The 55,785-nt window shown below is 71.6% G+C and carries 55 protein-coding genes (2 of these 55 cut by a window edge); 26 read left to right on the top strand and 29 right to left on the bottom strand.

What is annotated here, in order from left to right; genetic code table 11:
- Positions 1-37 carry the 3' end of an o-succinylbenzoate synthase gene (locus ABD705_RS08785; protein WP_344782642.1) on the top strand. The gene continues 962 nt to the left of window position 1, outside the view, so 37 of the gene's 999 nt are visible here — the last part of the coding sequence; its start codon lies beyond the left edge, outside the window; its stop codon occupies positions 35-37.
- A 57-nt stretch (positions 38-94) separates the two neighbouring features.
- Here the strand turns inward: ABD705_RS08785 and ABD705_RS08780 are convergent, their stop codons facing one another.
- Positions 95-733, bottom strand: a complete 639-nt coding sequence (locus ABD705_RS08780; RefSeq protein ID WP_344782640.1) for a TetR/AcrR family transcriptional regulator — start codon at positions 731-733, stop codon at positions 95-97.
- A gap of 152 nt (positions 734-885) precedes the next feature.
- Here ABD705_RS08780 and ABD705_RS08775 point away from each other — a divergent pair, with 152 nt between their 5' ends.
- Both ABD705_RS08775 and ABD705_RS08770 read left to right on the top strand, forming a co-directional pair.
- The gene (locus ABD705_RS08775; RefSeq protein WP_344782638.1) at positions 886-3,753 is read left to right on the top strand and encodes an MMPL family transporter; all 2,868 of its coding nucleotides are present in this window, start codon (positions 886-888) and stop codon (positions 3,751-3,753) included.
- Positions 3,750-5,906 carry a YhgE/Pip family protein gene (locus ABD705_RS08770; RefSeq protein WP_344782636.1) on the top strand — a complete coding sequence of 719 codons (2,157 nt, stop codon included), beginning with the start codon at positions 3,750-3,752 and terminating at the stop codon, positions 5,904-5,906. Before ABD705_RS08775 ends, ABD705_RS08770 begins: the two co-directional genes overlap by 4 nt.
- Positions 5,907-6,474: 568 nt before the next feature.
- Here the strand turns inward: ABD705_RS08770 and ccsB are convergent.
- Genes ccsB through ABD705_RS08745 form a run of 5 tightly spaced genes read right to left on the bottom strand, consistent with a single transcriptional unit; the run spans position 6,475 to position 11,278 of the window.
- Positions 6,475-7,485, bottom strand: a complete 1,011-nt coding sequence (gene ccsB, locus ABD705_RS08765) for a c-type cytochrome biogenesis protein CcsB (RefSeq protein WP_344782634.1) — start codon at positions 7,483-7,485, stop codon at positions 6,475-6,477.
- 5 nt (positions 7,486-7,490) lie between these two features.
- Complete coding sequence (gene resB / locus ABD705_RS08760) at positions 7,491-9,203, bottom strand: cytochrome c biogenesis protein ResB (RefSeq protein ID WP_344782632.1); 1,713 nt, start codon at positions 9,201-9,203, stop codon at positions 7,491-7,493.
- Positions 9,184-9,972, bottom strand: a complete 789-nt coding sequence (locus tag ABD705_RS08755; protein WP_344782630.1) for a cytochrome c biogenesis CcdA family protein — start codon at positions 9,970-9,972, stop codon at positions 9,184-9,186. Before ABD705_RS08755 ends, resB begins: the two co-directional genes overlap by 20 nt.
- Positions 9,969-10,649, bottom strand: a complete 681-nt coding sequence (locus tag ABD705_RS08750) for a TlpA family protein disulfide reductase (RefSeq protein WP_344782628.1) — start codon at positions 10,647-10,649, stop codon at positions 9,969-9,971. The genes ABD705_RS08755 and ABD705_RS08750 overlap by 4 nt, the downstream gene beginning before the upstream one ends.
- Entirely contained in the window at positions 10,649-11,278 is a 630-nt protein-coding gene (locus ABD705_RS08745; protein WP_344782626.1) for a histidine phosphatase family protein, read from the bottom strand. Before ABD705_RS08745 ends, ABD705_RS08750 begins: the two co-directional genes overlap by 1 nt.
- Positions 11,279-11,375: 97 nt before the next feature.
- Between ABD705_RS08745 and aspS the strand changes: the two genes are divergently transcribed.
- Positions 11,376-12,716: an aspartate--tRNA(Asn) ligase gene (gene aspS / locus ABD705_RS08740; protein WP_344782624.1), complete on the top strand. Its 1,341-nt coding sequence runs from the start codon at positions 11,376-11,378 to the stop codon at positions 12,714-12,716.
- 195 nt (positions 12,717-12,911) lie between these two features.
- A complete protein-coding gene (locus ABD705_RS08735; RefSeq protein WP_344782622.1) occupies positions 12,912-13,094 on the top strand; it encodes a YegP family protein in 183 nt (60 codons plus the stop codon).
- 3 nt (positions 13,095-13,097) lie between these two features.
- On the opposite strand, the gene ABD705_RS08730 is transcribed toward ABD705_RS08735, so the two are convergent.
- The 6 genes from ABD705_RS08730 to ABD705_RS08705 all read right to left on the bottom strand — a co-directional run bounded on the left by ABD705_RS08730 (position 13,098) and on the right by ABD705_RS08705 (position 15,864).
- The gene (locus ABD705_RS08730) at positions 13,098-13,394 is read right to left on the bottom strand and encodes a Dabb family protein (RefSeq protein ID WP_344782620.1); all 297 of its coding nucleotides are present in this window, start codon (positions 13,392-13,394) and stop codon (positions 13,098-13,100) included.
- Positions 13,391-13,690: a glutaredoxin family protein gene (locus tag ABD705_RS08725; RefSeq protein ID WP_344782618.1), complete on the bottom strand. Its 300-nt coding sequence runs from the start codon at positions 13,688-13,690 to the stop codon at positions 13,391-13,393. Before ABD705_RS08725 ends, ABD705_RS08730 begins: the two co-directional genes overlap by 4 nt.
- Before the next feature lie 99 nt (positions 13,691-13,789).
- The gene (locus tag ABD705_RS08720) at positions 13,790-13,888 is read right to left on the bottom strand and encodes a 30S ribosomal protein bS22 (RefSeq protein WP_003792170.1); all 99 of its coding nucleotides are present in this window, start codon (positions 13,886-13,888) and stop codon (positions 13,790-13,792) included.
- An 83-nt stretch (positions 13,889-13,971) separates the two neighbouring features.
- Positions 13,972-14,163 (bottom strand): helix-turn-helix domain-containing protein, encoded by a 192-nt coding sequence (locus ABD705_RS08715; RefSeq protein ID WP_344782616.1) that lies wholly within the window; start codon positions 14,161-14,163, stop codon positions 13,972-13,974.
- Positions 14,164-14,204: 41 nt separating this feature from the next.
- Positions 14,205-15,449, bottom strand: a complete 1,245-nt coding sequence (locus ABD705_RS08710; RefSeq protein ID WP_344782614.1) for a glycosyltransferase family 4 protein — start codon at positions 15,447-15,449, stop codon at positions 14,205-14,207.
- A gap of 16 nt (positions 15,450-15,465) precedes the next feature.
- On the bottom strand, positions 15,466-15,864 hold the full coding sequence (locus ABD705_RS08705; RefSeq protein WP_344782612.1) for an ArsR/SmtB family transcription factor: 399 nt from the start codon (positions 15,862-15,864) through the stop codon (positions 15,466-15,468).
- A 91-nt stretch (positions 15,865-15,955) separates the two neighbouring features.
- On the opposite strand from ABD705_RS08705, the gene ABD705_RS08700 reads away from it, so the two are divergent.
- Together ABD705_RS08700 and ABD705_RS08695 are read left to right on the top strand one after the other, a co-directional pair.
- Positions 15,956-17,362: a TrkH family potassium uptake protein gene (locus ABD705_RS08700; protein WP_344782886.1), complete on the top strand. Its 1,407-nt coding sequence runs from the start codon at positions 15,956-15,958 to the stop codon at positions 17,360-17,362.
- A complete protein-coding gene (locus tag ABD705_RS08695; RefSeq protein WP_344782610.1) occupies positions 17,355-18,026 on the top strand; it encodes a potassium channel family protein in 672 nt (223 codons plus the stop codon). Before ABD705_RS08700 ends, ABD705_RS08695 begins: the two co-directional genes overlap by 8 nt.
- 4 nt (positions 18,027-18,030) lie before the next feature.
- On the opposite strand, the gene proC is transcribed toward ABD705_RS08695, so the two are convergent.
- Entirely contained in the window at positions 18,031-18,864 is an 834-nt protein-coding gene (proC, locus tag ABD705_RS08690) for a pyrroline-5-carboxylate reductase (RefSeq protein ID WP_344782608.1), read from the bottom strand.
- Positions 18,865-18,942: 78 nt separating this feature from the next.
- Here proC and ABD705_RS08685 point away from each other — a divergent pair, with 78 nt between their 5' ends.
- The 3 genes from ABD705_RS08685 (at position 18,943) to ABD705_RS08675 (ending at position 22,019) form a co-directional block, all read left to right on the top strand.
- Positions 18,943-20,055 carry an alpha/beta fold hydrolase gene (locus tag ABD705_RS08685; protein WP_344782606.1) on the top strand — a complete coding sequence of 371 codons (1,113 nt, stop codon included), beginning with the start codon at positions 18,943-18,945 and terminating at the stop codon, positions 20,053-20,055.
- Between the two features lie 75 nt (positions 20,056-20,130).
- Positions 20,131-21,096, top strand: a complete 966-nt coding sequence (locus ABD705_RS08680) for a cation diffusion facilitator family transporter (RefSeq protein WP_344782604.1) — start codon at positions 20,131-20,133, stop codon at positions 21,094-21,096.
- Positions 21,096-22,019 carry an LLM class F420-dependent oxidoreductase gene (locus tag ABD705_RS08675; RefSeq protein ID WP_344782602.1) on the top strand — a complete coding sequence of 308 codons (924 nt, stop codon included), beginning with the start codon at positions 21,096-21,098 and terminating at the stop codon, positions 22,017-22,019. Before ABD705_RS08680 ends, ABD705_RS08675 begins: the two co-directional genes overlap by 1 nt.
- A gap of 53 nt (positions 22,020-22,072) precedes the next feature.
- On the opposite strand, the gene ABD705_RS08670 is transcribed toward ABD705_RS08675, so the two are convergent.
- Positions 22,073-22,504 carry a nucleoside deaminase gene (locus ABD705_RS08670; RefSeq protein WP_344782884.1) on the bottom strand — a complete coding sequence of 144 codons (432 nt, stop codon included), beginning with the start codon at positions 22,502-22,504 and terminating at the stop codon, positions 22,073-22,075.
- A gap of 61 nt (positions 22,505-22,565) precedes the next feature.
- Here ABD705_RS08670 and upp point away from each other — a divergent pair, with 61 nt between their 5' ends.
- On the top strand, positions 22,566-23,198 hold the full coding sequence (gene upp / locus ABD705_RS08665; RefSeq protein WP_344782600.1) for a uracil phosphoribosyltransferase: 633 nt from the start codon (positions 22,566-22,568) through the stop codon (positions 23,196-23,198).
- An 11-nt stretch (positions 23,199-23,209) separates the two neighbouring features.
- On the opposite strand, the gene corA is transcribed toward upp, so the two are convergent.
- The 4 genes from corA to ABD705_RS08645 all read right to left on the bottom strand — a co-directional run bounded on the left by corA (position 23,210) and on the right by ABD705_RS08645 (position 29,067).
- Entirely contained in the window at positions 23,210-24,208 is a 999-nt protein-coding gene (gene corA / locus ABD705_RS08660; RefSeq protein ID WP_344782598.1) for a magnesium/cobalt transporter CorA, read from the bottom strand.
- Between the two features lie 210 nt (positions 24,209-24,418).
- Positions 24,419-24,721: a DUF3467 domain-containing protein gene (locus ABD705_RS08655; RefSeq protein ID WP_344782596.1), complete on the bottom strand. Its 303-nt coding sequence runs from the start codon at positions 24,719-24,721 to the stop codon at positions 24,419-24,421.
- Between the two features lie 52 nt (positions 24,722-24,773).
- Positions 24,774-28,304 carry a TM0106 family RecB-like putative nuclease gene (locus tag ABD705_RS08650; RefSeq protein WP_344782594.1) on the bottom strand — a complete coding sequence of 1,177 codons (3,531 nt, stop codon included), beginning with the start codon at positions 28,302-28,304 and terminating at the stop codon, positions 24,774-24,776.
- Between the two features lie 151 nt (positions 28,305-28,455).
- Positions 28,456-29,067, bottom strand: coding sequence for a hypothetical protein (locus ABD705_RS08645; protein ID WP_344782592.1), 612 nt, complete (start codon positions 29,065-29,067; stop codon positions 28,456-28,458).
- Positions 29,068-29,206: 139 nt separating this feature from the next.
- On the opposite strand from ABD705_RS08645, the gene ABD705_RS08640 reads away from it, so the two are divergent.
- A complete protein-coding gene (locus tag ABD705_RS08640; RefSeq protein ID WP_344782590.1) occupies positions 29,207-30,670 on the top strand; it encodes a phytoene desaturase family protein in 1,464 nt (487 codons plus the stop codon).
- A gap of 122 nt (positions 30,671-30,792) precedes the next feature.
- Positions 30,793-32,259: a lipase maturation factor family protein gene (locus ABD705_RS08635; RefSeq protein ID WP_344782588.1), complete on the top strand. Its 1,467-nt coding sequence runs from the start codon at positions 30,793-30,795 to the stop codon at positions 32,257-32,259.
- Between the two features lie 9 nt (positions 32,260-32,268).
- Here the strand turns inward: ABD705_RS08635 and ABD705_RS08630 are convergent, their stop codons facing one another.
- Together ABD705_RS08630 and ABD705_RS08625 are read right to left on the bottom strand one after the other, a co-directional pair.
- Positions 32,269-35,304 carry an AAA family ATPase gene (locus ABD705_RS08630; protein WP_344782586.1) on the bottom strand — a complete coding sequence of 1,012 codons (3,036 nt, stop codon included), beginning with the start codon at positions 35,302-35,304 and terminating at the stop codon, positions 32,269-32,271.
- A complete protein-coding gene (locus ABD705_RS08625; RefSeq protein WP_344782584.1) occupies positions 35,301-36,446 on the bottom strand; it encodes an exonuclease SbcCD subunit D in 1,146 nt (381 codons plus the stop codon). The genes ABD705_RS08630 and ABD705_RS08625 overlap by 4 nt, the downstream gene beginning before the upstream one ends.
- A gap of 97 nt (positions 36,447-36,543) precedes the next feature.
- On the opposite strand from ABD705_RS08625, the gene ABD705_RS08620 reads away from it, so the two are divergent.
- Together ABD705_RS08620 and ABD705_RS08615 are read left to right on the top strand one after the other, a co-directional pair.
- A complete protein-coding gene (locus ABD705_RS08620) occupies positions 36,544-36,783 on the top strand; it encodes a hypothetical protein (protein WP_344782906.1) in 240 nt (79 codons plus the stop codon).
- A complete protein-coding gene (locus ABD705_RS08615; protein WP_344782882.1) occupies positions 36,708-37,313 on the top strand; it encodes an alpha/beta fold hydrolase in 606 nt (201 codons plus the stop codon). The genes ABD705_RS08620 and ABD705_RS08615 overlap by 76 nt, the downstream gene beginning before the upstream one ends.
- Before the next feature lie 17 nt (positions 37,314-37,330).
- On the opposite strand, the gene ABD705_RS08610 is transcribed toward ABD705_RS08615, so the two are convergent.
- Positions 37,331-37,633 (bottom strand): GNAT family N-acetyltransferase, encoded by a 303-nt coding sequence (locus tag ABD705_RS08610; RefSeq protein ID WP_344782582.1) that lies wholly within the window; start codon positions 37,631-37,633, stop codon positions 37,331-37,333.
- Positions 37,634-38,135: 502 nt separating this feature from the next.
- Between ABD705_RS08610 and ABD705_RS08605 the strand changes: the two genes are divergently transcribed.
- Positions 38,136-38,864: a winged helix-turn-helix domain-containing protein gene (locus ABD705_RS08605; RefSeq protein WP_344782580.1), complete on the top strand. Its 729-nt coding sequence runs from the start codon at positions 38,136-38,138 to the stop codon at positions 38,862-38,864.
- Positions 38,865-39,026: 162 nt separating this feature from the next.
- Here the strand turns inward: ABD705_RS08605 and ABD705_RS08600 are convergent, their stop codons facing one another.
- Together ABD705_RS08600 and ABD705_RS08595 are read right to left on the bottom strand one after the other, a co-directional pair.
- Positions 39,027-40,241, bottom strand: coding sequence for a Bcr/CflA family efflux MFS transporter (locus ABD705_RS08600; RefSeq protein ID WP_344782578.1), 1,215 nt, complete (start codon positions 40,239-40,241; stop codon positions 39,027-39,029).
- A 9-nt stretch (positions 40,242-40,250) separates the two neighbouring features.
- Positions 40,251-40,646 (bottom strand): RidA family protein, encoded by a 396-nt coding sequence (locus tag ABD705_RS08595; protein WP_344782576.1) that lies wholly within the window; start codon positions 40,644-40,646, stop codon positions 40,251-40,253.
- Positions 40,647-40,781: 135 nt separating this feature from the next.
- On the opposite strand from ABD705_RS08595, the gene ABD705_RS08590 reads away from it, so the two are divergent.
- The 5 genes from ABD705_RS08590 to ABD705_RS08570 are packed head-to-tail and all read left to right on the top strand — an operon-like array spanning position 40,782 to position 44,304.
- Complete coding sequence (locus tag ABD705_RS08590; RefSeq protein WP_344782574.1) at positions 40,782-41,357, top strand: YdeI/OmpD-associated family protein; 576 nt, start codon at positions 40,782-40,784, stop codon at positions 41,355-41,357.
- Positions 41,358-41,410: 53 nt separating this feature from the next.
- Entirely contained in the window at positions 41,411-42,661 is a 1,251-nt protein-coding gene (locus ABD705_RS08585) for an FGGY family carbohydrate kinase (RefSeq protein ID WP_344782572.1), read from the top strand.
- A 9-nt stretch (positions 42,662-42,670) separates the two neighbouring features.
- Complete coding sequence (locus tag ABD705_RS08580; RefSeq protein WP_344782570.1) at positions 42,671-43,618, top strand: DNA-3-methyladenine glycosylase family protein; 948 nt, start codon at positions 42,671-42,673, stop codon at positions 43,616-43,618.
- Between the two features lie 41 nt (positions 43,619-43,659).
- Positions 43,660-44,070, top strand: coding sequence for a VOC family protein (locus tag ABD705_RS08575; RefSeq protein WP_344782568.1), 411 nt, complete (start codon positions 43,660-43,662; stop codon positions 44,068-44,070).
- 9 nt (positions 44,071-44,079) lie between these two features.
- On the top strand, positions 44,080-44,304 hold the full coding sequence (locus ABD705_RS08570; protein ID WP_344782566.1) for a hypothetical protein: 225 nt from the start codon (positions 44,080-44,082) through the stop codon (positions 44,302-44,304).
- A 5-nt stretch (positions 44,305-44,309) separates the two neighbouring features.
- Here the strand turns inward: ABD705_RS08570 and ABD705_RS08565 are convergent, their stop codons facing one another.
- The gene (locus tag ABD705_RS08565) at positions 44,310-45,143 is read right to left on the bottom strand and encodes an aldo/keto reductase (protein WP_344782564.1); all 834 of its coding nucleotides are present in this window, start codon (positions 45,141-45,143) and stop codon (positions 44,310-44,312) included.
- A gap of 85 nt (positions 45,144-45,228) precedes the next feature.
- Between ABD705_RS08565 and ABD705_RS08560 the strand changes: the two genes are divergently transcribed.
- The 3 genes from ABD705_RS08560 to ABD705_RS08550 all read left to right on the top strand — a co-directional run bounded on the left by ABD705_RS08560 (position 45,229) and on the right by ABD705_RS08550 (position 48,263).
- The gene (locus ABD705_RS08560; RefSeq protein WP_344782562.1) at positions 45,229-46,920 is read left to right on the top strand and encodes a class I adenylate-forming enzyme family protein; all 1,692 of its coding nucleotides are present in this window, start codon (positions 45,229-45,231) and stop codon (positions 46,918-46,920) included.
- A gap of 68 nt (positions 46,921-46,988) precedes the next feature.
- Positions 46,989-47,624, top strand: a complete 636-nt coding sequence (locus tag ABD705_RS08555; protein ID WP_344782560.1) for an NADPH-dependent F420 reductase — start codon at positions 46,989-46,991, stop codon at positions 47,622-47,624.
- Positions 47,625-47,627: 3 nt separating this feature from the next.
- Entirely contained in the window at positions 47,628-48,263 is a 636-nt protein-coding gene (locus ABD705_RS08550; RefSeq protein ID WP_344782558.1) for a VOC family protein, read from the top strand.
- Positions 48,264-48,290: 27 nt separating this feature from the next.
- On the opposite strand, the gene ABD705_RS08545 is transcribed toward ABD705_RS08550, so the two are convergent.
- Both ABD705_RS08545 and ABD705_RS08540 read right to left on the bottom strand, forming a co-directional pair.
- Complete coding sequence (locus ABD705_RS08545) at positions 48,291-49,535, bottom strand: NAD(P)/FAD-dependent oxidoreductase (protein WP_344782556.1); 1,245 nt, start codon at positions 49,533-49,535, stop codon at positions 48,291-48,293.
- A 148-nt stretch (positions 49,536-49,683) separates the two neighbouring features.
- A complete protein-coding gene (locus ABD705_RS08540; RefSeq protein ID WP_344782554.1) occupies positions 49,684-50,478 on the bottom strand; it encodes a universal stress protein in 795 nt (264 codons plus the stop codon).
- Positions 50,479-50,638: 160 nt separating this feature from the next.
- On the opposite strand from ABD705_RS08540, the gene pgi reads away from it, so the two are divergent.
- The gene (gene pgi, locus ABD705_RS08535; RefSeq protein ID WP_344782552.1) at positions 50,639-52,318 is read left to right on the top strand and encodes a glucose-6-phosphate isomerase; all 1,680 of its coding nucleotides are present in this window, start codon (positions 50,639-50,641) and stop codon (positions 52,316-52,318) included.
- A gap of 26 nt (positions 52,319-52,344) precedes the next feature.
- Here the strand turns inward: pgi and ABD705_RS08530 are convergent, their stop codons facing one another.
- The gene (locus ABD705_RS08530) at positions 52,345-53,253 is read right to left on the bottom strand and encodes an amidohydrolase family protein (RefSeq protein WP_344782550.1); all 909 of its coding nucleotides are present in this window, start codon (positions 53,251-53,253) and stop codon (positions 52,345-52,347) included.
- Positions 53,254-53,303: 50 nt separating this feature from the next.
- On the opposite strand from ABD705_RS08530, the gene pip reads away from it, so the two are divergent.
- On the top strand, positions 53,304-54,239 hold the full coding sequence (pip, locus tag ABD705_RS08525) for a prolyl aminopeptidase (RefSeq protein WP_344782548.1): 936 nt from the start codon (positions 53,304-53,306) through the stop codon (positions 54,237-54,239).
- A 45-nt stretch (positions 54,240-54,284) separates the two neighbouring features.
- Here pip and ABD705_RS08520 read toward each other — a convergent pair whose 3' ends face one another.
- Both ABD705_RS08520 and ABD705_RS08515 read right to left on the bottom strand, forming a co-directional pair.
- A complete protein-coding gene (locus tag ABD705_RS08520; RefSeq protein WP_344782546.1) occupies positions 54,285-54,602 on the bottom strand; it encodes a cupin domain-containing protein in 318 nt (105 codons plus the stop codon).
- Positions 54,603-54,672: 70 nt separating this feature from the next.
- Positions 54,673-55,785 carry the 3' portion of a CoA transferase gene (locus ABD705_RS08515; protein ID WP_344782544.1) on the bottom strand. The gene runs 330 nt beyond the window's last position, so only the last 1,113 of its 1,443 coding nucleotides appear in the window; the start codon falls outside the window, past its right edge; the stop codon is at positions 54,673-54,675.

Here is a 55,785-nt window from a genome sequence, read left to right as displayed (position 1 = left end):
GCAGCGCTGCCACGCGGCACTCGTCGCACACGGCTGAGCAGGCGCACGCGGCACTCGTCGCACACCCCTGAGCGGCACCCCTGAGCGGGCGCCGCTACTGCCCGAACCCCTCCACGACCGCCGCGGCCAGCACGAGGGTGCGGGTGCGCACGAGCTCACCGGTGGCGGCATCGTCGAGCCGCTGGATGAGCGCGTTCACCGACGTGCTCTCCCACAGCTCGAGCATCAGCTGCGCGAACGCGCTCGCGGGCATCCGCAGCCGCATGCCATACGTCGCGACCAGGTCGTCGACGATCGCCGCGACGCGCTGCACCATGTCGGCCAGCCACGCCTGGTAGGCCGCCGCGATGCGCTCGTCGCGCATCGCACGGGTGCGGATCTCGCTGGTCAGCAGCACGCCCTGCCGCGAGTCCAGCGACAGGTCGACGAGCCACTGCACGACCTCGACGGGTCCGGCCGGCCGGCCGGCGTCGTCTTTGAGGGCGCGCACCCGCTCGGTGATCGTGGTCAGCTTGTGCTCCGAGACGGATGCCGCCAAGGCGAGGAACAGCTCGTCCTTGGAGTCGAAATTCGAATAGAAGGCGCCGCGGGTGAAGCCTGCGCGCTCGCAGATGGCCTCGACCGACGCGCCGTCCAGGCCGACTTCGGCGAAGACGGCGAAAGCCGCGTCCATCAGCCGGGCACGCGTGTTCTCGCGGCTGCGGGTGGCGGCCTGTGCGGGCGTGTCACTCATGCTCCCCCTCCGTCCTCGTCGTGTCTGAGCGTAATTCACATCGGGCATCCAGCTTCGGCATTGCCGTCGAAACTACGATACACGTATGTATCCGATACACTTCTGTATTGAATACACCGACGCATCGGAATAGCCGCACTCCCGGAGGACCCGTGTCCACACTTCTCGCCGCGCTCGGCCGCTGGTCGTACCGTCACCCCTGGCGCGTGCTCGTGAGCTGGCTGATCCTCCTGGGGCTGGCCGGCGGCGGCGTCGCCCTGTTCGCGCAGGGCACCGACAATGCGTTCTCGATCCCGGGCACCGAATCGCAGGCCGGGCTCGAGCAGCTCAGCCGCACCTTCCCGCAGGTCTCCGGCACCAACGCGCAGTTCATCGTCGTCGCGCCCGAAGGCGAGAAGGTGGATGCCGCACCCTTCACCGACGACATCAAGACGACGATCACCCGGCTCGAGAAGGTGCCGGGTGTGATCGCCGTCAGCGACCCGTTCTCCGGGCAGATCCATGGACTGATTTCTGACGACGGCACCGCCGCCATCGTGCAGCTGCAGTTCAAGGGACAGGTCACTGACGTCAGCGATGCCGCCAAGGCCGCCCTCGAACACGTCGTCGACGGGCTGCGCACCGAGCTGCCGGCCGGATCGCAGGTGGCTCTGGGCGGTGACCTGTTCGCGACGTCGCTGCCGACGATCTCGATCACCGAGGCGGTCGGCGTGATCATCGCCCTGCTGGTGCTGATCGTCACGTTCCGCTCGTTCGTGATCGCCGGGATGCCGCTGCTGACCGCGCTGCTGGGGGTGGGCCTGTCGATGGCCCTGATCTTCGTCTCGACCGCGTTCGCTTCGGTCTCGTCGACCACGCCGCTGCTCGCGCTGATGCTGGGCCTCGCGGTCGGCATCGACTATGCCCTGTTCATCATCTCGCGACATCAGGACCAGGTCCGCAGCGGCATCGACGCCGAGGAGTCGGCCGCCCGCGCGACGGGAACCGCCGGCTCGGCGGTCGTGTTCGCCGGCGTGACGGTGATGATCGCGCTGATCGGCCTGAGCTTCGCGAACATCCCGTTCCTGACCACGATGGGCATCGCCGCGGCCGTCGCCGTCGCGGTCGCGGTGGCCGTCGGGCTGACGCTGACGCCGGCGTTCCTCGGCTTCGCGAAGGGGCGCGTGATCGGCTGGCGGCGGCGCCCGCGCACGGTCGTTGAACGAGCGAGCGCCGCGACCGAGTCGGAACGCAACGAAGACACCGCCGACGACGTTTCGACTCGCCTCGCTCGCTCGAGGACCGAAGAGAAGAAGGGGTTCGCCGCGCGGTGGGTCGCCCTGGTGACCCGCCACCCGGCGGTCACGACGATCGCGGTCGCGGTCATCCTGGGCGCACTGGCCATCCCCGCGGGCAGCCTCGCGCTCGCACTGCCCAACGCCGGCATGCTCCCGAAGGACACCCAGGCGCGCCAGTCCTATGACCTGGTCGCACAGCATTTCGGCCCGGGGTTCAACGGCCCGCTGATCATGACCGGCACGATCGTCACGAGCAACGACCCGCTGACGCTGATGCACGACATCGGCGACGACATCGAGAAGCTCCCCGGTGTGAAGACCGTGGCACTGGCCACCCCGAACGAGACCGCCGACACCGGCATCGTGCAGATCATCCCGACCACCGCCCCCGACGACCCGGCCACCGCCGACCTGGTGCGCGAGCTGCGCGCGCAGCACGACCACATCCTCGACACCTACGGCGTCGACATGAAGGTCACCGGCTTCACGGCGGTCGCGATCGACATCTCCGACCGGCTCGGTGCCGCGCTGCTGCCGTTCGGCGTCTTCGTCGTGGGCCTGTCGCTGATCCTGCTGACCGTCGTGTTCCGCTCGATCTGGGTGCCGCTGAAGGCCGCCGCCGGCTATCTGCTGTCGGTGGCTGCCGCTTTCGGCGTCGTCTCGCTGGTGTTCATCCACGGCTTCGGCGCCGACCTGCTGCACGTGAGCCGGGTCGGCCCGATCATCAGCTTCATGCCGATCGTGCTGATGGGCGTGCTGTTCGGCCTGGCGATGGACTACGAGGTGTTCCTGGTCTCGCGGATGCGCGAGGACTTCGTGCACGGCCGGCGCCGCGGCGACGGACGCAGCGACCGGCGCGTCGCGCTGGATGCCGTGCGCAGCGGCTACACCGCCTCGGCGCGCGTGGTCACCGCCGCCGCGGTCATCATGTTCGCGGTGTTCGCTGCGTTCGTGCCCGAGGGCGACTCGAACCTGAAGCCGATCGCGCTGGGACTGGCCGCGGGCATCGCGATCGACGCGTTCACGGTGCGGATGACGCTGGTGCCGGCGGTGATGGCGCTGCTGGGTGCGAAGGCGTGGTGGATGCCGAAGCGGCTGGGCCGCCTGCTGCCGCATTTCGACATCGAGGGCCAGGCCGTCGAGCACGAGATCGAACTGGCCGACTGGCCCGAGCCGCACACCACCGCGACCGTCGTCGCGCAGGGGCTGGAGCTGGCCGACCACGAGGGCACGACGCTCTACAGCGGCGTCGGACTGCGTGTCGAGCCGGGCGGATCGCTGATCCTGGGCGGCAGCGACCGGCGCCGTTCGCGCGCGCTCGCGCTGACCCTCGCCGGCCGGGCCGCCCCGACCACGGGCCGGCTGAAGGTCAACGGGCACGTACTGCCCGGCCGCGCCATCTGGGTGCGCGCACACGCCGGCGTGGCGATGCTCGCCGCGGCCGCCGATCCCGCCGCCGAGGTGCGCCGGGCACTGCGCCATCGCACTCGACTTCTCGTGATCGACGGACTGGATGCCGTGACGGCGCCGGCCGCGCGCGATCAGGTCACCGCAGCCCTGCGGGATGCGGCATCCATCGCCCCCACCCTGACCGTCATCGCGACCGCGGTCGACGCGGTCTCGGCCCGTGCGCTGCTGGCCGACGCCGGCCGCTTCGGCGCCGCCGTGCTCGACGTCGCGCCACCCGCGCCCCGGCACCACATGCCCGCCCCCACCGCCGCTTCCACCGAGGTCACCGCATGAAGACGTTCATCGAACGCGCCCGCACCCGCCGCCCGATCACCTGGCTGACGCTGATCGGCGTGCTGCTGCTGCCGGTGGTCATCGGCGGCCTCTTCGTGACCGCGCTGTACAACCCGACCGAGCGACTCGATTCGATGAATGCCGCGATCGTGAACAACGACCAGGCGGTCACCCTCGACGGCCGGCTCGTGCCGCTGGGCCGGCAGCTGACCGCCGGGCTGGTGAAGGGCACCGGCGCCGAGTCGAGCAACCTGGACTGGACGATCTCGAACAGCTCCGACGCGAAGAAGGGGCTCGCCGACGGCACCTACCAGGCGGTCGTGACGATTCCCCAGGGCTTCTCTGCTGCGGCGCTGTCCCCCGGACAGGAGCTGGCCGGCAAGGACGACGCCGCTCGGCAGGCGACCATCCACGTGCAGACCAACCCCGAGGGGCGGGTCATCGACGACGCGATCACGGCGCAGATCACCTCGATGGCGGCATCCGTGCTCGGCCAGTCGCTGTCCGGCGCGACGCTGCAGAACGTGTTCATCGGATTCACGACGCTGGGCGACCGGCTCGGCACCGCCGCGGGCGGCGCGGCGACCTGGGCCGACGGCGCAGACAAGAGCGCGAACGGCGCGACGAGCCTGGCCGGCGGCGTGGATCGGCTCGCGACGGGGGCGGACAAGCTGGCCGACGGCGCGGGCTCGCTGGCCTCGGGCGCGAACGGCATCTCATCCGGCGTCAGGCAGCTCTCGTCGGGGATGTCCGGGTGGGCCGCGGGGGCGAGATCGGCCGCCGGCGGCCTGAACACCTGGGCTTCGGGCGCGCAGCAGCTGGCCGGCAGCACCGGTGAGCTGGCGGGCAACCTGTCGAAGATCGCCGCCGGGCTGGCGCAGGCGCCGCAGATCCCGCAGCAGGTCGTCGACGGGGCGCACCAGCTCGCCGCCGACAGCGAGCAGATAAAGAGCACCGTCACCGACACGGCCGACCAGCTCGCGACCGCGGCGGCCGAATGCCGCGCCCAGGGCGGGTCGGAGCAGCTGTGCACGCTGCTGGATCAGATCTCGGCCGGCGCCGGCACGGCGCTGCCGCAGCTGACCGACATCATCGACCAGTCCGGCGCCATCGCCCAGGGCATGGAGGGGCTCCGTCAGCTCCCCCAGCTCGCGCAGGGGCTGTCGGCGATCTCGGCCGGCATGGACCAGGTCTCGGGCGGCATGACGGGGCTTGCCGCCGGAGCCACCAGCGCGTCGGCCGGGGTGGCCAAGCTCGCCGACGGGGCGGGATCGCTGGCATCCGGCGCATCCCAGGCGGCATCCGGAGCGTCGCAGTGGGCCTCGGGCGCCCAGACCTGGGCCTCCGACGCGCGGACGTGGGCCGCGGGCGCCGACCAGAGCGCCGACGGCGCGGCCGCGCTGGGCACGGGTGTGACCACGCTCGCCGACGGCGCCGACCAGATCTCGGGCGGACTGCACAAGGCCGCCGATGCGCTGCCGTCGCTGACCGATCAGCAGGCGACGAGCCTGGCGTCCGTGGTCGCCGACCCGGTGGTGGCCAGCGGCCTGGGCACCAACATGTTCGGTGCGTCGGCGATCCCCCTGCTGGTGATCCTGGCGCTGTGGTTCGGCGGGCTGGGCTCGTTCGTGGCGCTGCAGGCGGTGTCGCGCCGGGCCCTGACCTCCCGCCGGCCCTCGGTCATGCTCGCGCTGCGCGCGCTGGCACCGGCGGCGATCATCGGCGCCGTGCAGGGGATGCTGGTGGCCGGCATCGTGCAGATCGCCGCCTCGTACGACTGGGCCACCTGGTCGGTGTTCGCCCTGGTCTGCGTGCTCGCCGGCGTCGCGTTCGCCGCCGTCAACCAGGCGCTGGTGGCCGTCTTCGGCGGCGCCGGCAGGTGGATCGGCGCGATCGTGGGCGTGCTCGTGGTGGCCACCGGCGTGGTCTCGACCGTGCCCGGCGTCCTGGTGACGATCGCGGGGCTGATGCCCACCGCGCCGGCGCTGTCGGCCGCGCTTGCCGCCCTGACCGCATCCAGTGGAGTCGGCGCCGGCATCGCCTGGCTGCTGATCTGGACGGTGCTCTCGTTCGGCGCCACGGTGGTCGCGGTGATGCGCCGGCGCACGACGAGCGTGCAGGCACTCCTGACCGAGGTGCCGGTCGCCGCGTAGTCCGCGACATGGGGGCCCGACCGCACGTCTCAAGCAACTTCGACCGGCCAGGCGACGAACGGGGATGCGGACCCGCCTTCGACGTGCCGGGATGCTGGGACGTTGCCGTCAGCCGCGGCCCCGTGACCGTCGTCCACTTCTGGCTCGCGGTCCACTGAGGGCCCGCGCGAGGCGATCTGACCCGGCCCCTCAGCCCCGCGGGATCAGTCGCACGGTCGGGAGGTACGCCGCGTCGCGGTTCTGGTCACGGGTCAGCAGCAGCATCCCTGACACTGCGGCGTGCGCACCGATGCAGGAGTGCCCATCGCTGCGGTGGCGTGCGTCAGCACAGAAGCCGCCGGAGATTCAGTCGACGCGATTCACCGGTGTGACCCCACCGCAACGGTAAAACGCGCCGGCTGAATCTCGCCGCGGGATTTCAGTCGGCGGAATTTGCGGATCTGCGCGGGAAACTCGGTAAAACGCGCCGACTGAACGATTGATGCCGGTGCGTGCGACCCTCGAAGATGCGCGCGCTATGCGCGTGCGCGCGGTGACTCGGCGCCCGGGCGCCGGGCTCAGGCAGACCTCAGTTGGTCAGGCCGCTGTAGGCGTGCAGACCCTTGAAGAAGACGTTGACGATCGCGAAGTTGAAGATCACCGCGGCGAAGCCGATGATCGACAGCCACGCCGACCGGGTGCCGCGCCAGCCGCGCGTGGCGCGGGCGTGGATGTAGCCGGCATAGAGCACCCAGATCACGAACGTCCAGACTTCCTTCGTGTCGAAGCCCCAGAACCGGCCCCACGCGTCGTTGGCCCAGATGGAGCCTGCGATGAGGGTGAACGTCCAGAAGATGAAGCCGATGATCGCGAACCGGTAGGCCAGCGACTCCAGCGCCTCGGAGCTGGGCAGCGTCTTGAGGTACCTCCAGCCGACCTCCTTCGGATGATCGGATCCGGCCGCCACGATCAGCTTGTGCTCACGGTGCGTCTGCAGCAGCTGCAGGAACGACAGACCGAAGGTCAGCGCGAAGAACGCGGTCGCCAGCGACGCGACGAAGACGTGGATGACCAGCCACGGTGACTTCAGCGCATCGGGCAGCACCGCCACGGCCACGTAGAACGACAGCGTCGCCCCGCCCAGCAGCAGCACCACCAGGCCGGTGATCAGCGCGCCGAGGAACCGCAGGTCGTAGCGGAACAGCATCGCCAGGTACACCGCGACGATGAGCACCGTGCCGGTCAGGGCGAACTCGTACATGTTCGCCCACGGCACCCGGCCGGCCGCGACCCCGCGCAGCACGTCGCCGCCGAGGTGGAAGAGGAAGCCCAGCCACACCAGGGACGTGGCGATGCGGGCGAACACGGGCCGCACCCGCTGCGCCGGCGCGATCGCCAGCGGCGAGCGCGACGACCCGATCGAGCCGCCGCCACCCCCGGCCATCACGAGTTCGCGCTCGCGCACGGCGGCGGCATCCTTCGCGTCGAGCACCTGCGCCGAACGGCGCGCGAGATCGACCGTGTAGAAGATGAACGCGAGCGCATAGATCGCGACGGCTGTCCAGACCAGCAGGACCGAGATCTCGTCGAGGGTAGGCATGGCAGTCAGTTTACGCTCGCCGAATCGGCCGCCGGTCCGGCCTGGCCGGCCTTGCCGAGCGCATCGCCGTGCTTGCGCGCGAGTGCCTCGACAGCGCCGGCCAGGGTGGGGTCCTCACCGCGCGCGAGGCCGGCGTACTCCAGCCGCACGGTGCCGCCGTCCGGCGTCGCCTTGACCCACATCCGGCGCCGCGGCACGAACAGGGCGAGCATCAGGCTGCCCACCGCCAGCAGTGCGAACAGCAGCACCCACGGCGCGGCCAGGTCGCGGTGGATCGACAGTGACGCGAACCGCTTCACCGACTCGGACGAGTCGGTGGCGCCGGCCGGTGAGGCGTCGTCGAAGGTGATCGAGCCCAGTCCGTCGGGCAGCGCCGAGGTCTGGCCCGGCGACAGCTCGATCGATTTCACTCCGGTGGTGCCGCCGGTCAGCTGCGTCATGCCGCTGGTGTCGAGGGCATAGACCGAGCGCGGGATGCCGCCATCGATGCCGAGATCGCCCTGATAGACGTTCATGGTCAGCACCGGGTTGATCAGCGCGGGGAACGCCGAGGTGAACGCACCAGAGGAGGTCGCGACCTGCGACGGGTAGAAGAAGCTCACGATGCCCAGCTGCTGGCTCAGGCCGTCCGGCACCTTGATCACGCCCAGCGAGGTCAGGTTGTTGTCCTGCGGCAGGAACGGGATGGTGTCGTGGAAGACCACGTCGCCGGCGGGGTTTCGCACCGTGACGGTGGGCGCGTAGCCGTTGCCGAGCAGGTAGACCCGGTCCCCCGAGATGCCCAGCGGGTGGTTGACCTTGATGGTGTCGTCGACCGCCTCGTGGCCGGGCAGCCGCGTCGTCATGTGGGCGACGAAGTCCCCCGCCTGGCCGGTGGTCTGGTATTTGACGTCGAACTTGTCCAGCCGCATCGTGAAGGGCGTGAGCGTGTCGGGGTTGACGAACCGGCCCGGGTTGAACGACGAGTAGTCGGTGCCCACCGAGTTCACGAACGTGGTGCCCTCGACGATCACCCGCTGCCCGGTGTAGGTGAAGCCGCCGCCGATGCCGACGGCGATCAGCACGCCCAGCAGCGCGATGTGGAAGACCAGGTTGCCGCTCTCGCGCAGATAGCCGCGCTCGGCCGACACCGAGAACGCGCCGCGGGCGTCGTAGCGCTGCACCCGGTAGCCGCCCGCCTTCAGCTGGCGGGCCGCGATGTCGACGGCACGGGATGCCTCGGCGGCGGCATCCGCACCGGGGGTCAGCTCGACCAGTGACTCGCGGTGGTCGGTGAGCCGGGACAGGCGCACCGGCGTGCGCGGCGGGCGGGTGCGCAGCGCCTTCAGGTGGTGCTTAACGCGCGGGATGACGCAGCCGATCAACGAGATGAACAGCAGGATGTAGATCGCCGAGAACCATGCCGAGGTGTACACGTCGAACAGCTGCAGCCGATCGAGCACCGGCGCCAGCCCCGGGTTGTCCTGGAAGTACTGGGTCACGCCGTTCGGGTCGGCGCTGCGCTGCGGCACGATCGAGCCGGGCACCGCCGCGATCGCCAGCAGCAGCAGCAGCACCAGCGCGGTGCGCATGCTGGTCAGCTGCCGCCAGCCCCAGCGGATCCAGCCGATCGGGCCGAGCCGCGGCGAGACGATCTCATCGCCGGGTTCGTACTCGATGTGATCGGGCGGACGCAGCGGATCAGCGGTCGTGGTGGATTCAGAGCGCGGGTGTGACACCTGCGATCACCCCCTGCAATTGGGCCATGAGCGCGCCCCAGACGCCGGTCACCATCAGCACCCCGAGCACGATCAGGAGGGCGCCACCGACAAGATTGACGAAACGGATGTGCCGGCGCAGGAACGCCACCGACTGCGTCGCCCAGCCGAAGCCGAGCGCTATGAGCAGGAACGGGATGCCCAGGCCCAGCGAGTACGCCAGGCCCAGCACGGCGCCGCGGGACGCGGATGCCGAATCCAGTGACATCCCGAGGATGACGCTCAGGGTCGGACCGATGCAGGGCGCCCAGCCGACGCCCATCGCGAGGCCGAGCAGCGGCGCGCCGACCAGCCCCAGGTTGCCGCGCACCTGCGGCTTGAACGTGCGCTGCGCGACGCCGAACACCCCGATGAAGACGAGGCCGAGCAGGATGATCACGACGCCCATGACGCGCGTGATGACGTCTTTGTAGGTGAGGAAGAACAGGCCCACCGAGCCGCCCAGGATGTTCATCGCCATGAACACGACGGTGAACCCGCCGATGAACAGCAGCACCCCGCCGACGAGGCGGCCGCGGGCCGGCGCGATCGTCTCGGTCATCACGGCCGTCGGCGCCGCCGCCCCGCCGGCGGCGGGGGCCGGCCGGCGCGGCGCGACCGCTCCGCCGATGAAGCCGAGGTAGCCGGGCACCAGCGGCAGCACGCACGGCGACAGGAACGAGACCAGGCCGGCCAGCACCGCGATCGGGACCGCGAGCCAGAGCGCCCCGTCTGCGACCGCGCCGATCACGACGTCCCGCTCTTCGCCGAATCGCCCGGAGCCGAGTCGCTCAGGGCCGTGCGGATCAGCGACGTCAGGATCGAGGCATCCGGGAGCTGGCCGATGATGCGCGCGGTAGGGCGCCCGTCGCGCCCGAGCACGACCGTGGACGGCGTCGCGCTCAGCGGCACGATGTCGGCGAAGGCCGCGGTGACCGACTTGGTGTCGACGTCGATGACGCTCGGATAGGTGACGCCGAACTCCTTCGCGAAGCTGCGCGCCGTGGCCGCCTGGTCATAGGTGTTCACGCCCAGGAACGCGACATCCTGCCCCCTGAACTGCTGCAGCGACTTCTCGAGCTGCGGCGCCTCCTGACGACAGGGCGCGCAGTTGGCGTACCAGAAGTTCACGACCGTGACCTTGCCGGCATAGTCCGTGCTCGAGACCGGTTCGCCGTCATCGAGGGTGCCCGAGAAGTCGACCGCCGCCGGCCGGTCCCCCGGCCGGAACTCCTTGACCGCGAAGTCGCCCGCGATGTAGCCCTTGCCGTCGCCGGCGCGGTACTGGCTGGCCAGGTCGCCGCCCCCGCTCGAGCAGGCCGACAGACCCGCCGCGACGATCAGGGCGACCAGGACGGATGCCGCGGCCTTGCCGAATCGCCGCCGGCGCACGCCTTCTCGATTCGCTCGCTCAGCGGCCTGTGTCATCACACTGCTCCCACATCGACGGCGCCCGCGGCGGACGCAGGCTCGGCATAGCCGACTTCGACCCAGGTGCCGGCGTCGCGCTGAAAACTCGTCACACTCGACAGCGCGCACCGGCGCCGGCGCGGGTCGTGCCGGGCGGGCAGTCCCGCCACGTGCAGGTGCGTGACCCAGATCGGCAGCTGATGCGAGACGATCACGGCATCGCCGGCCTCGGTGCCGGTCCAAACGTCCGTCATCGCCGCATCCATCCGTGCGATCACCTGTGCATACGGCTCGCCCCAGCTCGGCACGGCGGGGTGGGCCAGGTAGCGCCAGTTCAGCGGGTTGGCCACCGCCCGCTTCATGCGCTGGCCCTCGAAGACGTTGGTCGGCTCGACCACGCGCTCATCGATGACCGGCTCGATGCCGAACAGCTCGCTGAACGGCTCGGCGGACTCGCGCGTGCGCTGCAGCGGGGAGCAGACCAGCGAACCCACCGGGCGATCCAGCCCGTGCACGTAGTCGGCGGCCTGCCGCGCCATCCGCCGGCCGGCAGCGCTGAGCGCGAAGTTCGGCAGTCGCCCGTACAGCACACGGCGGGGGTTGTGGACCTCCCCGTGGCGCACGAGATGGAGGCGGTCGGCGGGCACCGTTCAAGTGTACGGTGAGCGCGCTTCAGAGGGCGCTGAGAGCGGCACCGCCGCAGGCATCCGGTCACTGCACATCCCCCACGTAGACTGGACTCTCGTGACTGAACGTATTCTCGTAGGCCAGCTCGCCGCTCGCACCGACGGCCCCGTCTCCGTCTCGGGGTGGGTGGAGACCGTCCGCGATCAGAAGAAGGTGCAGTTCGTCATTCTGCGCGACGAGACCGGCGCCGTGCAGCTGGTCAACCCCGCCACTCGGCCTGCCGAAGACGGCACCTCTCAGGATGCCGCGGCGCTGGAACTCACCGACGCCATCTCCAACCTCGCCCACGGCACGTTTCTGACCGTGACCGGCGACCTCAAGCACGACGAGCGGGTCAAGCTCGGGGGCCTGGAGATCAAGCTGCACAGCCTGCAGGTCGCCGCAGCCGCCCTGCCCGAGACGCCGATCGCCGCCGACAGCAGCATGGACAAGCGGATGGACTGGCGCTTCCTCGACCTGCGCCAGCGCCGCAACAACCTGATCTTCCGCGTTTCGACGACGCTCGAGCACGCGATGCGGCAGTACTGGATCGACCGCGACTACATCGAGCTCCATTCGCCCAAGCTGATGTCCAGCCCGTCCGAGTCCCACGCCGAGCTGTTCGCGCTGGACTACTTCGGCGACCAGACCGCGTACCTCGCGCAGAGCCCGCAGCATTACAAGCAGATGGCGCAGGCGGCCGGTTTCGGCAAGGTCTTCGAGATCAGCGACGTGTTCCGCGCCGACCCGAGCTTCACCAGCCGCCACGCGACCGAGTTCACGAGTGTGGATGCCGAGATCAGCTGGATCGACTCGCACCTGGATGTCGCGGCCATGCAGGAGGAGCTGCTGGCCACTGCCATCCAGGCGGTGAAGGACAAGCACGGCGGCGAGATCACGGAGCTGTTCGACGTCGAGGTGACGGTGCCGACGCTGCCGTTCCCGCGCATTCCGCTGGCGCAGGCCCACGAGATCATCAAGGCCCGCGGCTACGAGTCCCCGCGCACCGACGGCGACCTCGACCCCGAGGGCGAGCGGCAGATCTCGGCGCACGTGGCCGAGACCTACGGCCACCAGTTCGTGTTCATCACCGACTACCACCCCGAGATCCGGCCGTTCTACCACATGCTCGACGAGGCCACCGGGCTCACCCGCAGCTACGACCTGCTGTTCAACGGCGTCGAGATCACCACCGGCGCACAGCGCGAGCACCGCATCGAGGTGCTCGAGGCGCAGGCGGTGGCCAAGGGCCTCAAGCTGGAGGGCCTGGCGCACTACCTCGACTTCTTCCGGTACGGCATGCCGCCGCACGGCGGGTTCGGAATGGGCCTGGCCCGGGTGCTGATGCTGCTGCTGGGCGAGGCGTCCATCCGCGAGGTGACGTTCCTGTTCCGTGGGCCGACCCGCCTGGCCCCCTGAGCCCGCGCGCCTGGCGCACCTGCCCGGGTTCGGAGGATTGCGCGTACTTCGGAGCATCCTGCGCCGGGGGTCTGAGTCTCATGCGATCCTCCGAACTCTGTGAGCGCCCGTCCCCTTTCCCCCGTCGACGCATGCCGCTAGCGTGATCCTCGAGCGAGCATCCGCCCGCTGCAACTCGAGGGAGAGGGGCCGGATATGGCCGGCAAGTTCGAATTGTGGGTAGACAAGGGCGGCGATTGGCGCTTCAATCTGAAGGCGTCCAACGGCCAGGTCATCGCGACCAGCCAGGGCTACTCATCGAAGGCGAGCGCGCTCGGTGGCATCGAGTCGATCAAGACGAACGCGCCGGCGGCCGCGACCGTCGAGATCGAGAAGTAGGCCTCAGAGCTCGAAGTCGACCGCGACGCGGTCGGAGATGACGCTGCGGATGTAGCCGAGCACCTCCTGGTGGACCGGGTGCACCGCGTAGGCCTCCAACCCGTCGCGGTCGGCGACGTCGACTACGAGTGCGACGTCCCAATCGCCCGGTGTGATGCCCGGACCCGCCGACAGCGCCCGGATCGCCGGCACCACTCCGACCAGAGCCTTCACCCGGCGGGTGATCTCCGCCGCATGCTCCGCGCGCGTCGCGGCATCGGTGGCCGCGAGCGTGAACGCCACGACGTGGCGGATCGTCACCGGACCGGCCCGGTGAACTCGGCGGCTCCGGCCGTGCGCGCCGCATCCAGCAGCGCGTCGTGAAGCCGATCCGGCGCGACGCGCCAGTGCGCGTGCAGCCGGTCGTCGATGAGCACCACCGGGATCTTCTCCCACCACTTCGCGAACAGCTCTGCGTCCTCGGCGATCGACTTCTCGACGACCTCGACGCCCTCGGCCACCTTGCCCGGCAACTCGGCCACGACCTGCACCACGACACCATGCGCGACCTCGCACAGGTGGCAGTCCGGCTTGCCGATGAGGGTCACTGTTGTCACTCGTTCATCTTACCGGCAGGCGGATGCGCCGGCACGGCGGACGACGCCGCGGATGCACGAAGCGCCCGTCCATTGGACAGGCGCTCGGTGTCGATGCCGCTACTTCTTGTTGCGACGCTGGTGGCGAGTCTTGCGAAGCAGCTTGCGGTGCTTCTTCTTCGCCATGCGCTTGCGGCGCTTCTTGATGACAGAACCCACAGAAAACCTCACTATGTCGGGGTCTGGACCACAGGAGAACCTGCGTCCGGGAACGGGCAGACGGAAAAATGCCTGGTGTCAGTCTAACCGACGTCGGCGATGGGCCGGTGCATGAGTTCGGCCACGGCCGACTCCGGCACCCGATAGCTGCGCCCGAACCGCACCGCCGGCAGTTCACCGGAGTGCACGAGTCGGTATACCGTCATCTTCGAGACGCGCATCAACTCCGCGACCTCGGCGACCGTGAGAAAGCGCACATCGTGCAGCTCAGCCATGGTCCCCTACCTTTCCCCAGCGCCAGCCTATCCAGGCAACTCTATGGGGTAGGTGGGATCGGTGTAAACCCACGTGACGAGTGGGACGGAAGTTTCGGCCGTGCGGACGCCCGCGCGGCGGCATCGGTGATGGCCCGTTTCAGTGCGGCGGCATGCTCGGCGCTCTGCCGCGCCTGCGCATACGCGACGGCTCCGGCGCCGGCCGCGCGCAGCGTGGCATCGTCGGCGATGGCGGCGATCAGAACCTCGGCGAGCCCAGCGGCATCCGGCGTCACGGTCCCCAGCGCGGCCGCACCGAACTCGGTCGCCAGCGCCGGATCCGACACCAGCACCGGCCGGCCGCGGGTGAACGCCTCCAGGGCGATCATCGGCTGGTTGTCGAAGCCCAGTGAGGTGATCAGCACGGCATGGCTGTCAGCGATCAGGGCCGCGACGCGGTCGGCCGAGACCGCGCCGTGGAAGGTGACATCGGGCTGCGGCTTGCGCGTGCCGCCGGCCACGTGCAGGTGCACCCGGCCGGGGCCGAGCCGCTCGCCCACGATCCGGATCGCGTCCAACGCGACATCCACCCGCTTCTCGGGGGCGAAGCGCGCCGCCCACAGCAGCGTCAGCGGACCGGCGGCGGGCGGGTCGGTCAGCTGCATCGGCTCGGCGACGTTCGAGAACGCGCGTGCCTGCGCCACGCCGGCGTCGCGCAGCGCCTGCGCCTGGTGCGCCGACGGCGACAGCACGACATCGGCGCGCAGCGCCACCCGCAGCGTCATGCCGCGGAGGGCATTGTCGATCGGGGTGCTGCCGGTATAGCGCGGGGCGGACGGCAGCCCCGTCAGGCGACGGTGGAACCAGCGCACCACCGGCGCCAGCGGCGAGAGCAGCACGGGTGCCCGCCAGAAGAACGTGTGCACGGTGTGCAGCACCGGCACCGCGCGCCGCGCGCCGACCGCCAGCACGGCTGCCGCCAGGGCGAACTCGGAGTGCACCACCATCGCGGCGACACCGTGCCGGTCGATCAGCTCGCCCAGTGTGGCCGCAAGGCCGTCTCGCCGGCCGAGGATCGGCAGGTCCAGGCCCGGCAGCGTCCAGCGCACGTGCGGCGACACCGGGATCACGTTCGCGGTGCCGGCCAGCACATCGGCGTCGGGGGCGACGACCACGACCGTCCATCCTTGATCGGCGAGGCTGCGCGCCTGCCGGACGAACGCGGTCTGCGCGCCGCCGAGATAGCGCAGCGAATAGTCGCACACGAGCATCACCGCGGCTGCGCCGCGCCCGGCGGGATCGGTCATCGCGGGCACGCGTCGCTCAACGACCGGGGAATTTCTTCAGCGCGCTGCCCAGAGCGTGCTTGGCCGATGCGGCAGCCCGGCCCACCGCCTCGGCGGCGTGCGCCGCCGGTTCGGACAGCGTCGCCGCCGGCATGGGCTCGGGCGCGCTCAGGAACGGCACGATCCAGTCGTCGACGGCATCCAGCGGCTGCGGCAGCAGGCGATAGAACCGGTGCTGGCCCTCTTCGCGCACGGCCACCAGCTCGGCCTCGCGCAGCACCTTCAGGTGCTTGGAGACGGTCGGCTGACTCACGCCCAGCTCGGCCACGATCTGCGACACGCTGGTGCCCGCGGCGCTGCCGGCGGATCGCTCGAGCAACAGCCGGAGGATGTCGCGACGGGTGCCGTCTGCAATCACGTCGAAGATGTCCGCCATGCCCATAGGTTAGCCGGGCAGCGGACTGAGTACCATGACACGGGTGATGCCCCATCCGGACGAGGTCGCCCGAGTGCGGTCGCTGCGGAGCATGCTGCGCACGGCCGCCGGCGCCGTGCGCGATGTGCTGCGCCAGGTCACGACGGCCTCGCCGGCCCGCTTCGCCGTCGCCGTGTTCCTGGTTCTGATCGCCCTGTTCACGGCGCTGCTGTCGCTGCCGGCCGCCAGTGCGACGGGGCGGGCGACGCACTTCGCCGACGCGCTGTTCACCGCCGTGTCGACGGTGTGCGTGACCGGACTGTCGACCGTCGACATGGGCACGCACTGGTCGCCGCTGGGGCTTGCGATCATCTATGTCGGCGTGAACGTCGGCGCCATGGGGGTGCTGACGTTCGCCTCGATCCTCGGCCTGATCATCTCCAAGCGGCTGGGTCTGCGCGCCAAGCTGATCGCGGCCGGCGACTCCAACCCACTGCGTGCGCACGGCGGCCCGATCAACGAGGGCCAGACGGTGCGCCTGGGCGAAGTCGGGTCGCTGCTGGCCACGGTCGCCTTCTCGACCCTGATCATCGAGGCCGTGCTCGCGCTGCTGATGTACCCGTCCCTGGTGATCGGCGGGGTGGAGCCGCTGCGCGCCCTGTGGGAGGCGCCGTTCTACTCGGCGATGTCGTTCACCAACACCGGGTTCACGCCCAACCCGGGCGGGCTGGCGCCGTTCCAACACGACTACTTCTTCCTGACCGTGATGATGGCCGGGGTCTTCCTGGGCTCGCTCGGCTTCCCCGTCATCTATGCGCTGTGGCGGCACCGCTGGCGCACCCGGCAGTGGCCGCTGCACGTGAAGCTGACGATCATCACGACGATGCTGCTGTTCATCGCCGGTGCGCTGGTGTTCCTGGTGCTGGAGTTCAACAACCCGAAGACGTTCGGCGATCGCAACGCCTGGGACACGATCTTCCAGTCCTTCTTCCTGTCCGGGATGACCCGGTCCGGCGGCTTCTCGACGGTCGACATCTCGCAGCTGCACGGGTCGTCGCTGATCGTGGGATCGATGCTGATGTTCGTCGGCGGCGGTTCGGCGTCCACCGCCGGCGGCATCAAGGTCACGACGCTGGCCGTGCTCGCCCTCGCGGTGTGGTCCGAGGCCAAGGGGCGCCCGAGCGTGCAGGCGTTCGGCCGGCGCATTCCCAGCGACGTGCAGCGCGTCGCACTGTCGGTGGTCGCCTGGGGCGCGACCCTGGTGGCGGTCTCGACGGTGACGATCGCGCAGATCACGCAGGCGCCGATCGCCGACGTGCTCTTCGACGTCATCTCGGCGTTCGCCACCGTCGGCCTGTCCACCGGTCTGACCGGCGACCTGCCCGATGCGGCGAAGTTCGTCCTCGCCGGCACCATGCTGTTCGGCCGCGTTGGTACAGTGACACTCGCCGCGGCGATCGCCGCGACGTCCCGTTCGCAGCTGTATGCGCTGCCGGTGGAAAGGCCGATCGTTGGTTGAGCAGATCCGCAGCGACGCGCCCGTGCTGGTGATCGGGCTGGGCCGATTCGGGGCCGCGTGCGCCGGCGAACTGGACCGGCTGGACCGGGACGTGCTGGCCATCGACGAAGACCTCACCCTGGTGCAGAAGTGGTCGGAGCGGGTCACCCACACGGTGCAGGCCGATGCCCGCAACATCGAGGCGCTGCAGCAGATCGGCGCGCAGGATTTCCAGGTCGCGGTCGTCGCCACCGGGTCCTCTATCGAATCGTCGGTGCTGATCACGGCGAACCTGGTCGACTTGAAGGTGCCGCAGATCTGGGCCAAGGCCGTCTCGCAGTCGCACGGCAAGATCCTCGCCCGGGTGGGCGCCAACCACGTGATCTACCCCGAGCGCGAGGCCGGCGAGCGCGTCGCGCACCTGGTGTCGGGGCGGATGCTGGATTTCATCAGGTTCGACGACGACTTCGTGCTCGCCAAGATGTACCCGCCCAAGTTCATCCGCGGCGCGGGGCTGAACCAGTCCGGCGTGCGCACCAAGTTCAACGTCACGGTGGTGGGCGTGAAGAGCCCCGGCAAGCCGTTCCGCTATGCGGAGGCCGACACGGTCGTGACCAACCACGATCTGATCATCGTGTCGGGCACCAACTCCGACATCGAGCGGTTCTCCTCGCTCGAGCGCTGACCGCTCACGCGCCGGCGGCGAGCTCCTTCGCGCGGGCCAGGGCCGCGTCGGTCGCGCGGGCGAACACGTCGTCCAGGTGCGCGTCCTGCAGCACCGCTACAGCGCGCTCGGTGGTGCCCTTCGGGCTGGTCACCCGGCGGCGCAGCTCGGCGGGGTCTTCGCCGGATGCGGCCAGCAATGCGGCCGCGCCGATGAAGGTCTGCTCGGCCATCGTGCGTGCGGCGGCCGCCTCGAAGCCCTTGCCGACGGCGGCCTTGGTGAGCTCTTCGACGAGCAGGAACACATATGCCGGACCGGAGCCGGAGATCGTCGACAGCGCGTCGATCTGCGCCTCGGGCACCTCGATCACGACTCCCACCGTCTCGAACAGCGCCCGCACCACCGCGGCCTGCGCGTCGCTGACCGCCGAACCCGAGGCGAGCCCCGTGACGGCCTTGCCCACCAGCGCCGGCGTGTTCGGCATCGACCGGACCACGGGCGTGCCGGCCGGCAGGATCCGTTCGAACGTCGCGATCGGCACACCCGCCGCGATGCTGACCACGGTCGTGCCCGGCCGCAGCGCGTCCGCGATCTCGTGCAGCAGATCGGGGACCATGACCGGCTTCACGCCGACCAGCACGACGTCGGCTGCGGCCGCGGCATCGCGGTTGCCGCTGGGCTGCTCTTTCAGGGCGATGCTGCGCACACCGGCGAGCTCCCGCAGCGCCGTGGCCTTGCCGACGGTGCGGTTGGTGACGGTCAGTCCGGTGGCCAGGCCCGAGCCCGCCAGGCCGTGCACGATGGCGCCGCCCATGGAGCCGGCACCCAGAATCGCAATGGGGGGGAGCATGCCGCTCATCCTATGACCCGAGGTCCAGCCGTGGGCGGACGGGCGCGGTTATAGTCGAGAGCAGGAGCGCTGAGGAGGCCGATCCCCATGACCGTCTTCGACGGAATCGCCGCACGCATCGTCGACACATCCCGCCTGCACGTGAACATCCTGGAGCGCACCGGGGCAGACCCGGACACCCCTGCCGCCCGCACCGTCGTGTTCGTGCACGGCAATGTGTCCTCGTCGCTGTTCTGGCAGGAGATCATGGAGGATCTGCCCAGCGACATCCGCGCGATCGCGGTGGATCTGCGCGGCTTCGGCGACACCGAGTCGCTGCCGGTGGATGCCACCCGCGGGGTGCGCGACTTCTCCGACGATCTGCACGCCGTCATCGAGGCGCTGCAGCTGGGCCCGGTGCACCTGGTGGGCTGGTCGATGGGCGGCGGCGTCGTGATGCAGTACGCGCTGGAGCACCCTGTGCTCAGCCTCACGCTGCAGGCGCCGGTCTCGCCGTACGGCTTCGGCGGCACCCGCCGCGACGGCTCCCGGCTCACCGACGACGACGCCGGGTGCGGCGGCGGCGGCGCGAACCCCGACTTCGTGGCCCGGCTGACCGCGCACGACACCACGGACGAGGCGCCGACCTCGCCGCGCAGCGTGTTCCGCTCGTCGTACGTGTCGGCGGACTACGTCACGGCGCACGAGGACGTCTGGGTCGAATCCATGCTGAGCACCTCGACCGCCGAGGGCAACTATCCGGGCGACAGCGTCGCCAGTGAGAACTGGCCGGGTTTCGCCGCCGGCGCCAGCGGCGTCCTGAACACGATGGTGCCGCGCTACTTCGACACCTCGGGCATCGTCGATCTGCCCACCAAGCCGCCGATCCTGTGGGTGCACGGCACCGCCGACGCGATCGTCTCGGATGCCTCGTTCTTCGACCTGAACCAGCTCGGCAAGGCCGGTGTCATCCCCGGCTGGCCGGGTGAGGATGTCGCCGCCGCGCAGCCGATGGTCAGCCAGACCCGCGACGTGCTCGCGGCCTACCAGGCCGCCGGCGGCCAGGTCACCGAGCTCGAGGTCGACGGGGCCGGCCACGCGCCGCATCTGGACCGCCCCGGCGTGTTCCGCCGGGCGCTGCTGCAGGCGATCGGCTACATCGGCCCGCAGCACAATCCGTCGCCGCCGACCGAGTCGATCATCCTGAAGTCCGAGGACTGACCCGCTGCGGCCTCCCTGTGCGACCCACCGCCCGTCGCGCTGTCGGCGGATGCACGGTTCCGTAGACTCGAGCGCATGAGTGCAACCGGCGGCGGCAAGGCCATCCTCGCGGCGTTCCTGGCGAACCTGGGCATCGCCGTGGCGAAGTTCGTGGCGTGGTTCTTCTCCGGCTCGGCCTCGATGCTGGCCGAGGCGATCCACTCGGTCGCCGACAGCGGCAACCAGCTGCTGCTGATGCTCGGCGGGCGCCAGGCGCGCCGCCACGCCGACCGCGAGCATCCCTTCGGCTACGGCCGGGAGCGGTACGTGTATGCATTCGTGGTCGCGATCATCCTGTTCTCGGTCGGCGGCCTGTTCTCGATCTACGAGGGCGTGGACAAGCTCACCCACCCGCATGAGCTGACCAACGTGTGGATCCCGATCCTGGTGCTGGTGATCGCGATCGTGCTCGAGTCGTTCTCGCTGCGCACCGCCGTGCACGAATCGCGCCCGCACAAGCAGAAGGGCGAATCGTGGCTCGCGTTCATCCGGCACGCGAAGGCCCCCGAGCTGCCGGTCGTGCTGCTGGAGGATGTCGCCGCCCTGACCGGTCTGGTCTTCGCCCTGCTCGGCGTCGGCCTGTCCTTCCTCACGCACAACCCGGTGTTCGACGCGATCGGCACGCTGCTGATCGGCACGCTGCTGATCCTGGTCGCGATCACCCTGGGCATCGAGACCAAGAGCCTGCTGGTCGGCGAGGGCGCGAACCCGGCCGACCTGGACCGCATCCTCGGCGCCGTCGAAGACGGCCCCGAGGTGCAGAAGATCATCCACCTGCGCACCCTCTATCTCGGCCCCGACGAGCTGCTGGTGGCGGCCAAGCTGGGCTTCCCGGCCGACAAGCCGCTCTCGGCGGTCGCCGGCGACATCGATGTGGTCGAAAAGCGCATCCGCGCAGCGGTGCCGATCGCGCGCGTGATCTACCTCGAGCCGGATGTATACCGCCCCGGGCTCGATCCCGCGCCACCGACCGACGCGGTCGTGCTGAAGTCGGCGGACTGATGGAGTTCGTCGTCTTCACCGAGCCGCAGCAGGGGTTCAGCTACGACCATCAGCGCCGCTTCGCCCAGCTGGCCGAGCAGCTCGGCTTCGACGCCTACTTCCGCAGCGACCACTACATGCGGATGGGACCGGGTTCACCGCTGCCCGGACCGACCGATGCGTGGACGACGCTGGCGGGCCTGGCGCTGCAGACCTCGCGCATCCGCCTGGGCACACTCGTCTCGTCGGCCACGCACCGGCACCCGGCGGTGCTGGCCATCCAGGCCGCGCAGGTCGACGCGATGAGCGGCGGTCGCGTCGAGTTCGGCCTCGGCACCGGCTGGTTCGAGGCGGAGCACCGCGCCTACGGCATCCCGTTCCCGCGTCAGAGATTCGGGATGCTGGCCGAACAGCTCGAGGTGATCACCGGGCTGTGGGCCGCCGACGGCGCCTATTCGTTCGCCGGCGAGCACTACACGCTGGTCGAGGCTCCGGCACTGCCCAAGCCGGTGCAGAGACCGGTGCCGATCATCGTGGGCGGCGGCGGGGTGCGCCGCACCCCGGCGATCGCGGCCCGATTCGCGAGCGAGTTCAACATCGGCTTCCAGCCCGACGAGGTCGTCGCCGAGAAGTTCGCGGGCGTGCGGGCGGCATGCGAGCGCGCCGGGCGCGACACCGCGACGCTGAAGCTGTCGGTGGCGCTGCCGACGCTCATCGGCAGCGATGAGGCCGAGCTCTCGCGCCGCGCGGCCGCGATCGGCCGTGACCCGGGAGCCGTGCGCGCCGACGACGTCATCGCGGGCCTGCCCGACGAGATCGTGGCGCGGGTGGCGGGCCTGCGGGACCTGGGCGCGCAGCGGGTCTACTTCCAGCTGATGGATCTGCGCGATCTCGACCACCTCGCACTCCTGGGCGGCCTGCTGCCGCAGCTGCGGGCGCTGTAGCCCGGATCGCCCAGGAAGGCTCGTTGAGCGAGGAGCGCGGCGACTGTTGGGACCTAGCGCCGTTCGTCGAAGAACTCGCGCAGCAGCTCGGCCGCAGCATCCTCGCGCACACCGGCGACGACCTCGCAGCGGTACGGCAGCCGCCGGTCGCGCAGCACGTCATAGACCGACCCGGCCGCCCCCGCCTTCTCGTCCCACGCACCGAAGACCACCCGCGAGACGCGCGCCTGCAGCACCGCTCCCGCGCACATCACGCACGGCTCGAGCGTGACCACGAGGGTGTGCCCGGTCAGATTCCACGAGCCGATGGCGGCCGCAGCCTTGCGCAGCGCGACGATCTCGGCGTGCGCGGTCGGGTCGCCGGTCTCGGTGCGCTCGTTACGGCCCTCGGCGACCTGCCGGCCGGCGGCATCCAGCACCACCGCGCCCACCGGCACGTCGCCGGCGCGCTGCGCCTGCCCGGCCAGGGTCAGCGCGCGGTCCATGGCCGGCTCGAACGACGAGGTCACGCCTTCAGAGTACGGGCCCGTGCCCTACTCTGAAGAGATGCGCGTGCACATCGCCGACCACCCCCTGATCACCCACAAGCTGACCGTTCTGCGCGACCAGCGCACGCCCTCACCGGTGTTCCGCCAGCTCACGCAGGAGCTCGTCACGCTGCTGGCCTACGAAGCCACGCGCAACGTGCGGGTCTCCCCCGTGCAGATCACCACTCCGGTGACGAGTGCCACCGGGGTGCGCATCAGCGAACCCCGACCGCTCGTGGTGCCGATCCTGCGCGCCGGGCTCGGGATGCTGGAGGGCATGGTCACGCTGCTGCCGACGGCCGAAGTCGGCTTTCTGGGCATGGTGCGCGATGAACAGACGCTGCAGCCCACGACCTACGCCGAGCGGCTGCCCACCGACCTCAGCGACCGGCAGTGCTTCGTGCTCGACCCGATGCTGGCCACCGGCGGATCCCTGGGGGCGGCGATCGACTTCCTGTTCGACCGCGGTGCGCAGGACATCACCGCGATCTGCCTGCTCGGCACGCCCGAGGGCATCGCCAAGATCGACGAGCAGGTCGGCGACCGCGACGTCACGCTCGTGCTGGGCGCCCGCGACGAGCGCCTGAACGAGCACGGGTACATCGTGCCCGGCCTGGGCGACGCGGGCGACCGGCTCTACGGCACGGTCTGACCGAAACGGCGCTACAGCCAGCGCCGCTTCTTGAAGATCAGGTACAGCGTGCCGGCGAAGCCGAGCATCAGCGCGATCGCGAACGGGTAGCCCCAGCGCCAGTCCAGCTCGGGCATGTTCGTGAAGTTCATGCCGTACACGGTGCCCACCAGCGTCGGCGCGAAGATGATCGCCGCCCACGACGAGATCTTCTTGATCTCGTCGTTCTGCGCCAGCGCGGCCTCGGTCTGCCGGCGCGCCACCAGGGCGGAGTGCACCGTCAGCGCCTTGTCCAGCAGCGAGCGGAACTCGCTGACCCGCTCATCGATCCGGATGACGTGATCGAGCACGTCGCGCAGCGAGCGCTGCACTTCGACATCCACCTCGTACTTGTCGTACCCGCGGCGCAGCCACTCCAACATGCTGGCCAGCGGCTTGACCGCCCGCTGGAAGTCGCCCACCTCGCGGGAGAGGTCGTAGATGCGGCGCGAAAGGGCGTCGTCGTCGCGGTCGCCGAACAGCTGCTGCTCGATCTCGTCGATGTCGTTCTCCAGGCCCTGCACGATCGGCTGGTACTCGTCGACGACGCGGTCCAGGATCGCGTACAGGATGGCCTCGGGTCCGCGTTCGAGCAGCGAGCCGTGCGACTCCATCCGGCGGCGCACCCGGCCGAGGTCGGGCGATTCGGCGTGTCGGATCGTGATGACGAAGTCGGGCCCGACGAAGATGTGCAGCTCGCCGAACTCGACCTCTTCGCGCTCGTCGACGTACCGAGCCGGACGCAGCACGATGAACAGCGTCTCGCCGTACCGCTCGATCTTCGAGCGCTGGTGGCCGCGGACGGCATCCTCCACCGCCAGCGGGTGCAGGGCGAACTCGCGGGCCAGCGACGCCAGTTCGGTCGCCGTCGGGCGATACAGCCCGATCCAGGCCAGGCCGCCGTGGTCGGCGAGCTGGTCGTAGGTCTCCTCCAGGCTCGTGGGTGTGTCCACCCGCAGTCCGGCGACGTAGATTCCGTTGTCGATGAGCATGCGCGGCTCCGATGTCAGCGCGCCGATGGCGCGTGAAGAACGTGGGGGCAGAAGCGCCACGACCACGCTCGGATGCGGCCGACTCAGCGAGTCAGCGCACCACCCGGCGCACGGTCGACGGCGCAGCGACTATGACCGGCCATCGCCACCACCGCCTTCCGCAGAACTGATCGGGCCGCAGGTTCCGGCCCGAAGGGTCAGTCTACCCGGTCAGCCGTTGGCCTGACGGCCGGTCTCCTGCTCCCAGAACTCGAGCTGCTGGGTGAGCGCCTTGGCCAGCTCGAACACCTGCTCGGGTGGGATCCGGATGCGGCTGACCACCCGCGCCGGTACGACCGCCACCCGCTGCCCGGTCTCGGCGTTGGTGTCTTCGCGGGGCGGCTGGGCGAGGGTCACGAAGTCCATCACGAACACGGTCGGGGTGTGCCACACGTTGGCGAAGTCCGCGTACTGGCCGGGAATGATCTCCGGCGGCAGGTCGATCTCGAACTGCTGCGGCAGGTCTTCGTTCATCGGCATCCTCCGGATCGCTTCTGTCGAGTCTACGGGCGCTGGTGCAGCCGCATCACGGCTGCACCAGGCGGGCGAACGCGCTCAGCCGGGTCACGCCGTCCGGCGTGCGGGGCAGGTCGTCGAGCAGTCCCGGACAGTAGAGCAGGTAGGCGGTGTGCTTGGCGCGGCTCAGGGCGACGTTGAGCCGATTCTGCAGCAGCAGGAACTCGAGCCCGCGTGGGGCGTCCCGGCCGCTGGAGGCGGCCAGCGACACGATCGAGACCGCCGCCTCCTGGCCCTGGAACCGGTCGACGGTGCCCACCCGCACGCCGCCCAGCCCGGCATCGGACAGGGCGCGTTCGACGACGACCTGCTGGGCGTTGTAGGGCGTGACGACGATGATGTCGTCCTGCGTCAGCGGCCGCGGCGGCAGCGGCAGGTCCGCCTGCACGTCGGTCCATGCCCGGCCGATCAGGCCGAGCGCCAGCCGCACGACCTCGGCGGCCTCTTCGACCGACTCGGTCGCATTGCCGTGGTGGCGCACCGCCACGGCGTGCACGCCCGGCTCGACGCCGTCGATCGCGCGCAGCGCCGCGCTGGTGCGCGAGGCGAGCTTTCCGTCGTAGGACAGCTGCGAGACCGGCGCCGCCACGGCCGGGTGCATCCGCCAGGAGCGGTCCAGGAACCGCCCGAACGCGGGCGGCAGCACGGCCGCGCCGGCCATCACCCAGCCCAGTGCCGACTCGTCGACCGGCTCGGGGTGGGTGCCCTGGCTCACCTGCGGCAGCTGCTGCGGATCGCCCAGCAGCAGCAGCCGCGAGGTCGCCGCCGCCACCGCTATCGTCGAGGCCAGCGAGAACTGGCCGGCCTCGTCGATCACCAGCAGATCCAGCGACCGGCGCGGCACACGCTGCGGGTGGCTGAAGTCCCATGCCGTGCCGCCGACCACGAAGCCGCTCTCGGCGTGGGCCTCGGTGAACCGCCCCAACGCGTTCTTGGCGAACGTCGTGAACGTCACCTCGCCGGTGGCGCCGGTCTTGCGCGCCTTGCCGACCAGTTCTGCGGGCACACCGGCATCCACCACCTGGTCGAGCATGTGCTCGACCACGGCGTGCGACTGCGCGACGACGCCGATCTTCCAGTGGTGCTCGCGCACGAGGGTCTCGATCACGTGCGAGCCGACATAGGTCTTCCCGGTGCCGGGCGGGCCCTGCACCGCCAGGTAGCTGCGGTCGAGGTCGCCCAGCGTGGCGACGATCGCGCCGATGTGGTCGTCGCCGGCCCGCTCCGGGTCGCTCAGCCCGCCGGAACGCGTGCGCGGCGGACGGCGGCGCAGGATGTCGGTGGCGGGGTCGGCGGGAAACCCGGGCGACGCCTGCACCAGTGCATCGGCCCACTCGTCGATCGCGCCCTGCTGGCTGCCGGCGCGCGGCGGCGCCTCGGGCGTCAGCGCCGTCGGCAGCGCCGCCCAGGTCACCCCGTCCACGCTGTTCTCGGCCACGACCGCGCCGTCGTCGAGCACCTCGAGGATCTCGATCGGATGCGGGGCGTGCACCCAGCGCGGCATCGCCCGAGTGGGGAACGGTGCGGGCGTCTCATACAGCGCGAAGGGCCGCGTTCCCTCGGTCAGCCGGGTGCCCGGTGCGAGCTCGCCGCGCAGTCGCAGCGTGCGGCGGATCGAGCGGGGGCCGGGATGCCAGTCCTCGAGCACCTCGCTGTGCGCGGCGTCGACCGCCACGACATCACGGGTGTCGGCCCACTGCGACAGCGGCTCGCCCAGGCGCAGGAAGTGCGCGGCCCAGTACGTCTTCGCCTCGCGCGGGTAGTAGTCGATGGCCGCCGCCGCCAGACGCAGCGCCTCGACGTCCGGGTCCGGCTCGGCGGGGCCGGCGGCTGCGGAGCCCGCGACCTCGGCGGCATCGGCGAGTCGGCGCAGCGTCTCGGCGCGCGGCGACGGCTGGTAGGCGCCCTCCGGCGCCTCCACCTCGCGCGAGGGCACCAGGCCCGACTCGCGCGCCCGCTCGACCAGCCAATTGCGCAGCCGCCGGGTCGACACGCAGTCATAGCGGTTGTAGTCGGCCAGATCGTCCAGCACCGACCGGGCCGCGGCATCTTCGCCCGCGTCCTGCAGCGCACGTGCCTGCACATATTTGACGATCGAGTCGTCGCCGCGCTGCACGTCGCTGGTGCGCACCTCGGCGCCCATGTACAGCGGCTCGAGCTTCTTGATCGAGTAGGAACGCGACCCCACCTTCACGGCCCGCCGCACCACGGGGTAGAGGTCGACGAACACGCCGTCGCGCAGCAGCGTGTCGACGTCGGCCTCGCGCACCCCGTACCGGGCGGCCATCGCCTGCAGATGCGCCGTCTCATACGGTGCGTAGTGGTAGATGTGCATGCCCGGGTGCTGTGACCGCAGCAGCGCGACGACGTCGAGGAACTGCTCGAGCGCGACGCGCTCCTGCGCGAAGCTGTGCGCCCACAGGGCGGAGTACTGCTCGCGCACGTCGACCCAGCCGAACAGGTAGTCGATGCCCCATTGCCGGGCCGGCCCCTCGGTGTAGAGCGGGTCGCCCTCGAAGTCGAAGAAGATGTCGCCGGCGTCCGGCAGCGGCAGCGAGCCGAGCGCCTTCGGGAACACCACCTGGTAGGTCGGCACCGCGGGGCCGGTGACGTCGGTGCCTTCGGGCGCGGGCACGCCGGCGGGGCTGGCCAGCTGCAGAGCGGCCTGGGTGCGCAGCAGCCCGAACGTCTCGGTGCTCATCTTCGCGGGCGGGGTGGATGCCGCGGCCAGGTCGTCGATCGTGCGGATGCCGGCATCCCGCAGCCGCTCGCGCTGGGTGGGCCGCATGCCGGCCACCAGCAGCAGGTCGCGGGAGGCCACCACCTCCAGGTCGCAGGTCGCGCACCGGCCGCATGCCACCACGGCCAGCTCGCCGCGCTGATCGCCCCACGCGATCGCATCTCCCGCGGCGCCCAGGTCGAGTCGCCGGTCGGCCACCAGCGCCCGCAGCCGGTCGCGGCGCAGCCGGAACACCGGTGCGATGTCGTCGACGCGATGCACGCTCGTGGTGCCGTCGCCCAGCAGCAGTTCGACGCGGTCGGCCCGCGCGATGCCCAGCCGGTCGAGCTGATCGGCATATGCCGCCAACTGCATGAGTGCGGTGACGCGGGCGTGCCGGGCGAGCTTGGCATCCTGCACGATCCAGCGGCCATCCTCGCCGCGCACCAGGAAATCGGCATAGCCGACGAACTCGGCGGTCTCGAAGGTGGCCTGGTAGACGACGCGGACGGCCGGATCGGCCAGCGCCGCCAGGGTCTGTGCGACGGCACCCGCGAAGCCGGCCGCGTCGGATGCCGGCGCGTAGGCGATCTGCGCCACCGCATCGGGGTATTGCCGCCGGTAGCGCTCCAGCACGCGCAGCTCGTGCGCGTCGCCCAGCCGCGCGGCACGAGCAAGCGTCTCGTCCTCGGGGTCGGGGACCTCGGGCACGCGCTGCAGCCGCGCGTCGATCTTGCGCAGCCAGGCGAACTCGCACTCGGCGGCGGTCTTCAGATCGCTCGCGCTCCAGACGAGCCGGCCTTCGTCTTCGATGTATCGCATGCCACCCCTCTCGGTCTCGACCCTACTGGCGGGCTCCGACCTCGCCGGCGGCGGGGTGGCACGCAGCGCCGCCGACACGCCGGCACCCGCATGGGCGCGAGCCGACCGGCGCGGTCGGCTCGCCCGAACGGGCCCGCGCAGGCCCGGTCTGCTACTCGGTGGCGACCGTGCCGTAGGCGAGGGTGATCACGTACGCGCCGGTGGACAGATCGACCAGGTGGAAGGCATCCTTGCGCTCGGGCGCCCAGGCCTTCGCGAACGGCGGGTCCAGCCGCACCGCCTCGGGGCGGATGCTCACTCCGCGCGGGTCGGCCTGGCGCACGGCCTGCACGCGCGACCAGTGCACGACCAGGCTCTCGTCGGTGGCCTCCTGCCAGAAGCTGCTGCCCCAGAGGTGCGAATGCGCGCGAATCTCGTGCAGTGCGGCCTCGTCGGCCTGCCGGGCGCGGATGTCGAGCCCGACGAGCCTGGTCGGCTCGAAGACGGCCACCACCGACGCGGTGCGGAAGCTCGCGGTGCGGACCATCAGTGGCACCTCGCGGCCGTCCACCACGGCGATCAGCCGGGTGTGGTGCCCGAACTGCACCGGCGCCTCACGCTGCACGTTCACGAACGCGGCGTCGATCTCGAGCCGCTCGGCGAGGATCGCCTTCGCCAATTGCCGGATGCGGCTGCCCGCCTCCGTGCCCGGCGCCCAGCCCAGCAGGACCGAGACCCCCGGCACCGTTTCCAGCTTCGTCGTTTCCAGCTTCGTCGGTTCCATCTCGACCACTCTCTCCGTCGGAGTCCGTGTCTTCCATCATGGCCTGTCGACCGCTGATCGTCGTCACCGACGTGGAAAACGGCCGGGCGGTGCGTCCGGCGGCGCTGTGCGATCGGCGCCGCGGTGGAAGACTAGGCGCATGGCACGACGGGCGACGATCGTCGGCAGCGGTCCGAACGGGCTGGCCGCGGCGGTCGCGCTCGCTCGCGCACACTACGACGTGCGGGTCATCGAGGCGTGCGCCACCGCCGGCGGCGGGGCGCGCACGGCCGAACTGACCCTGCCCGGGTTCCGGCACGACGTGTGCTCGGCGGTGCACCCGGCGGCGCTGAGCTCGCCGTTCTTCCAGGCGTTCGGCCTGGACCGCCTGGACTGGATCGTGCCGGAGGCATCCTTCGCGCACCCGCTGGACGGCGGCCGCGCGGCGATCGCCTGGCGGGATCTCGACCGCACGGTGGTGGGCCTGGGCGCCGACGGACCCGCGTGGCGCGCCGTGGTGCGCCCGCTGAACCGGCACCTGGCCCAGGTGGCCGAGTTCACCGGCAATCAGCTGATCCGCGTGCCGCGGCATCCGATCACGGCGGCCCGGTTCGCGCTGCGGATGGCGCAGGTGGGGACCATGACCGGGCGACGCGTGTTCGGCACCTTCCGCACCGAGGCCGGCGCCGCCCTCTACACCGGCGTGGCCGCGCACGCCAACACGCGGCTGCCGTCGCTGGCCGCTGCCGCCTCGGCGCTGTATCTGCTCGCACACGCGCACTCCACCGGCTGGGCCTATCCGCGCGGCGGCTCCGCCACGATCTCGGGCGCGCTGGTCGACGACCTGATCACGCACGGGGGGTCGCTCGACCTCAGCCACCGCGTCGAGGATCTCTCGGCGCTGGACTGGGGCGACCCCGACGCCGGTGATCTGCTGCTGCTGGATGCCGCACCGCGGCTGGCGCTCACCCTGCCGGACGTGCCGGCGCGCTATGCGCGTGCCGTGCGCAGGTATCGGTACGGACCCGCCGCCGCGAAGGTCGACTTCGCCCTGGACGGCCCGGTGCCGTGGACCAACCCCGATGTCGCCGCCGCGGCCACCGTGCATGTGGGCGGCACGCGGCACCAGATCGAGACGAGTGAGAACGCGGTCGCGGCCGGCGGCGTCACGGACCGGCCGTACGTGCTGCTCGTGCAGCCAAGCGTGCTCGACGCCAGCCGTGCGCCGGACGGCCATCAGACGCTGTGGGCGTACCTGCACGTGCCACCGGGCTCGACGCTGGACCCGACCGAGCTGATCAGCCGGCAGATCGAGCGGTTCGCGCCCGGCTTCCGCGACCGGATCCTGGCCACCCACGTCATGACGGCGGCTCAGCGGCACGCCTACAATCCCGCCGATATCGGCGGCGACATCCTCGGCGGCTCATTCACACTCGCGCAGGCCCTGCGCCGGCCGGTGCTGTCGACGACGCCGTGGCGCACGCCGATGCGCGGGGTGTACCTGGCCTCGGCGGCGACCCCGCCGGGGCCGGGCGTGCACGGCATGCCCGGCTGGCTGGCCGCCCGACAGGCGCTGCGCGACACGACCGATCGGCACCTGGGCCTGCACGACCTGTTCGGGTGAGCGCATGCGGTGGCGGGCAGAACTCCTCTCATCCGGGCACTTCCCGGCCCGGGGCGCCGCTGTGGCGGCCCGCGGCGTGCGGATCGAAGGAGTTCTGCACGCGCGGCTGACGAGGCGATGAGATGGACGGGTTCGCGGCGGTCGACTTCGGCCTGGCCCGGGAGGTGCTGCAGCGCGGCATCGCGGCACTGTTCATGGTCGCGTTCGTCTCGACGCTGAACCAGTTCCCCGCCCTGCTGGGCGAGCACGGCCTGCTGCCGGCGCCGCGGCTGCTGTCCTGGGCGCACTCGAGCACGAGTCGGGCCCGGATGCTGCGCCCCACGCTGTTCCGCCGGCTGCGCTTCACCGACCGCCGGTTGCGGGTGCTGTGCGTCAGCGGCATCGCCGTGGCCGCGGCGCTGGTCGCCGGCATCCCGCAGCTGGGCCCGCCGTGGGTGCCGATGCTGTGCTTTCTGGCGCTGTGGCTGGGCTACATGTCGATCGTCTCGATCGGCCAGACCTTCTACGGCTTCGGGTGGGAGATGCTGCTGCTGGAGGCCGGGTTCCTGGCCGCGTTCCTGGGCTCAGCCGACCAGCCGCCGTCGGTCGCGGCGATCGTGCTGTGCTGGTGGCTGGTGTTCCGGCTGGAGTTCGGCGCGGGCATGATCAAGATCCGCGGCGGCCGCGAATGGCGTGACCTGACCGCACTGACCTTCCACCACCAGACCCAGCCGATGCCGGGGCCGTTCAGCCGCCGGGCGCATCTGCTGCCGGGCTGGATGCACCGGCTCGAGGTGCTCGGCAACCACTTCGCGCAGCTGGTCGTGCCGTGGTTCCTGTTCGCCCCGATCCTGGGATTCTGGCTGCCCGGCCCGGTGCCGGCGATCATCGGCGCCGTCGCGGCGTCGCTGATCATCGCCACGCAGCTGTGGCTGGTGGCCACCGGCAACTTCGCGTGGTTGAACTGGGCCACCATCGTGCTCGCGTTCTCGGGCTACGGCATCCCGGGCATCGGCGCGGCCGGCCCGCGGCCGGACACGGTCACCGGCGGCCTGCCCCCGTTCTGGCTGGCCGTCACCTGTGCCGTGGCGGCGCTGTATCTGGTGGTGAGCTGGTGGCCGGCGCGCAACCTGATGGCGCGCCGGCAGCTGATGAACGCGAGCTTCAACCGCTGGCAGCTGGCCAATGCCTACGGTGCGTTCGGCACCGTCACCCGGGAGCGCATCGAGTACGTCATCGAGGGCACCCTGGACGACGATCCGGATGCCGCGACCTGGACCGAGTACGTCTTCAAGGGCAAGCCCGGCCCGCTGCGCCGCCGTCCCGCGCAGTTCGCGCCGTACCATCTGCGGCTGGACTGGCTGATGTGGTTCCTGCCGCTGGGCCGGTCGCTGGAAGGGTGGTTCCAGGTGCTGCTGGTCCGGCTGCTGGCGGCGGATGCCCCCACCCTGAAGCTGCTGCACGCCGACCCGTTCGACGGGCGCCGGCCCCGGTGGGTGCGGGTGGTGTCGTACCGGTACCGGTTCACGACACCGGCGCAGTTCCGCGAGTCGGGCCGGATCTGGATTCGGGACCGCCGGCATCTGCTGGTGCGGCCGCTGTCGGCGTGACGGGCCGGGTCACGCCGGGTCGAACGCGCGCTGCTGCACCGTGCTGGGACCGTGCCGGGAGGCCACCACCAGCAGCTGCGCCGGCAGCTGCTCTTTCATCGCCTCGACGTGACTGATCACGCCGACGGTGCGACCGCCCTGGCGCAGCTCGTCGAGGGTGCGCATGGCGAGGTCCAGGGTCTCCGGGTCGAGCGATCCGAACCCTTCGTCGATGAACAGCGTGTCGAGGCGGATGCCGCCGGCCCGGTCGGTGACCACCTGCGCCAGGCCGAGCGCCAGCGCGAGCGACGCGAGGAACGTCTCGCCACCGGACAGCGACTGCGCAGGGCGCGCCTGGCCGGTGTAGGCGTCGACGACCTCCAGCCCCAGGCCGCTCGCGCCGCGGCGTGCCGCGAGCGCGTCGGTGTGTGCGAGCCGGTACCGGCCCGACGACATCTCATCCAGACGCAGGTTCGCGGCGGTCACGATCTGCTCCAGTTCGGCGGCGAGCACGAACGTCTCCAGGTCCATCTTGCGCTCGTTGCGGCCGGCGACGGCGTTGGCCAGGCCCGCGACCAACTGCCGCTGCGCCTCGAGGTCGGCGATCTCGCCGTGCGCGGCGCGTGCGCGCCGCCCCAGCGCGGTCAGCGACGCGACGGCCTGGTGCGCCTCGGCGGCGGCGGTCACGCTCGCGTCGACCTGATCGCGGGCGGCGGTCATCGCGGCGGCACTGGCCTCCCGCGACGGCAGCGGGTCGGGCGCGTCGACCAGAGCCAGCTCGAGTTCGAGCAGCCGCGCCTTCTGCACCGCGAGCGCGGTCGTGTGCGCCTGCACCCGATCGTCGAGCTCGGTGCGCTCGGCGTCGGTGCGCAGCGCCGCGGCGGCAGCGGCCGCGTCGTCGAAGTCGGAGGCCGCGACCCGCTGATCGCGGTCGGCGGCAGCGTCGGCGGCCGCAGCGGCCGCCGCCGTGAGTGCGGCGATCGCGTCGCGCAGCGCGATCGCCGCGGCGCGCCGCTGCTGTGCGTGCTGGACGCGCAGCGCGACCGTGGCGAACTCGCCGCGGGCCTGCTGCACGGCGCTGGTCGCGGCGGTGATCCGCTCGGTGAGCGTCGCCGCCTGCTCGCGCAGCGCGGCCCGCGTGGTGCGCAGCGCGGCGATCTGCTCCTCGAGTTCGGCGCTGCGCCGGTCGATGCCGCTCCGCTGCTCGCCCAGGGCAGCTGCCCGCTGCGCGGCCTGCGCGGCGGCGGCGGCGCGCCCGGCGGCGGCCTCGAGCACCTCGTCTGCGGCGGGCACGTCCAGTCCGCCGGCCAGAGCGGCGGCGGCGGCCCGTGCGGCACGCAGAGTCGAGGTCGCTTCCGTCGCCGTCGTCGCGGCGGCGTGAGCCCGATCGCGCGCCTCGTCGGCCGCGGCGAGCTCGTCATCGGTCACGGCATCGGCAGAGGGCTCGGCGGGATGCGGATGCGCGGTGGATCCGCACACGGCACAGGGCTCGCCGTCCACGAGCTCGCCCGCCAGTGCGCCCGCGCGCTCTTGCACCCGACGGCGCAGCAGCGTCGTGGCAGCCACCGCGGCATCGGCGGCGGCGCCGGCGGCGGCGAGCTGGGCGCGCTGGGCGGCGTCGACCTCGTCGCGCAGCGCCTCGACCCGGCCGGCCGCCTCGCGGCGGGCCTGCGCCTCGGCCAAGGCGGCACGCGCGTCGTCACCGGTCGCGGCGAGTCGGTCCGCAGCGGCGTGCTCTTCCTCGATCGTGCGGCGCCGTGCGGGCAGCGCGGTGCGCTCGGTCTCGAGTTCGGCGGCCTGCTGCTCGGCCTCGGCGAGCGCGACCTGGCACCGTTCCCGTTCGTCGCGCACGGCTGAAAGAGCGCGCTCCTGCTCGGCCGCGGCCGCCCAGACCGCCAGGTGGCCGGTGACCTCGTCGATCAGCGCGTCCAGTTCGGCCGCGGTCGACGTCGGCGACCCGTCAACCTGCGTCCACGCCGTGCGGGCCGCCGCTTCCGCGGTCCGCGCGGCGTCGACGATCGCGGCGGCGCGGTCGGCGGCCTGCAGCGGTGCGCGCAGCGCCTCGGCCCGGCGGGCACGGGCCAGATCGGTGCGCGCGGCGTCGATCTCGGCGCTGCGCGCGTCGAGCGCGGCGACCCCGTCACGCGCGCGCGCGCGTTCGGCCGCACGCTCGTGCACCTGTGTCAGTTCGGTGTGCGCCGCAACCGCCGCATCGCGGGCGAGCACGGCCGCGTCGTGGGCATCGGCGAGCATTGTGACCCGGTAGGTGCCCCGCTCGGTGGCACGGTCGAGCTCGTCGAGGCGATCGGCGAGCGGGCGCTGCGCGACCGGCCCGGCGGCGGCCTCCGGCCCGACGGTACCGCCAGCGCCGGCGGCGACATCCGACCCGAATCCGTGGCTGCCGACGGTGCGCTCGGCTTCGCCGACGAGCACCTCCAGTTCACGCAGGCGGCCGGCGACGGCCGTTTCGGCGTCGCGACGGCGCTGGTCGAGTGCCTGTTCGTACTGCGCGTACGTGCGCGAGCCGAACAGCGTGCGCAGCAGCGCCTGCCGGTCGTCGTTGCCGGCGAGCAGGAACTCGGCGAACCGGTTCTGTGCAAGCAGGATGACCTGCTGGAACTGCTCGCGGCTCAGCCCGAGCACCTCGCCGAGCAGCTCGCCGGCCTCGCGCGGCCTGGCCGCACGGCCGATCCACACGCCGTCGACGAGCTCTTCGACGATCGCCCGGTGGCCCTCGGTGGTGAAGCCGGTGCCGCTCTTCTTGGGCCGTTCGTACTCGGGCGAGCGGGTGACCCGCCAGCGCCGGTCGCCGACGGTGAACTCCAGCTGCACCTCGGTGCGGTCGCCGGGCGCGCAGAAGTCGCTGCGCAGACGCTTGGCGACGCCTTCATAGCGCGGCACCTCCCCGTACAGCGCGAAGCCGACGCCGTCCAGAATGCTCGACTTGCCCGCACCGGTGCGCCCCGCGATCAGGAAGATGCCGTCGCCGTCGAACGCATCGAAGTCGACGACCTGCCGGGCGTGGAACGGGCCGAAGCCCTCGAGCTCGAGTCGGTGCAGCTTCATGCCGACGCCTGGGCGGCGACCCGCTCACCGACCACGTCGCGGATCAGCTCGGCCTCGAGGTCGGTGGCCCCCTCACCGCCGCGCACGTGCGCGAGGAACGCGTCGACCAGCTGCGCGTCGTTGCCGGCGGCGCCCACCCGTGCCGTGAACGTGCGGGTGTCGGTGACGGTGGCCGCGGGGGCGTGCCGCACCTCGGCGCAGAACGGAAAGCGCTGCTGCAGCCGCCGCATCGGGTCGACCTGCGCGGCGGTGTCGGTGTAGCGCGCGCTGACCCAGGCATCCTGCGCATCGTCGAAGCGCGGATCGGTCAGCAGCTCATCGAGCGTGCCCTCGATCGCCTGCAGCGCGCGGGGCACCGGCAACGGCAGCCACTGCACGTCGGCCAGGCCCTCGGCATCCAGCTCCACGAGCCACGACCCCCGCGGCTTGTCGCGTTCGCCGAAGCTGTAGTGCAGCGGCGCGCCCGCGTACCGCACCGCCTCGCTGAGCGTGCTGCGGCCGTGGATGTGGCCGAGCGCGACGTAGTCGATGCCGTCGAAGACGGCGGCCGGCACGATGTCGAGGCCGCCCTGCTGAATGTCGCGCTCCAGATGCGGGGTGGCCGCCACGCCCGAGGTGAAGCAGTGCGACATGACGATGGTGCGGCCGCCACGCACCGCGGCGTCGGTGCGCACCATGTGCATCGCGTGGCCGACCGCCTGTGCCTGTGTGCGCACGCCGGGCCACAGCCGCCGCACCAGGGTCGGCTCGAGGTAGGGGATGCCGTAGACGTGCACGGGTCCGTGTGCGTCGGCGATCGTGATCGGCGTGGCCAGGGCCGCCGGATCGGTCCGGACGTGGATGCCGTCGCGCAGCAGCTTCGCCTGGAACCCGAGCCGCGCCGCGGAGTCGTGGTTGCCACTGGTGACGATCACATGCGCACCGGTCTCGCGCAGGCCCGCCAGCGTGTCGGTCAGCAGCGTGTAGCAGTCCGGTGCGGGCGCGGCCGAATCGAACACGTCGCCCGAGACGAGCACGACGTCGACCTCGTGCTCGCGCACCTGGGCGACCAGTGTCTGCAGCACGTCCCGCAGCGCCGGCAGCGTCGCGTTGCCGTGGAAGGTGCGGCCGATGTGCCAGTCGGAGGTGTGCAGGATTCGCATGTCACCCACGGTAGGTGCAGCCTCCGACATCGCGGCCGAGGCGGGCCGTGCAGCGGCCGAGAGCCCGGGGCATTCGGTGGGCGCGTATGCTCCGAACATGGGTGCCGATCGTGCCGAGACGACGCCCGGCCCCGCCCCGTATCCGTTCACGCATGCGGGTGCGACGATCGTGGTCGAGGAGCACGGCGCCGGCGCGCGCACCTTTCTGCTGGTGCACGGCATCGGCCTGGGTCGCGGTGTCTTCGGGGAGCTGCCGGCCTCCTGGCGCCGCACGGGCGCGTCATCACGATCGATCAGCCCGGGTACGGGGCGGCGCCTGAACCTGCGCGCATCCTGACGATGGAGCGCACCGCCGACCTGGTCGCGGCGTTCCTGCGCGAGCGCGCGCCCGGCCCGGTCGTGGCCGTGGGGCACTCGATGGGCACGCAGGTGGTGCTCGAACTGGCGGTGCGGCATCCGGATCTGCTGGACCGGCTGATCCTGGCGGCCCCGACCGTGGACGTCCGCGAACGCACCGCCCTGCGGCAGCTGTCGCGCCTGGCCGCGGACCTGCTCGGCGAGAGCCCGATCGTGCTGGCCCGGGGCATGCGCGAATACCTGCGCGCCGGCCCGCATCTGCGCCGCAAGATGCGCGCGATGCTCGCGCACCGGCCCGAAGACGTCTTCGGGCGCGTGGCGGCGCCGACCCTGGTGCTGCGCGGCGAGCACGACCTGGTCGTTCCGGAGGCCTGGTGCCGATTCGTGGTGGACGCGATCCCGGATGCCCGGATGACCCACATCCGGAACCACGCGCACGAGACGATGATCCGCGACCCGAAGCTCGCGGCCGCGCAGATCCTGTCCTTCGCCGGCGTCGAGCCGCATTGAGTCGAGCGCCGGCGCGGTTATGCGGCCGGGTGCCGTTCCTTCAGGATGCCGGCTCGGTCCGGGTTCGCGGTGAACCAGTCCGAGACGTACCAGCACACCGGCAGCACCTTGCGGTCGCCGCGCTGCTCCAGGTCGGCGACGGCATGCTCGACGAGGAGTCCGGCGTAGCCGTGGCCGCGGAAAGTGGGCACCGTATAGGCGCGCGTCATGGCGACGGTGCGCCCGTCGTCCCGGTAGTCCAGCGCGCTGACGAGATCGTCACCGCGGTAGAGGGCGTATCGCGACGCGTCGGGTTCGTCCGCGAAATGCAGGTCGGTCATGGGGCCAGGCTAACCCGGTTGCGGGCACCGGGCGCCATCCCCGCCTGACGTGCGGCACATCCATAGCCGTGGCACTGCGTCGCACCCGGCACGAAACTCAGGCGCACGCCTGCGTGTTGAGCACTTTGCTGCGTTTGATCGCCGCAGGCGGTGGTGCGCAGAGCGATTTGACTGATGCCGCCAGAATCCGTCATAATCAGCCTCATGAGTCATAACACGCGTCCGCTGTCCGCCCGGGAGGCGAACGGGACTGTCGGCACCATGATGCCGCGACGTGTTGTGATGTGTTGTCGAATGTGCCGCTGAGTCGGTAACCCCCGCCGGGCTCGCGCACGCCGCCTTCGCAACCTCGAAGGCCGTGCCGCTGGAGCCCCCGAGCACCTCGTCGCACGCACTGCGCAAGGATGCCTCGCCCTGGCCCGTTCCGGGCCCTGATCGCAACACCCTCGTATCCCCAGGCCGGTCAACCGGCCGTCGGGTCTTTCCGTCAAGGACTTCTCCCATGTCGAACACCGCACTCCTCGAGCGTCCCTCCACCACCACCAGCCCCGCCCGCCCGGCCCTGCGCCTGGTCACGGACCGACCGGCCCCGGTCGCGCCGGCCGCGCCCGAGCGCCATCTGCCCGCCGGCACCACGCCCCGCGGCTTCGCCCTCTACGTCGGCTTCGACGAGATCAAAGCCGCGGCATCCGGCGTCTCACTGGGCACCATCGTCGACGCGCTGCGTCGGACGCTGGCCGAGGTCGCGCCGGCGGCCGAGACCTACGCGACCGTCGCCATCGCCGCGCAGGGCACCGGCGGTCGCGACGTCGACGTCGTGCGGCTCGCGCTGCACGAGCCCAGCGCCGTCGCCCGCACCAGGGCCGAGGAGGAGCCGGACGACGACGTCGCCACCGGCCACGTCGTCGTCGACATCTCACGCAAGCGCGTCGTGCTGGACGGCGAGTCGGCCGCGCTCACGTTCAAGGAATTCGAGCTGCTGCAGTACCTCGTGCTGCGCGAGGGCCGCACCATCGAGCGCACCGAGCTGGTGTCGTCGCTGTGGCAGACCGGCGGCGTGGATGCCCCCGGTGAGCGCACGATCGACGTGCACGTGCGGCGCCTGCGCGCCAAGCTCGGCCGCTACGAGGACATCGTGCGCACCGTGCGCGGGGTCGGCTACCGGTTCGACCGGCACGCCGACGTCGTGATCAACTACGGTCACGGCACCCCGTCGCCCGACCGGTTCTGAGCCGGATCACCGGCACCGGGCCCGGCCAGAACTCCGTCGATCCCGGCACCAAGGCGCCGAAAAGGGCTGTTCCGCGACCTGAACATCGCGGATGAGAGGAGTTCTGACCGCCCCGCCGGGCGTGCCATCTGCGCGGGCGGTCGGCAGGTGCATCGTCGCGCGTCACGCGCGCTTTTGCACCCGCCGCCCGAACGCCCAGACGACGCACCCCAGTGCGCACGCCGCGGCGATGACGATGCCCAGGTTCAGCGCCGACACGCCGAACGCGCCCGTCACCGGCGAGCCCAGCACTCCCCCGAAGAACTGCGCCGACCCGGTCAGCGCCGACGCCACGCCGCTGGCCACCAGGGTGGCCTGCCCCCAGCTGTGCGCCCCGGGCAGCACGAAGCCGGCGCCCGCGGCGAACAGCGTGGATGCCGCCCACGGCACGCCCTGCCCGGCGTCGACGGCGGCCGCGACCGCCAGGACCAGTCCGCTGACCGTGCACACCGCCAGCCCGACGCCGGTCGCCCAGGACGCCGGCCGACGGCGCACGACGACGCGGAAGACGAGGGTGGCGCTCAGCATCGCGACGGCGTTCGTGCCGAACACCAGCGCGAACGCGGCGGGCGGGTGCGCGAATTCGCGCTCGACGATGAAAGACGCGCTGGCGATGTAGGCATAGAACGCGAACGAGAACACGCCGATCGCCAGCGTCGCACCCACCAGGCCGCGGTCGCGCAGCCCGCGCGCCATCCCGCGGAGGACTCCGGAACCCGCCCGCACCCGCTCGTGCGCGGCGAGCGTCTCGGGCACGAACAGCGCGAACGCGACCGTCGCGACCGCGCCGAGGACGGCGAGGGTGACGAAGTCCGCACGCCACCCCCAGGCGTGTGCGATCGCGGCGCCGCCGGCGGGGGCGACGATCGGTGCGATGCCGGTCACGACCGACATCATCCCGATCCGCGAGGCGGTGACGCGCGGCTTGGCCGAGACATCCCGCAGCACGCTGCGCGCCACGACGATCCCGGCCGCGCCGAACAGTCCGGTCGCCACCCGCACCGCGATGAGGACGCCGGCGGTCGGGGCCAGCGCGCTGGCGAGGGATGCCGCGGTCCAGCCGATCGCCCCGATCAGCGTGATCGGACGCCGGCCGAACCGGTCGCTGAGCGGCCCCCAGAGCAGCTGCCCGACGGCGATGCCCAGCAGACACGTCGTGATGCTGGCCTGCGCGAGCGCCGTGCCGCCGCCGAGCTCGTCCTGGATCAGCGGCAGCGACGGCGTGTAGATGTCGATCGACAGCGGCGCGGCGGCGGTCAGCAGCGCGAGGATGACGAGGGTGCGCACCGTCCGCATGCGCGTGCCGGTGGCCCGGTCAAGCGCTGCGGCGGTGGGCATGCACCGACTCTAATCAGCACTGTCGGGCAGGTACGCGAGCACGTCGCACTGCACGAGTGAGCCGCCCTCCAGCGCGGCGCCCACGCTGTGCCGGGCCGGGCGATCGGCGGGGTCGGGGAACATCGCGACCCATTCGCGGTTCAGCGCCTCCCGGTCGCCCCGGTCGGCGAGGTAGAACGTCATCTTCGCGATGTCTCCGGTCGACCCGCCCGCGGCCGCCATCAGCGCGCGCACGTGTGCGAACACGTGCGCGCACTGCGCGTCCAGGCCCTCGGGCATCTGACCGGTCTCGGGATCGCGGCCGGTGAACACGCCCGAGACGAGCAGCGGGCCGATCCGGCAGGCGGCGGGTATCGGGTTGCGGTGGGCGAACCCGCTCAGGTGGATGCTCTGTCGACGCGGCATCCTCTCATCATTCCGCAACGACCCGGTCACCCGCGAGGACGCAACGAAGAAGCGGCCACTGCGCCGCGCACCCCTTGCGGATGTCGCAGGCCCCGGCGACACTCGCAGCATGAGAACGAACGACGGTGCTGCCCGATGAGCCCTACCGATGCGGCCGACGAACTCATCGTCGCCGATGCGCCGGCCTGGCGGGGCTGGCTCGACGCGCACGAGTCCGACTCGGACGGCGTGTGGCTCGTGCTCGCGAAGAAGGGCACGACCGACCCCACGCGGCTGACCTACGCCGAGGCGCTCGACGAGGCGCTGTGCAGCGGCTGGATCGACGGGCCGAAGGGCTCCCGCGACGCCGTCACGTTCCGGCAGCGGTTCACGCCGCGGCGCGCGCGGTCGATGTGGTCGGCGCGCAACGTCGCGCACATCGCCCGACTGACCGCTGAAGGCCGCCTGCGCGCCCGAGGTGACGCCGAGGTCGACCGGGCGAAGGCCGACGGACGCTGGGATCGTGCCTATGCGGGTTCGGCGACCGCTGAGCCTCCGGCCGAACTGCTCCGCGAACTCGACATGATCCCGGGCGGGCGGGCGACGTTCGACGCCCTCACCCGCGCCGAGCGCTATTCGATCCTGCATCCGCTGATGACCGCGCCGTCACCCCAGACGTTCGACGCGCGGCTGCGGCGCGCCCTCGAGCGTCTCGCGCCGAAGCCCGGCTGACCGCGGGCCCCCCACCGCCGGGCGCACTCCGGCACGGGCATAGCCTGGATGTCATGCAGCAGCCGGCACCCGCGCGTCCGCCACGCCCTGCGAAGGCGACGCTGGTCGCCGGGCTGGACGTCACGCGCGACGGATGCCTCGCCGTGATCTGCGATGTCGCGTCGGGGGCTCGGGTGCGCATCGGACGCGCGCGCACGGCGACGCCGAACGACCCGGCCGGGTGGTGGCAGGCGCTGCACGACGCGATCATCGACGCCGGCGGGTTCGGCGACGTCTCGGCGTTCGCGCTGGCCGCGCACCCGGGCCTGGTCGCGCTCGACGCGCAGGGCGAGGTCGTGCACGCCGACAGCCCGACGCCGGGCAACCCGACCTCAGGCGGTTCGGCATCCGGCGCATCCGCCCGCGCCGCGCAGGCGCTGATCGGCGAGATCGGCGCCGACGCGCTGATCGATCGCACCGGCGCGCTGCCGGATGCCGCGACGCCTATCGCCGCCGTGCGCGCGCTGCGCGAGCAGGAGCCGGATGCCGCGGCCCGCGTCGACGCCGTGCTGACACCGCACGACTGGCTCACCTGGCTGCTGCGCGGATTCGGGCCGCAGGGGCCGAACGGCCCGCGGCTGGAGGAGCTGGCCACTGACCGGTCCGAAGCCAGCGCGACCGGGTGGTGGAACCCGACCACCGGCAAGTACGAGCACGCGCTGGTGGCCGCGGCGCTCGGCCATGCGGCGATCAAGCCGCGCGTGATGCGCCCGGACGGGTGGGGCGGTGAAGCGGCGAAATGGCCGGAGCTGCACATCCGCACGGCGCGCGTGATCGGGGCGGGTGCCACGCGCCGCGCGGCGGCCGTGCTGGGCGCCGGCGTGCGCGGCGCGGCGCCCGAAGACGCGATCGTGCTGCTGGGTGCGCGGCCCGTGGTGTGCGCGGTCGCCGACGAGCCGATCCGCGACGCGCAGGTCGCCTGCCGGGCCGACGCGACCGGGCGGTATCTGCTCGAGGCGCCGTTGCCGCAGGCACCGACGGCAGCGGATGTCGCCGCCGCAGCCCTGCTGCTGCGCGAGGCCGGCACGCCGGTGAAGCGGCTGCACATCATCGTCGACGACAGTGCGAACGCGAGCGCAGCGGCCGGCGCGACCGGCCCGACCGTGACGCTCGATCCGGCCGAGGTCGCCGCCGCGCTCGACGGCGCCCACCCCGTGGTGCCGGTTGCCCAACCGCAGTTCCTGGTCGCCGACGGGATGGCCGCGCAGGCGGCGTGGGCGCACACCCGCCGGCTGCCCCAGTGGATGTCGGTGGTCCGCGCGTAGGGTTGGGGCATGCATCCGCCGGTCGAGGTCGCCGCCCCCGATCGCCCGCTCGAGACCGAGTACCGCCCGAAGCATCCGCTGCACCTGATGCTGACCGTGGGCATCCAGCAGCGCGGCACGCACGATCCGACGCAGACGATCTCCGGCCCCGTGCTCTGGCGCGCCTCGCGCACACCGTCGGGCGTCGCCACGCTCGCGCTGCGCGAGGCCTCCCCCGGTGTGATCCGGGCGGCGGCGTGGGGCGACGGCCGCGAATGGGCGCTGGCGCAGGTGCCGGCGCTGTGCGGAGCGCACGACGATCTGACCGGCTTCGACGCATCCCGGCATCCGCTCATCGCGCACGCGCACCACCGCAACCCCGGACTGCGCCTGAGCCGCACCGAGCTCGTGTTCGACGCCCTGGCCGGCGCGATCATGGAGCAGAAGGTCACCGGCCTGCAGGCGTTCGGCGCGTGGCGGCACCTGGTCACCGGGTACGGTCAGCGCGCCCCCGGCCCGACGCCGCGGCCGATGTTCGCGCCGCCGAGCATCGCCGGGTGGCGGGCGATCCCGTCGTGGGCGTGGCACCGTGCGGGACTGGAACCGCCGCAGGCGCGCACCATCGTGGAGGCGGCCCGGCGCGGGCCGGCACTCGTGCGTGCGGCCGAACGCGCGACGGGCGGCACCGCACGCGATGCCGTGCTGACCAGCGTCCGGGGCGTCGGAGCGTGGACGGCGGCCGAGACCCGCGCGCGGGCGCTGGGCGATGCCGACGCGGTCAGCGTGGGCGATGTGCACCTGTCGCACGAGGTCGGATACGCGCTGGCGGGCGCACGCACCGACGATGCCGGAATGCTCGACCTGCTGGCGGGCTGGAAGGGGCATCGGCAGCGCGTGATCCGGCTGATCCGTCTCAGCGCAGCGCGCGAGCCGCGGCGCGGGCCACGGCTGCACCCGGAGGACCATCGGGATCGCTGAGAGCCCTTGTGCATGTCGGGGGCCGGGTTCATACTCGCGGAATGAGAAAGCTCAACGCATACCTCTCTTTTCAGAACAACGCCCGCGAAGCCATGAGCTTCTACCAGTCCGTGCTCGGCGGCGACCTGTCGCTGTCGACGTTCTCGGACTTCCCCTCGATGCCGCACGATCCCGGCGACGACGACCTGATCATGCACGCCAACCTGGTCACCGACGACGGCCTGGCCCTGATGGGATCGGACACCCCGCACGGCATGCCGGTCCAGGAGCCGTCCGGGTTCTCGCTGTCGCTCAGCGGCGACGACGAGACTGCCCTGATGGCGTGCTGGGACGCGCTGTCAGACGGCGGCACCGTCACGATGCCGCTGGACACGCCGCCTTGGGGCGGCAAGTTCGGCATGCTCACCGACCGGTTCGGAGTCGGCTGGATGGTGTCGATCGACGCGGCTTAGGCTGGAGGCATGACGACTCCCGAACGCGGCCGAACGCCCGGACGGTGGCGGTTGCTTCTGGGCACCGTCGTGCTGTTCGGGCTCGGCGTGCTGATCGGGCTCATCCTGCAGAACGTCGTGCTGGGGCTGCTGCTGGCCGGTCTGATCTGGCTGGGCTGGGTCATCGCGCGCCAGTCCTCGCGCGGGCACACCCCGAAGCACGACGACATCGACGACGACGGGGCGCGCCTGTAGCCCGGCTACATCTCTTCGTGGAAGTCGGGGTCGTCGCCCTTCAGCCGTCCACGCTGCAGGCCCGCCAGCGCCGACATCTCGTCGGCGGTGAGCGCGAACCCGAACACGTCGGCGTTCTCGCGCTGCCGCCCGGCGTGGGCCGACTTCGGGATGGGCGTGGAATCGAGCTGGATGTGCCAGCGCAGCACCGCCTGGGTCGGCGAGACGCCATGCGCCGCGGCGACGTCGATCACGACCTGCTCGGTGAGCAGTTCGCTGCGGCGGGCCAGCGGGCTCCAGCTCTCGGTGCGGATGCCGTGCTCCAGGTGGAAGGCGCGCAGCTCGGGCTGCGTGAAGTACGGATGCAGCTCCACCTGGTTTACGGCCGGCGTCACGCCGGTCGCGTCGATCAGTCGGGTCAGCATCGTAGAGGTGAAGTTCGACACCCCGATCGATCGCACCAGGCCCTCTTCGCGCAGCCGGATCATCGCCTGCCACGAGTCGAGGTACTTGTCCACCGACGGGTTGGGCCAGTGGATCAGGTACAGGTCGATGTAGTCCAGACCCAGCCGCTCCAGCGATCCACGCGCCGAAGCCAGCGTGTGATCGAACCCGTGGTCGCGGCCGGGCAGCTTGGTGGTCACCAGCAGGTCCGCGCGATCGACGCCGCTGCCGCGGACGGCTTCGCCGACCTGCGCCTCGTTCTCATAGTTGACGGCCGAATCCAGCAGCCGGTAGCCGGCGGCGATGGCGGAGCGGGTGGCGGTCACGCACTCCGGCCCGCGCAGATCCCAGGTGCCGAAGCCGAGCTGCGGAAAGAGTACGCCGTCGTTCAGTGTCACTGTCGGAATCGCTGTCATGGTTCCATCCTGCACGCACGACGCCCCCGCGCCGAACGCGCGTGCAAGCTGGCCCGGCGGCGGCGCGCACGGTAGCGTCAGCGGCATGAGCGAGATCTCACCCGAAGAAGTCGCCCGTCGCCGCCAGTCGCTGCAAGAGCGCGTCGGCCCGTGGCGCCCCCGCACCCTGACCGCGGCGTTCGACGACGCGGCCGCCGCCTTCGGCGACCGGCCGTATGCGATCTCGGATGCCGCGACCCTGACCTATGCCGACGTCGTGGCGCGATCGCGCCGGCTGGCGGCCGGCCTGATCGACCTGGGCGTGCGCCCGGGCGACCGGGTCGCGATGCTGGTCGACAACCGGGTCGACTACCCGGTGCTGAAGTTCGCGATCGCCCGCACCGGGGCCATCGCGGTCGCACTGAACTACTCGTACCGGGGCGATGAGATCATCCAGCGCCTCGCGCATGCCGAGGCATCCGTGCTGCTGTCGATCGACCGGTCGGCGGCCACCGACTTCCTCGCCGTGTTCGACGAGCGCTTCGCGGGCTGGGAGGCGGGCGTGACCAGCACCGAGGTGCCGTCGCTGCGCACGATCGTGCTCGTCGAGGACGGCTGGCGTGACGGCGCCGTGACCGTCCCGCAGCTGGCCCAGCGCGGCGACGAGGCGGCGGTGGATGCGGCATCCGCCGCGATCGCCGCCGACGACGTCGCCGACATCGTCTTCACCTCGGGCACCACCGGGCACGCCCTGGGTGCGCAGCTCACGCACGACATGCTGCTGCGCAGCGGCTACGGCTCGGCCTACCACCGCGCGTTCGACGACGGCTGGCGGATCGGGTTCGCGCTGCCGCTGTACCACGTGTTCGGCTACATCGAAGGCATGCTCGCGGCGATGTTCGTCGGCGGCGCGATCGTGCCGCAGCGGGTGTTCAACCCGCGTACGACGCTCGAGCAGATCGAGCGGTTCCGCATCAATGAGGTGCTGTTCGTGCCGACGATGACCGTCGCCGTGGTCGATCAGGCGGCCAAGCTGCGCCCCGATCTGTCGAGCCTGCAGTCGGTGTTCTCGGCCGCAGCCCCCGCCCCGGTGTGGCTGTGGGAGCGGGTCATGACCGACCTGGCGCCGCAGATGATCTTCACCGGATACGGGCAGACCGAGGTCTCGGCCGCCACCGCCCTGACCCTGCCGGGCGATTCGATCCAGACGGTGTCGGCGGTGGTCGGCGCGATGAAGCTCGGCGGTGTGGCCGCGGACGGGTCGGGCCGGCTCGCCGAATACCGCACCGTCGACCCGTTCGACGGGCATCCGCTGCCCGACGGCGCCGAGGGCGAGCTGGTCGTGCGGGGTCCGCAGGTGACCCGCGAGTACGTCGGGGCGAACGCGCCGCAGGCCCTCGACGCCGACGGCTGGCTGCGCACCGGCGATCTCGGGTTCGTCGACGACGAGGGCTACATCCACCTGCGCGGGCGCAGCAAGGAGCTGTTCAAGGTCGGCGGCGAGCTGGTCGCGCCGACCGAGGTCGAGCAGGTGCTCAGCGGTGCCGACGGCGTCAGCCAGGCGTACGTCGCGGGCATCCCGGACGAGCGCTACGGCGAGGTCGGCTGGGCGTGGGTCGTGATGAACGAGGATGCCGCGCCCGACGAGCGCGCCCTGCTCGCGCACGCCCGCGCCCGCCTGGCGCCGTTCAAGGTGCCGCGCGGCTTCACGTTCCTCAGCGTCGACGAGCTGCCGATGACCACGACCGGCAAGATCCAGAAGTATCTGCTGGCCGCCTCGCACGCCCCCGCCCGTTGAGCGAGCGCAGCGAGTCGAAACGCCCCGGCGACGGGGAATGAGCAGGGGCATCCTGCGTTGTCTTTGACATGACCACTGTGGGAATCATCGGAGCAGGACACATCGGCGGCACACTTGCGCAGGGCCTGGTCGCCCGCGGCTACGACGTCGTGATCGCCAATTCGCGCGGACCCGCCACGCTCGCCGATCTGATCGGACAGCTCGGCGGAAAGGCACGCGCAGCAACGGTCGCCGAAGCCGCGGCCGCCGCGGACTGGGCGATCGTGACGGTGCCGATGACGGCCGTCGGCGACCTGCCGGCCGTGCAGCTGGCCGGCAAGATCGTGCTCGACACGTGCAACTACTACTGGGAGCGCGACGGCCACATCGCCGCTCTCGACGACAAGCAGACCACGACATCGCAGCTCGTGCAGCGGCAGCTGCCCGACGCGAAGGTCGCCAAGGCGTTCAACCACATCATGTCCACCACGATCCTCACCGACGGGTCGCCGGCCGGCACCGCGAACCGGCGCGCCCTGGCCACCGCGAGCGATCACGACGACGCGGCCGCGTTCGTGACGTCGCTGTATGACGACTTCGGCTACGACACCGTGAACATCGGCCCGCTGGCCGAGAGCTGGCGCGTCGAGCGCGACCAGCCCGCCTATGTGACCCGGCAGAACGCCGACGAGCTGCGCGCGAACCTGGCCCGCGCGGCCCGCTGAGACATGGGCATCCCGACGCTCCTGGACCACGTCGTCATCGCGGGCCCGAGCCTGGACGGGCTCGTCGCCTGGTTCGCCGAGCGCACCGGCGTCACGGCGGCGCCCGGCGGCCGGCATCCCACCGGCACCGCCAATGCGCTCGTCGCGCTGACCGTCGACGGCGCGCGCGGACGGCAGTACATCGAGCTGCTGGGCCCGGCGCCGGATGCCGAGACCACGCCGGCGCTGTTCGGCATCGACACGCTGACCGGTCCGGCCATCGTGACCTACGCCGTGCACCCGGACGACCTCGACGCGACCATCGCCGCCGCCCGCGCCGCCGGTGCCGACCCCGGCGAGGCCGCTGCGCTGTCGCGGCGCACCCCCGACGGCACCGTGCTGGCGTGGCGGCTGACCCAGCCGCGGCAAGACGGCGTGCCGTTCCTCATCGACTGGCAGGACACCGCCCACCCGGGTCTGGGCGAGCTGCCGGCGGTCGAACTCATGTCGTTCACGCGCACGCAGCCGGCCGCCGACCGCGCACGCGGGGCCATCGCTGCGCTGGGCCTGCCCGCCTCGGCCACCGCCCCCGTGGCGAGCGGTCCGAACGCCGGTTACGCGCTGACGCTTCGGACGGCCTCCGGCACCGTCACGCTGTAGCCCTCGCCTGCCCGGGCGCCTCCCGGCTCAGAACCCCGAGACGCGCTCGGCCGGCGGGATCGGGTGCGCGAGGCGGTCCAGCCGGAACGGGGCGGCCCAGTCCACCGGCGTGCCGGTGACGTCGTCGGCGATGGCCTGCGCCGCCGACATCGCCCACGCGAGCCCCCAGGCGCGGTATCCCGTGACGACGTGGATCGTCGGGTACCCGGGCAGCGCGCCGATGTACGGCATCCGGTCATAGGGCATGTAGTCGCCGGCCAGCCACCGGAACAGCACCCGGTCGACGTCGAACGTGCGCCGCACGTCGTCGATGAGTGCACGGTGACGGGCTGCCTCGTCGAACGTCGCCTCGTCGTACTCGTGGCTCTCGCCGCCGAAGATCAGCACCGGGGCACCCTCGAACGTCGCCGAGCGCATCGTGCGCATCGGGTCGTCGGTCGTGATGTACATGCTGTGCGGGTATGCGGCGCCGGGCTTGAGCCGGACGGCCAGCGCGTACGACATCTTCAGCCACAGGAAGCCGTCGAACACCTCGCGGTGCCAGAACGGCTCGCCGCTGGCCTGCAGCACGTGTCGGGCCCGGATGCGCCCGGTGCCGGTGCCGGAGGTCGTGCGCGTGACCACGACGTCGGGGTCGCCGGGGAGGATGTCGGTCGCCTCGGTGTGCTCGTAGATCACACCTCCGCGTGCGGCGACGTCGGCTGCGAGCGGAAGCAGGAACTTGCGGGGGTGGAACTGCGCTTGGCCTGAGAACTTCACGGCGCCGGTGATGTCGAACGGCAGGTCGATGGTCGTCTCGAACGTCGCAGGAAGACCGAGGGATGCCGCGGCCTCGACTTCGGCCTTCATCCGGTCGACGGTGTCGCCCCGGCGGCTGTAGACGTAGGCGTCGCGCCGGGCGAACTCGCTGTCGATGCCCAGGGACCGGCCGATCTGCTCGACCCGGTCGACGCCCCGCTGGTTGGCGTCGGCGAACGCGCGGGCCGCATTGCGGCCGTGCCGGCCGATGAGGTAGTCGTAGATCAGGTAGTGCTGCGAGGCGAGCTTGGCGGTCGTGCCGCCCGTGGTCCACTCGACCAGGCGGTCCTTCTCGATGATCACCACCGACAGGCCGCGGGCGAGGGCCTCGTAGGCGGTCACGATGCCGGTGATCCCGCCGCCGACGACGGCCAGGTCGTAGACCGTGTCGTCGTCGATCAGTGCCGGATAGTCGGTCGCCGGGGTGCTGGCCACCCACAGCGACACGTCGTCACCCTCGATGTTCTCCGACATCCGTCCTCCCGATTCCCGCGAGCGCCCACTGCCCCGACCGGCCGCACGACGTCGTGCCTGCCTGCTTGTGAGTCTGGCATGGCCGCGGGCGGGCCGGACCGCGGCGGCTCACCCGGTGCGGTTCTCGACGGCGGCGTATCGCCGGTCGTCAGGCGCGGGTGGCTTGCACGATCGCCGGCACGCTGGCGCCGTGCATGAGGCCCGAGGTCACGCTGCCCAGCACGGCCGCCCGCAGCGCCGGCTGCGTGCGGGTCGCCATCACGACCAGAACGTTCTCGAGACCTTTCAGATACCCCACGAGCGCGCCCACCGGGTCGCCGTGCAGCACATCCCATTGGGCGTCGATGCCGTACTGCTCGGCGATCTCTTCCGCGCGGGCGCGGACGTAGCCATCTTCGGTGACGTCGATGCCGAATGCCGGCGCCCCGCGCAGCACCTGCACGACGAGCAGTTCGGCACCGAGCGCGCGCGCCCATTCGGCCGCCTCGCCCGCCATCGATTCGGAGCGCGGCGTGCCGTCCAACGGCAGCAGCACGGTCGTGATCGGCGCGGGCTCGGCCCCGGCCCGCCCCTGCGGTCGATAGACCAGCACCGGGTCGTGGCTGGCCTGCACGTACTCGCGGGCGACGCTGCCGAGCACGGCGGTGCCCAGCCCGCTGTGCCCGCGCGCGGAGATCGCCGCCAGCGACCCCGGCACGCGGTCGACCTCGCCCATGATCGCGTCGCTGACCGACCCGCGCGCGACCGCGGCGTGGCCCTCGGCGCCGTACGTGCGGGCCAGGACCTGCACGTACTCCTGCGCGGCGGGCATGTCGCCGGTGCGCTCGGCGATGCGCACGAGCGACAGTGAGGCACCGATCTGCTTCGCCAGCACGGCCGCCCCCGGAATCACCTCTTCGGCGAAGGCAGAGCCATCCAGTGCCACCACGATGCGCGAGTACATTGCCGCCTCCCCAACCCGTCAGGTATGCACAATCTAGGCCAGACCTGCCAGGTTGCGCCATACGCCGCTCTCACGCCCTGGGAGTCGCGCGCAGACCACGCCCCGCGGTGACGCGGCGGTGACCGCTGACACTGTCGGCGCAGCGGACTAGCGTGGAAGCATGACCGCTCCGATCGACGCAACCACGACATCCGCCTGGGCCGAACTGGCGCAGCACAAGGTCGAGCTGAAGCCCGATCTGCGCGGCTGGTTCGCCGCCGACGCGCAGCGTGCGCAGCGTTTCAGCTTCGACCTGGCCGACCTGCACGTCGATCTGTCGAAGAACCTCATCGACGACGACATCCTCGCCGCCCTGGTGCGTCTGGGCGAGCAGACCGGGGTGACCGAGCGGTTCGCGCGGATGCTCTCCGGCGTCCACATCAACACCACCGAGGACCGCGCCGTGCTGCACACGGCGCTGCGCCGGCCCGCCGGCATCCAACCCGCCCTCGTCGTGGACGGTCAGGATGTCGATGCCGAGGTGCACGACGTGCTCGCGCGCATGCGCGCGTTCGCCGACCGGGTGCGCGAGGGCTCGTGGAAGGGCGTGACCGGCAAGAAGGTCACGCACGTGGTCAACATCGGCATCGGCGGCTCCGACCTCGGCCCGGTCATGGTCTACGAGGCGCTGAAGCCCTATGCCGATGCCGGAATCGAGGCGCGGTTCATCTCGAACATCGACCCCACTGACCTGGCGCAGACCACCGCCGACCTCGACCCCGCCACGACGCTGTTCATCGTCGCGTCCAAGACGTTCACGACGCTCGAGACGCTGACCAACGCGCGCCTGGCCCGCGACTGGCTGTGGCAGGGGCTGCAGAAAGCCGGCGCGATCGACGGATCGGACGAGGCGAAGAAGGATGCCGTCGCCCACCACTTCGTCGCCGTCTCGACCGCGCTGGAGAAGGTCGCGGCCTTCGGCATCGACACCGACAACGCGTTCGGGTTCTGGGACTGGGTGGGCGGCCGGTACTCGGTGGACTCGGCGATCGGACTGTCGCTCGAGCTCGCCCTGGGCCCCGACGCGTTCGAAGAGCTACTGGCCGGCTACCACGCCGTCGATCTGCACGTGGCATCCACTCCCCTGGCCCAGAACGTGCCGATGCTGATGGGGCTGCTCAATGTCTGGTACAACAACTTCCTCGGCGCGCAGTCGCACGCGGTGCTGCCGTATGCGCAGCTGCTGCACCGCTTTCCGGCCTATCTGCAGCAGCTGACCATGGAGTCCAACGGCAAGAGCGTGCGCTGGGACGGGTCACCGGTGACGACCGACACCGGCGAGGTGTTCTGGGGCGAGCCCGGCACGAACGGGCAGCACGCGTTCTACCAGCTGATCCACCAGGGCACGCGGCTGATCCCGGCCGACTTCATCGGGTTCGCCAACCCGGCGTATCCGCTCCAGGACGGCGACCGTGACGTGCACGGGCTGTTCCTGGCCAACTTCCTCGCGCAGACCAAGGCGCTCGCGTTCGGCAAGACCGCGGCGGAGGTCGAGGCCGAGGGCACCACCGGACCGCTCGTGGCTGCCCGCACGTTCAGCGGCAACCGGCCGACCACGTCGATCTTCGCGCCGGCGCTGACGCCGCGCGTGCTGGGCGAGCTGATCGCGCTGTACGAGCACATCACGTTCACGCAGGGGGCGGTGTGGGGCATCAATTCGTTCGACCAGTGGGGCGTCGAGCTCGGCAAGCAGCTCGCGCTGCAGATCGCTCCGGCGATCGAGGGCGACGCCGATGCCCTCGCCGCCCAGGACGGGTCGACCCGCGGCCTGCTGGAGTACTACGCGACGCACCGCAAGTAGCGGCGCACCGCCGCAAGGCCCGGTGCTCAGCCGGCGGGCGACGCCACGCGCATCAGTCGTGCGCCGTTGTGCCACAGCACGGCGCGCATCCAGTCGTCGCCGAAGCCGAGGTCGGCGAGCACCCTGATCTGGTGCGCATACGGGTACGGGATGTTGGGAAAGTCGGTGCCCAGCACGATCTTCTGCGGCATCCGCCGCCAGCGGACCAGCACCTCGGCGGGCACCGGCATGCTCGCCTGCGCATAGTCGGTGCCGACCATGGTCGTGTCCAGGTGCACGCCCGGGTGGCGCTCGGCGAGGTCCGTGAACCCACCGTACTCGGGCATGCCGCCATGGGCGATGATCAGCGGCAGATCGGGATGCCGGTGCAGCAGCGTCGCGATCCGGTCCGGACCGGTGTACCGGCCGGCGTGCGGGCCCGACCCGCAGTGGATGACGGTGGGCACCTGCGCCGAGGCCAGGGCCGACCATGCGCCGTCCAGCACCGGATCGTCTGGGGCGAATCCGCCGACCTGCACGTGGATCTTGAAGATCCGCGCGCCGTCGGCCAGCGCCGCCTCGGCGTCGGCGGTCGCGGACTGCTCGGCGAAGAACGTGCCTGAGGGCACGGCGTGCGGGTGGTGCGCGGCGAAGTCGCGCGAATAGGCGTTGAGCCACGCCGCCATGCCCGGGCGATGCGCATAGTTCAGCGTCGGGTAGGCGATCACGCCGAGCCGGGCAAGCGTCGCGATGCGCTCGGATTCACCGGTGCGATAGGCGATGGGCCAGGGCTGGTGGCCGTCGCCGTCGCCGACGTGGTCGAAGAACGCCCAGACCTTGTCGAGCACGTTCTGCGGCATGAAGTGCACGTGCGCGTCGGCGATGCCGGGCAGCCCCAGGGCACTCAGGTAGGCGGGGATCGCGGCGTCCGAGCTCGGTCCGGGCGTGGTCTGCACGGTCCCAGGCTATGCCTGCTGCGGTCCCGGGTGCGGGCTAGGCTGACGCCGTGCATCCTGCGATCGAGCCGTACGCCCACGGCCGGGTGACGCGCCCGGACGGAGCCGAGATCTATTGGGAGGCATCCGGGAACCCCGACGGTCGGCCCGCGCTGTATCTGCACGGCGGCCCCGGTGGCGGCCTCGGCGCGGGCGGCTACCGGCGACGCTTCGATCCGGCACGCTACCGGATCATCGGGATCGATCAGCGCGGCTGCGGCCGCAGCACCCCGAACGTCATCGACGATCTGGCACACCTCGACGCGAACACGACGCCGGCGCTGATCGGCGACATCGAGGCGGTGCGCCGGCACCTGGGCGTCGAGCGCTGGCTCGTGCACGGGGTGTCATGGGGCTCGACGCTCGCGCTGGCCTACGCGCTCGCGCATCCGGACCGCGTCACCGCCATCGTGGACGCCGCGGTCACGACGACGTCGCGCGCGGAGGTCGACTGGATCACCGAGACCATGGGCGCCGTGTTCCCGGAAGAGTGGGAGCGGATGGCATCCGCGCGCGAGCCCGGCGAGCGCGTCATCGACGCGTATGCGCGGCTGCTGCGAGATCCGGATGCCGCGGTGCGGGCGCGCACGGCCGCCGCATGGGACCGCTGGGAGGGCGTGCACGTCTTGCTCGATCCGCTGCGCACGGCCGGGCCGCTGCATCCCTCCGACCCGCGCACCCAGCAGATCTTCGCGACGCTCGTGACGCACTACTGGGCGCACGACGGGTTTCTGGACGTGCCGATCATCGACCGCGCCGGCCAGCTCGCCGGCATCCCCGGCGTGCTCATCCACGGCCGCCACGACGTCAGCGGGCCCGCGGCCACGGCGTGGCGGCTGCACCGGGCGTGGCCGGGCAGCCGGCTGCACATCGTCGAGACCGAGGGGCACGGCGGCCCCGAGATGATGGCGCTGGTGGCTCAGGCCACCGACGAGTTCGCGGGCTGAGCCGCGGCATCCGCTCGGACCGGTCGCTCCGGTCAGCCGCTCCGGTCAGTCCTTGCGGATGATCATCAGCAGCATCTTGGAAGGCTCCAGCGCCACCACCGAATGCGGGATGCGGGCATCCAGGTGCAGCAGCGCGCCGGGGCGCAGGTCCTTCGTGACGCCCTCGGCGGTGAAGGTGAGGTGGCCCGACAGCGCCTGCACGACGATCGGCCCGGGCGCGGTGTGCTCGGCCAACTCGGCGCCGGTGTCGAACGCGAAGACCACCGCCCGCACGCCGTCGCCGGATAACGCCATCTGGGCGTTGCGCGTGCCCGCTTCGATCTCGACGAGTGCGTCTGGGTGCTCGATAACCGTCATTGCCATGGGGCCATCCTCCCGCGGAAATGAGGGTGCCCGGGCGGATCCGGCCGCACTCGCCTGCCGTCGGCGCGGGTCAGCGCGGGTTCCACCGCGCGGGGTGGCGGCCGAGCGGGCCGGCCTGCGGCGCCCAGTCGGGGACGACGCCGTCGATCCGGCCGGGCATCGGCACGCCGCGGGCGGGCCCCCACGCGGTGTCCACCTCCTCGAGGCCGACCTCCGCGAGCCCGGCCGGAGCCTGGGCGGGTGCGGTCAGCTCGTACAGCAGGTTCGCGGTGCCGATCAGCGAGGCATGGATGCGGGCGGTGGTCCCGTCGGTCAGCCGGCGGGTCAGCGCCCGAGCGATGGCCGCACCCAGCAGCCAGCCGGCGGCATGGTCCAGCGCCTGCACGGGCAGTGGCGTCGGCGTGTCGACGCCCGCGGCGGCCGCCCCGGCAGCAGCGATGCCGCAGCTCATCTGCACGAGGCTGTCGAACCCGCGTCGTCCGCGCCACGGGCCCTCCCACCCGTAGGCGTCCAGGCTGGCGTGGATCAGATCGGCGTTGAGCGCACCCAGCGCGGCATCGTCGTAGCCGAGTCCGGCCAGCGCGTCCGACCGCAGTCCGGTCACCAGCACATCGGCGTCTGCGACCAGCCGCTCGAAGGCGGCGCGGCCCGCCGACTCCCGCAGATCGAGGAACGCGGTGCGCTTGCCCACCGTGGTCACCGGCAGCAGCGAGGTGACCTCGTCGAATCCGGGCGGATCGATGCGCAGCACGTCGGCGCCGTAGCCGCCGAGAAACGTGGTGCATGTGGGGCCTGCGATCACGCGGGTCAGATCCAGCACCCGCACGCCGGCCAGCGGGAGGCCGGCGCCCGATCGGCCGTTCCAGCGCGGCGCCGCGGATGACGCTGCCGGGCGCTCGGTGATGCTGATCGGGCGGGCGCCTGCCGTGGCGGCCCCTGCGGCGGAGGCCAGCCATTGCGCACGGTCGTGCATGACGGCGGCCGCACCGCCGGCGGCGACGACGGCGGTCTCGACCTCGTCGCCGGTGCGGGTGGCGAGGGCGGCGTGCACCGCGTCGCGGCCCCGGGCATCCAGCACCCGCTCCACGACTGCGCGATGCCAGGTGTAGTTGGTGTGCAGCCGGATCCAGCCGTCGGCGGTGCGATAGTTGCCGGCGATCGGATCCCAGATCGCCGGGTGCTC

This window comes from Microbacterium kribbense (assembly GCF_039537285.1).
Classification (GTDB): Bacteria; Actinomycetota; Actinomycetes; order Actinomycetales; family Microbacteriaceae; genus Microbacterium; species Microbacterium kribbense.
Note: the sequence above shows the minus strand (reverse complement) of the source record. Positions and strands in the feature narration are given on the sequence as shown.

Bases quoted from the DNA above. Each gene is read 5' to 3' on its own strand.
- ABD705_RS08780 (WP_344782640.1), bottom strand. From the start codon at position 733: ATGAGTGACACGCCCGCACAGGCCGCCACCCGCAGCCGCGAGAACACG.
- ABD705_RS08770 (WP_344782636.1), top strand. From the start codon at position 3,750: ATGAAGACGTTCATCGAACGCGCCCGCACCCGCCGCCCGATCACCTGG.
- ccsB (WP_344782634.1), bottom strand. From the start codon at position 7,485: ATGCCTACCCTCGACGAGATCTCGGTCCTGCTGGTCTGGACAGCCGTC.
- ABD705_RS08750 (WP_344782628.1), bottom strand. From the start codon at position 10,649: ATGACACAGGCCGCTGAGCGAGCGAATCGAGAAGGCGTGCGCCGGCGG.
- ABD705_RS08735 (WP_344782622.1), top strand. From the start codon at position 12,912: ATGGCCGGCAAGTTCGAATTGTGGGTAGACAAGGGCGGCGATTGGCGC.
- ABD705_RS08715 (WP_344782616.1), bottom strand. From the start codon at position 14,163: ATGGCTGAGCTGCACGATGTGCGCTTTCTCACGGTCGCCGAGGTCGCG.
- ABD705_RS08710 (WP_344782614.1), bottom strand. From the start codon at position 15,449: ATGACCGATCCCGCCGGGCGCGGCGCAGCCGCGGTGATGCTCGTGTGC.
- ABD705_RS08705 (WP_344782612.1), bottom strand. From the start codon at position 15,864: ATGGCGGACATCTTCGACGTGATTGCAGACGGCACCCGTCGCGACATC.
- ABD705_RS08700 (WP_344782886.1), top strand. From the start codon at position 15,956: ATGCTGCGCACGGCCGCCGGCGCCGTGCGCGATGTGCTGCGCCAGGTC.
- proC (WP_344782608.1), bottom strand. From the start codon at position 18,864: ATGAGCGGCATGCTCCCCCCCATTGCGATTCTGGGTGCCGGCTCCATG.
- ABD705_RS08685 (WP_344782606.1), top strand. From the start codon at position 18,943: ATGACCGTCTTCGACGGAATCGCCGCACGCATCGTCGACACATCCCGC.
- ABD705_RS08680 (WP_344782604.1), top strand. From the start codon at position 20,131: ATGAGTGCAACCGGCGGCGGCAAGGCCATCCTCGCGGCGTTCCTGGCG.
- ABD705_RS08675 (WP_344782602.1), top strand. From the start codon at position 21,096: ATGGAGTTCGTCGTCTTCACCGAGCCGCAGCAGGGGTTCAGCTACGAC.
- ABD705_RS08670 (WP_344782884.1), bottom strand. From the start codon at position 22,504: ATGGACCGCGCGCTGACCCTGGCCGGGCAGGCGCAGCGCGCCGGCGAC.
- upp (WP_344782600.1), top strand. From the start codon at position 22,566: ATGCGCGTGCACATCGCCGACCACCCCCTGATCACCCACAAGCTGACC.
- corA (WP_344782598.1), bottom strand. From the start codon at position 24,208: ATGCTCATCGACAACGGAATCTACGTCGCCGGACTGCGGGTGGACACA.
- ABD705_RS08655 (WP_344782596.1), bottom strand. From the start codon at position 24,721: ATGAACGAAGACCTGCCGCAGCAGTTCGAGATCGACCTGCCGCCGGAG.
- ABD705_RS08650 (WP_344782594.1), bottom strand. From the start codon at position 28,304: ATGCGATACATCGAAGACGAAGGCCGGCTCGTCTGGAGCGCGAGCGAT.
- ABD705_RS08645 (WP_344782592.1), bottom strand. From the start codon at position 29,067: ATGGAACCGACGAAGCTGGAAACGACGAAGCTGGAAACGGTGCCGGGG.
- ABD705_RS08640 (WP_344782590.1), top strand. From the start codon at position 29,207: ATGGCACGACGGGCGACGATCGTCGGCAGCGGTCCGAACGGGCTGGCC.
- ABD705_RS08635 (WP_344782588.1), top strand. From the start codon at position 30,793: ATGGACGGGTTCGCGGCGGTCGACTTCGGCCTGGCCCGGGAGGTGCTG.
- ABD705_RS08630 (WP_344782586.1), bottom strand. From the start codon at position 35,304: ATGAAGCTGCACCGACTCGAGCTCGAGGGCTTCGGCCCGTTCCACGCC.
- ABD705_RS08625 (WP_344782584.1), bottom strand. From the start codon at position 36,446: ATGCGAATCCTGCACACCTCCGACTGGCACATCGGCCGCACCTTCCAC.
- ABD705_RS08620 (WP_344782906.1), top strand. From the start codon at position 36,544: ATGGGTGCCGATCGTGCCGAGACGACGCCCGGCCCCGCCCCGTATCCG.
- ABD705_RS08610 (WP_344782582.1), bottom strand. From the start codon at position 37,633: ATGACCGACCTGCATTTCGCGGACGAACCCGACGCGTCGCGATACGCC.
- ABD705_RS08605 (WP_344782580.1), top strand. From the start codon at position 38,136: ATGTCGAACACCGCACTCCTCGAGCGTCCCTCCACCACCACCAGCCCC.
- ABD705_RS08600 (WP_344782578.1), bottom strand. From the start codon at position 40,241: ATGCCCACCGCCGCAGCGCTTGACCGGGCCACCGGCACGCGCATGCGG.
- ABD705_RS08595 (WP_344782576.1), bottom strand. From the start codon at position 40,646: ATGCCGCGTCGACAGAGCATCCACCTGAGCGGGTTCGCCCACCGCAAC.
- ABD705_RS08590 (WP_344782574.1), top strand. From the start codon at position 40,782: ATGAGCCCTACCGATGCGGCCGACGAACTCATCGTCGCCGATGCGCCG.
- ABD705_RS08585 (WP_344782572.1), top strand. From the start codon at position 41,411: ATGCAGCAGCCGGCACCCGCGCGTCCGCCACGCCCTGCGAAGGCGACG.
- ABD705_RS08580 (WP_344782570.1), top strand. From the start codon at position 42,671: ATGCATCCGCCGGTCGAGGTCGCCGCCCCCGATCGCCCGCTCGAGACC.
- ABD705_RS08575 (WP_344782568.1), top strand. From the start codon at position 43,660: ATGAGAAAGCTCAACGCATACCTCTCTTTTCAGAACAACGCCCGCGAA.
- ABD705_RS08570 (WP_344782566.1), top strand. From the start codon at position 44,080: ATGACGACTCCCGAACGCGGCCGAACGCCCGGACGGTGGCGGTTGCTT.
- ABD705_RS08565 (WP_344782564.1), bottom strand. From the start codon at position 45,143: ATGACAGCGATTCCGACAGTGACACTGAACGACGGCGTACTCTTTCCG.
- ABD705_RS08560 (WP_344782562.1), top strand. From the start codon at position 45,229: ATGAGCGAGATCTCACCCGAAGAAGTCGCCCGTCGCCGCCAGTCGCTG.
- ABD705_RS08555 (WP_344782560.1), top strand. From the start codon at position 46,989: ATGACCACTGTGGGAATCATCGGAGCAGGACACATCGGCGGCACACTT.
- ABD705_RS08550 (WP_344782558.1), top strand. From the start codon at position 47,628: ATGGGCATCCCGACGCTCCTGGACCACGTCGTCATCGCGGGCCCGAGC.
- ABD705_RS08545 (WP_344782556.1), bottom strand. From the start codon at position 49,535: ATGTCGGAGAACATCGAGGGTGACGACGTGTCGCTGTGGGTGGCCAGC.
- ABD705_RS08540 (WP_344782554.1), bottom strand. From the start codon at position 50,478: ATGTACTCGCGCATCGTGGTGGCACTGGATGGCTCTGCCTTCGCCGAA.
- pgi (WP_344782552.1), top strand. From the start codon at position 50,639: ATGACCGCTCCGATCGACGCAACCACGACATCCGCCTGGGCCGAACTG.
- ABD705_RS08520 (WP_344782546.1), bottom strand. From the start codon at position 54,602: ATGGCAATGACGGTTATCGAGCACCCAGACGCACTCGTCGAGATCGAA.